Raw genomic sequence first — 55,595 nt, 5'->3', positions numbered from 1 at the left:
CGCCATGACCGAGACGATCGAGGTGCCCTTGAAGAGCGAGATGACCTCGTTGGCGGCGTTGGGCAGGATGGAGCGCATCGCCTGCGGCAGGACGATCCGGCGCACCTGCCGGAGCTTGGGGATGCCGAGGGAGGCCGCGGCCTGCAACTGGCCCTCGTCCACGGCGAGTACGCCCCCTCGGACGATCTCGGCCGCGTAGGCCGCCTGGTGCAGGGCGAGTCCGAGGACGGCGGCGCTCATCTCGCCGACCAGGCCCATCGTGTCGAAGGAGAAGAAGCTCGGCCCGAAGGGGATGCCGACGCTCAGCTCCTTGTAGAGGTAGGCGAGGTTGAACCAGAAGAGGAGCTGGACGATGAGCGGGATGGAGCGGAAGGCCCAGATGTAGCCGAAGGCGACCGAGCGCAGGAAGGGGCTGGCCGACAGGCGCATGAAGGCGACCACGATGCCGATCGCGAAGCCGAGGGCGGTGCCGTAGAAGGTGAGCTGGAGGGTGACCCAGACGGCCTTGAGGATCGTCTCGGTGGTGAAGAACGCGGCGAAGACGTCCCACTCCCAGCCGGGGTTGGTGACGAGCCCGTGGGCGAACTGCACGAGCAGGACGGCGGTGGCGGCGACGGCCACCCAGCGCCAGGGGTGGCGGACGGGGACGACCACGAGGTCGGCGGCCGGCGGCGCGGCGGGGGCGGCCGGTTCCTTCGTGAGCGGGTCGACCGGTGGGTCGCTGGTGAGAGCCATGGCGGTTCCTCGGGAGAAGGGCAGGGCGGGGTACGGGGGGAGCGCCGGTCAGGCGCTCAGCGGGGCCGGGAGGCGACACTCCAGGTCCCGCAGGAAGGCGAGCGCGGCCCGTGCGGTGACGTCGTTCTGCCCGAAGGCGACCCCGCCGGTGCGGGGCCGGGTGAAGGCTCCGCCGGCGCGGGCGGTGGTGTGCGGGCCGAGCGCGAAGCGGCGCGGGTGCGGGCGTCCGTCGCGCTCCAGGATCCGGCCGTCGACGGGGTCGACGACGAGGAGGCCGCTGGCGGTGGCGCGGGCCCCCTCCTCGTGCAGGGCGCGCAGCAGCGGGCTGCCGGTCAGCTCCAGGGTGGGGTCGGGCAGCCGGGCCTCGACCAGGGCGCGGGCCCCGGTCCACTCCCCCGGTACGGCGTCGGAGGAGGCCCGGAAGAGGCCGCGTTCCTCGTCGGTCTCGACGGTGACGCGGGGTCCGAGGAAGCGGACGACGCCGGCCCGGGAGAGCGCGAGGAGCTGGCGGAGGCGGGGTCCGGGCGGCCCGGAGGCGAGGTAGCTGAAGAAGCCGTGCCACCAGCCGCCGGGGTCCAGGCGCGAGCCGAGCCGCACGAGCTGTCCGTAGGCGGAGAGCAGTCCGGCGAAGACGGCGGCGTCGGCGCTGTGGGCGGGGTCGTGGCGGCGGTCGAGGTCGGCGGTGATGTAGCCGCGCAGGCCCTCCTGGAGCGCTTCGGCGGAGGCGAAGCGGGCTCCTTCCAGGGGGTGGTCGAGGGCGTCGAGGTCGAGCCGGTCGGCCGGGTCGGGGACGGCGGCGGCGACCAGCGCGGCGAGTTCGGCGCCGCGCGGCTCGGCCGCCTCGTAGGCCTTCTCGAAGTCGCTCCAGGGCAGCGCGGTCCGCTCGGGGTGGGTGGAGAAGAGCCGGTGGTAGTGGGCCCAGCCGAGTTCCTTGTCGACGAGCGGCCACACGTCGCGCCGGAAGTCGATCGGGCCGCCCCGGGCGAGCAGGGCGTCGGTCTGCTCGGTGCCGAAGAAGCGGGGCAGCGGGGGCCGTTCGCCGTCGAGGGCGTAGCCGATCTTCGAGTGGTACGGGACGCCCCGGCGCGATCCGACGTGCAGGACGGGCTCCCGGCCGGAGGGCACGTAGACGAGGTCGTCGCCCTCGCCCTCGTACCGGCCGCCGCGGCCCTCGGTGAGCAGCACCATCAGGTCGACGAAGGCGAGGCCGAAGCCGCGGACGATGACGGGCTCGCCAGCGGGGAGCGCGCTCAGGTCGCTGTCGGCGGTGAAGTCGGGCGGCAGGTGGACCAGGCCGTGGCGGGCGGCGAAGTCGGCGAGCGCCCGCTGTTCCCGGTCGGGTTCGGCGTCGAGGTGGCCGACGGTGAGGACGACCAGGTCGGCGGGGAGGGGCACGGGGGCGCCCTCCAGCCAGACCCGCTGGCGTCCCTCGCGGGGGCCGCCGATCCGCAGCGCGCCGGTGCGGTGCTCGTGGACGGTGACGGAGGGGGGCAGCGCGGCGCGGGCCCGCTCGTACACCCAGCGCAGGTAGGCGCCCTGGAGGGGGCGGGTGGGGAAGGTGCGGCCGTCGATGCCGGCCCATTCGGCGAGGGTGGGGCCCGGCCGGACGGGTCCTTCGAGGTCCACGGTCTCGTCGGTGAACATCGTGACGTCCTCGGCCTGGGAGTTCATCCAGAGCAGCGGGGACTGTTCGGTGCGCCATATCCGGCCGGGGCCGGGCGGGTGCGGGTCGACGAGGTGGACGTCGAGGGGCCGGTCGCCGTACAGCTCGGGCAGGTTGGCGGCGAGCCGTTCGAGGAAGCCGGTCCCCCGCGGCCCGGCGCCCACGACGACGACGGAGGGACGGGTGCTCATCGGCCACCGGCCGTTCCGCGGGCGTAGTGCCGCTCGACGTAGTACTGGCCGATGCCGAGCACCGAGGTGACGGCGACGTACCAGAGGGTGGCGACGAGGAGCAGCGGGATGATCTCGTACGTGCGGTGGTAGACGAGCTGGGTGGAGTAGAGCAGGTCCTGGACGGCGATCACGGAGACGATCGAGGTGCCCTTGAGGGTGCCGATCAGCATGTTCCCGGCGGGCGGGACGATGGCGCGCATGGCCTGCGGGAGGACGATCCGGGAGAGCCTGCGCCACCGGCCGAGGCCGAGGGACTCGGCGGCCTCGATCTGGCCCCGGTCGACGGAGAGGATGCCGCCGCGGACGACCTCGGCGGCGTAGGCGGCCTCGTGCAGGGTGAGGCCGATGACGGCGACGGCGAGGGGGCCGAGGAGGTTGACGGTGTTCACGCCGAGGATCTGCGGATAGAGCATCCCGATGTTGAACCAGAAGAGCAGCTGGACCAGGATCGGGGTGGATCTGAAGAACCAGATGTAGCCCCAACTGACCGCACGCAGAACGGGGTTGGCGGAGAGCCTGAAGACGGCGAGCAGGGTGCCGAGGGCGAAGCCGAGGACCATGACCAGGGCGGTCAGCCACAGGGTGAGGCCGAGGCCGCGCAGGATGGACGCGGAGGTGAAGTACTGGGCGACGACGTCCCACTGGAAGGCCTCGTTGCGGACGACCGAGACGAGGCCGAGCGCGAGCAGCACGAGCACGGCGCCGGCGGCGGTCCACTGCCCGGTGCGGCGGGCGGGGACGATCCGGAGGGCTGGTTCGGCCGGCGGCGGGGCCGCGGCCTCCTTGGCGAGGGTGGCGAGGGGTGTCGACATGCGAAGGCTCCGTGGCTGCCAGGGGGCGGATCGAACACGGGAGTGCACGCGGGAACCGATGACGGTGTTCACGGGAAACGCGAAAGGTGTTCACGGGAACACGCCGTGGCGGTCGCGGGGAACGCGGATGGGCGTTCCGCTCGGGAACGCGCGGGCGTTCACACGGGGTGCGCCTTCGTACGCACGGCGGGCGGCGAGCGCGGGACCGGGCCCCTCAGCCCGGTGTCCGCCCTGTGAGGCTACGGCCGTCGAGCGGAGCCTTGTCAAGTCCGTCCGGAATATGAGCCGTTCGTCTCACCATGGTTAACGGGGAAACGGATGCCTGTTCCACTGGGCCCATGCATTCGCAGCAGCTGGTCACGCGCTCCCACATCGACTTCGGTCGCGTGTGGTCCTCTTCCTGTTGAGCCGACCCCCTGCGTCTTCCTCCGCTCCCCACCCGCCCGCGGTGTCCTTCCCGACGCCGCCGGCGTCGCCTTCACCCGCGCGGCACTGAGCTCCCCTCCCCTCGCTCCTGACCCTTCCCCGTTCTCTTCGCCCGAAAGAGACGCATGCCTCTCACGCCCAGTCGTGAGTCCGCGCTGTCCGTGCGCCGGACCACGACCGACGACCCGTTGGCGCGCCCGCTCCTCGACGAGCTGGCGTACGAGTACACGACCCGGTACGGCTCCGCGCACGATCTGAGCCGGTATCCGGCGGAGGAGTTCGCCCCTCCCCACGGCGCCTTCCTGCTCCTCCTGGAGCAGGGCCTGCCCGTGGCGGGCGGCGCCTACCGCCGCTACGACGAGCACACCGCCGAGCTGAAGCGGATCTGGACCCACTCGGCGCACCGCAGGCGCGGGCTCGCCCGCCGCGTCCTGACCGTGCTCGAACGGGAGGCCGCCGCCCGCGGCTACTCCCGGATCTACCTGACGACCGGGCCGCGCCAGCCGGAGGCCAGGGGCCTCTACCTGGCGAGCGGCTACCGGCCGCTCTTCGACGTGTCCGCCGATCCCGAGACGATCGGCCCGCTGCCGTTCGAGAAATTCCTGGAGAACCCGAAGCCATGACCACGCGCACGAGTTCCGGACCCGCCCGCACCACCCTGGCCTTCGCCCTGATCACCGTCGCCGCGCTCGGTCTCACCGCCTGCGCGGGCGGCGATCCCGCGACCGCGCCGGCCGGGGCCTCGGGCGCCCCGGGCGCGGGGAAGGGCGCGCTGCCCACCGAGGACGTGGTGGCGGGGGTGCGGAAGAACGAGGCCGCGGCGAAGCTGCTGCCCGCCGACGTGCGGCAGCGGGGCGGCTTCACGGTCGCCTCCTCCGTGGCCACCCCGCCCAGCTCGGCCTATCTGCCGGACGGCCGGACCGTGGTGGGGGTGGACGCCGACTTCTCCGCGGCGGTGGCGAAGGCGCTGGGCCTGGAGCTGAAGCGCGAGGCCGTGGGCTTCGAGGCGATCCTGCCGGCCCTCGGCAGCGGCAAGTACGACGTGGGCACCGGGAACTTCGGCGTGACCGAGGAGCGGCGCAAGACGATCGACTTCGTCACGTACGTCAACGACGGGCAGGGCTTCGCGGCCCGGGCCGACAGCCCGCTGAAGGACATCACCGACCTCACGCAGCTGTGCGGCCTGAAGGTGGCGGTGGACGCCGGCACCACCTTCGAGCGGACCCTGGAGAAGAACAAGGGGCGGTGCGCGGAGGCGGGGAAGAAGCCGTACGAGGTCAACGTCTACAGCGAGGTCGGGGCCGTCTGGATGGCGATCCAGCAGGGGCGCAGCGACGTCGTGATGAGCACGATCAACGGCTTGCGGTACGCGGTGACGCAGCAGAAGAACATGAAGTTCCTCAACGAGTACCGGCGGCTCGACGTCGGCTTCGCCTTCAAGAAGGGCACCCCGCTCGCGCCCGCCTTCCAGGCCGCGGTGAACGGCCTGAAGGCCGACGGGACGTACGACCGGATCCTGAGGAAGTGGGGGGTGACGGGCTCGGGCATCGAGCGCTCGGAGATCTCCCCGCCGGAGATCCCCGCGCCGAAGAAGTAGCGGTACGGGGGCGGCCCGCGGGGTCCCGCGGGGAAGGCTTCCCGGCGGGGCGCCCCGCCGGGATTCCCCGACGGCCCGTCAGCAGTCGCAGCCGCAGTTGCAGTCGCAGCAGCCGCCGTCCCCCTCGCCGCAGGAGCAGCAGTTGCCGCAGCAGTCACAACAGTCGCAGCAGTTCCCGGGGTCGCACTGGCCGCAGAGGCCCTCGCGGCGCTCCCGGCTCCAGGGGTCCTCGTAGGTCCCGCAGCACAGCTGGCAGGTGCAGGCGAGGCCGACCCAGAGGGCGCATCCGGCGATCAGCCCGCGCCGTCCGGGCGGCCCGGGCGGGAACGGCCCGCCGGGTCCCCCGGGACCGCCGGGTCCGGGGGCGTGGGGCCCGCCCGGCCCGCCCGGTCCGCCGGGTCCGGGCGCGAACGGGTTGCCGGGGCCCGGCCCCTGGGGGGCGTACGGGTTCCCCGGCACCGGCCCCCGTCCGGCGCCGTGCGCCCCGTGCGAGCAGGTCGTCGTGGCGAAGGCGCGGTCCACCGAGGTGCGCAGCTCGTGGGCGAGCAGGACGTGGACCAGCTTGCCGTCGGCGAACCGGGCGTCCTTGAGGGCGAGCCGGATGCCGTGCAGGGCGTCGTCGGCGAGCCGGCGGGCCTCCTCGCGGGAGGTGCCGGTCGCGGTGAGCGGGTTCCAGGCGCCGCTCGCCGCGTCGGCGTCCTGGTCCTCGACGGCGTCGAGGAGGTGGGCGAGCCGGCCGAAGAGGCGGCCGGCCTCGGCGAGCGGTTCGGCGTTCTCCGGGCGGCCCGCGAGGACGGCGGTGTGCGCGAAGGCGGCGGCGGTGGCGGTCTCGGTCGGTTCGGTGACGAGGAGCAGGGGCGTGCCGGGTCCGGCGAGTGCCTCGATGCCGGTCTGGCGGTCGACGGCGTCGACGAGGACGGCGGTGTCGAAGCCGAGGGCGCGGCCGGTCCTGGCCCCGGCCCGGTCCCAGGAGCGGGCGACCCGGCGGGCGGCGGCGGCGACGGGCCGGCGGGCCAACAGGCCGTCCCGGTCGGCGACGTGGTCCCGCACCTTCGCCGAGGCGAGGACGAGCGAGACGGCGGCGGCGAGCCTGGCCCCCTCGCCGCGGGCCACGGGCGCGGTCCTCATGCCGCGCAGCGGGCAGGGCCCGGCGGTGCGGCGGCCGCTCGCCAGGGTGCCGGTCTGAGCCTCCGTCAGGACCGAGACGATGAGCCCGTCGTAGTTGGTGACGACCCGGGCGAACTGGCCGTGGTCGGCGCGGAGCGCCAGGCAGAGGCCGCAGAGGTGGGCCGTCCACGCGGTCTTGAGGCCGTCGGTGAGCCGGTGCGTGCAGGGTCTGACGATTCCGAACAAGGACTCCCCCGTGAGTCGTGGGCCACGGGCCGCCCGGAAGCCGCCCGGAAACCGTGCGCAAGGTCGTACGGAGGGCCGTACGAAGGACCGTCGAGCGGCCTCGCGGCATCGTAGCGAGCGGGTCCGTTCACCCGTACGCGCCCATCGTCACTCTTCCGGCACGACTTTCATATTTTCATCTGCATGGCCCCTCCTCAGGGCCCGTATACCGCAAGTTTCCTGACGAATCGCCAGGAAACGGCCCTCACGTTCTGCACCAGTACCGTCACGAATCCCCTGCACGGCGCTTATCCGCTTGGCGCGCGATCCGCATCATGGACGACGATGGGGACATGCGGAACCACAAGTGACCGCGTTGAAAGGAGGCGTCGATGGGATCGGTGCGCAAGGCAAGTGCGTGGCTGGGACTCGTCGAGGACAACGACGAGCGTTACTACGACGACGAGTACGCCGACGGTGCCGAGAGCGGCGACGCCTGGGTGACGGACCCCCGGGTCCGGGTGGCCACGGACACCGCCGAGGAGCGGGGGCGCCGGATCGCCACCGTCTCCCCGGACGGCTTCCGGGACGCCCGGGGCATCGGGGAGCTCTTCCGGTCCGGCGTCCCGGTCATCGTGAACCTGACGGCGATGGAGCCGGACGACGCCAAGCGCGTCGTCGACTTCGCCGCGGGCCTCGCCTTCGGCCTGCGCGGTTCGATCGAGCGCGTGGCGACGCGGGTCTTCCTGCTGACCCCCGCCGACACCCAGATCGTCAGCGACTCCGGCCGGCGCCCGCAGGACGGTTTCTTCAACCAGAGCTGAGCGGGTCCGCCGGTCCGGCCGGGCACCTCCCGACGGATCGGGTCAGTGCGCCGGACGTCCTCCCGAGCCGGCGGGCTCGATCGCTTCCCGGGTCGCGGGCACCCGCGGCTCGGACGCCCCGGGCGATCCCGCCTTCCCGGTGTGCTCCGCGCCCCGGACCGGACCGTCCGGGACCTTCCGCGCGCCCTCGGCCTCCGCCGCCTCCGGGTCGTCCGGACCCTCGGGGTCGACCGGACACTCCATGACCCGCGGCAGCCGCAGGGCCATCAGCGCGCCGGCGAGCAGCAGCGCGGCGCTCACGAAGAGCGTGACGTGCAGACCGTTCACGAAGGACTGCCGGGCGGCCTGGTGCAGGGCGCCGCCGGCCGCGCCGCCGAGCTGGTCGGCCACCTTGTAGGCCTCGCCGAGCGAGTTCGCCGCGGCCCGGCCCGCCTCCTCCGGCACCCCGGGGACCCCGCGCAGACCGGGGGCGTACGCCGCGTTCATCACGCTGCCGAGCAGCGCGATGCCCATCCCCGCGCCGAGCTGGTACGAGGTCTCGCCGATCGCCGCCGCGCCGCCCGCGCTCCGCGGCGGCGCCTCGCTGAGCATCGACTCGTACGCCGAGAAGAGCGTGGTCTGGAGGCCGAAGCCGAGCAGCACGAAGCCCGTCGTGAGCAGCAGCGGCCGGTCGTGCTCCCCCATGAGGACGAGCAGCAGCACGGCCCCGGCCGTGAGCACGAAGCCCCAGCCAACCATCCGGCGCGGCCCGATCCGGCGCAGGGTGTACGAGCCGGTGGCGCCGGCCGCCATGGCGGCGAAGGTCAGCGGGAGGAGCCGGAGGCCGGTCTCCAGGGGGCTGAGGCCGAGGACCAGCTGGAGGTACTGGACGGCGATGAGCTCCAGGCCGACCAGGGCCAGCATGGCCAGGACGATGCAGCCGACCGAGGTGGTGAAGGCGGGGCGGGCGAAGAGGCCCGTGTCGATCAGCGGGTGCGGGCGCCGCTTCTGCCGCCGCACGAAGAGGACGAGGAGCGCCGCGCCGAGCAGCAGCGGCCCGGCGGTGGGCAGGGCGAGCAGCGGGTCGCCGGCCCCGGCGCGCTTGACGCCGAGGACGCAGCCGAGCACCCCGGCCGCGGCCATGAGGGCGCCGAGGACGTCCCAGGGGCCGTCGGCGGCGCCCCGGGACTCGGGCAGCAGGCGGCGGCCGAGCGGCAGGATCAGCGCCATCAGCGGGATGTTGATCAGGAAGACGGAGCCCCACCAGTAGTGCTCGACGAGGAAGCCGCCGAGGACCGGTCCGGTGGCGGCGCCGATCGCGGCGACCGCCGTCCAGATCCCGATGGCGGTGGCGCGCTCCCGCCGGTCGGGGAAGACCGCCCGGAGGATGGAGAGCGTGGCGGGCATGATCATCGCGCCGCCGACGCCGAGCAGCGCGCGGGCCGCGATGAGGACGGAGGGCTCGGTGGCGAGGGCGGCGACCGCGGAGGCGACGCCGAACAGCGCGTAACCGAGCAGCAGGACCCTGCGCCGTCCGACCCGGTCCCCGAGGGTGCCGAAGAGGATCAGGAGCGAGGCGCAGACCAGGGGGTAGGCGTCGACGATCCAGAGCAGCTCGGTGGCGCCAGGGCGCAGGTCCTCGGTGAGCGAGGGGACGGCGACGTGGAGGATGGTCGCGTCCAGGGCGACCAGGAGGAGGCTGACGCAGAGGACGACGAGGACGACCCAGCGGTTGGCGCCGCCGCCGGCGGCGGCACGGGGTCGTGCTGGGGCCGTGTTCGTCCGCGACATGTACGTACCTCCCGGTGAAACTCTCGCGCTCGGTGGGCCCCCGACCAGGGGCTGCCTCCCCGGAGCGGCCCGGCATCGACGGGCGAGTGAGCCGCCAGCGTACGCGAGTTCAAGCGTCGAGCGCGTGGTGCACCTCTCACCCCGTCGGGAGCCCGGGTGTGGCGTACGCCACTCGGGACGGTCCGCGGATCGCACGGAATTCCACGGGGGCATCCGTTCGGAACAATTCCCGGGCATTCAAACATTCTTCCGGAATGCCTCTTCGCGAATGGGTCCGCAGGTCATCCGATTTCCGGACGGACGCCGGTAATGAGCCGACTCCCGAGACCCGTTCCACATCACATCGTCATCACGAAGGGAGCGGTTTGACGGGGTCGGCTTCTCACTCCCTGTAACGTCGATTGGGTGCGTACCGACATCTTTGCCCGGCTGGACCGGGAGCCGGAACCGCCGAAGATAGAGGTCCCGGGGATGACCCGCACGCGTCTCGCCCTCTTCGGCGGGACGTCGGCGTTCTATCTCGCCATCGTCGTGGCCGTCCTGCTGTCGACCTGGCTGGTGACCCTCGACTGGAAGATCATGCTGTTCCGGCCCTACCAGCAGTGGCCGGAGCTGCACGCCTTCCTCGACTACTACGTCGTCCTCGGTCAGCGCGGCCCCACGGCCGTCATGGTGGCCGCCTGGCTGGGCTGGCGCTCCTGGCGCCAGCACACCCTGCGCCCCCTGCTGTGTCTCGGCGCCGCTCTTCTGCTGCTCAACGTCTCGGTCGGCTCGGTCAAGCTCGGGCTCGGCCGGCTCGGACCCCACTACGCGACGCAGGTCGGCTCCGCCGAGCTCTTCGCGGGCGGTGACATATTCCCCTCCGGTCACACCGCCAACGCGGTCGTGACCTGGGGAATCCTGGCCTATCTGGCGACCACCCCGCGGGCCCGGCGCTACCTCTCGGCGCTCTCCGCCGTGGTCGCGCTCGGCGTCGGCCTCACCACCGTCTACCTGGGCACGCACTGGCTGAGCGACGTGCTGCTCGGCTGGGCGGCCGGCCTGCTCGTCCTGCTCGCGCTGCCCTGGTGCGAGCCGGTCCTGGCCGTGGCGGAGTCGTGGATCCTCGCCGCGCGCGACCGGGTGCGGGAGCGGCTGCGGGACCGGCGGCGGCTCGTGCCCTCGCTTCCGGTGGCGTCCGGCGGGCCCCGGCCGGGGTTCTTCCCGACGCGCCCGCCCGGCCCCGAGGAGCCGGTCCGGGAGCCGGTCCGGGAGCCCGTGGGGGTGGCCGGCGGCCGGCGCACCCCGGCGACCGGGGGCTGAGCCCTCGCCCCTCCGTCCGTACGAGAAGAAGGGCCCCGGCCGGTCGGCCGGGGCCCTTCCGCGCGTGCCGGGCCGGGCGTCAGCCCAGCCAGCAGCGGGTGACGGTGCCGTCCTGGACCTCGAAGTTGATGCGCCCGGAGAGGTACTCCATGGTGATGATCGAGCCGGGCGGCAGGGTGCGGACGACGCTCCAGCCCCGGGTCCTTGCGAGCTGCTCGGCGCCTTCCGCGCCGAGGCCCACATAGGACTCGGGAGCGTCGCGGGGCGGTTCGGGAGTGCGCGATGTGGGTGCCATGAGCCTCACGTTAGTCCCTTGCCGGTCACGCTTGTGTCACAAGTTCTCGACATGAGTTTGCTGTGCTCCGTGTCACCCGGAAGGGCGGTTACCCGCCACTTCTCCACGGTTTCTCCGGCGATTTCCGGGGAACGTCCGGCCCTTCTCGTACGGGGAGGGGAAGGCCCGGCGGAAGGTGGGCCATTCCCTCTCGCCGGGCGGAGTTCCCGAATTGTTCCGGCGGTGCCCGCGCGGGGCGCTCACGGTTTCCTTACAGAATGCTTACGCCGTCCGGACACCCGGGCGCACGCGTCAGGAGTCCGTCCGGTCGAGAGTGCGGGACAGCCGGTCCCTGAGGTCCCGGACCCGGTCGGTGAGCTCCGGCGGCTCGACCACCTCGAAGTCGAAGCCCAGCATCGCCACGTGGATCAGCAGGACGTCGAGGCCGTGCGCCCCCGTCCGCAGCAGGCAGGACGCGTCGCCCTCGGCCTCCAGGACGCCGTCCATCGGGCCGACGGCCGGGGCGGCCACGGCGAGCGGCACGAGCAGCCGGACGGTCGCCTCCGTCGCGTAGGCGCCGCTGGACACGCCCTTCGCCACGTAGGCGGCCAGGTCCTCGGCGGGCGGTTCGCGGGGCGGGAAGCGGGGGCCGTGCGGCGGAGTGGGCTCGATCCGGTCGACCCGGAACGTGCGCCAGTCGGCCCGGTCCAGGTCCCAGGCGACCAGGTACCAGCGCCGCTCGGTGCAGACCAGGCGGTGCGGCTCCACGCTCCTGCGGGTGGCCGAGCCGCCGTGGTCCCGGTAGGCGAAGCGGAGCCGCTCGCCGTCCCGGCAGGCGTGGGCGATGTCGGTGAGGACCTCCGGGTCGACCCGCTCGCCCGGCGGGCGCAGCAGGGGCACCGTGAAGGCGTTCAGCGCCCCGACCCGCCGCCGCAGCCGGCCCGGCAGGACCTGCTCCAGCTTGGCCAGGGCGCGTACGGAGCTCTCGCCGATCCCCTCGACGCCCTGCCCGGCGGCGGCGCGCAGACCGACCGCGACCGCCACGGCCTCCTCGTCGTCGAGGAGCAGCGGCGGCAGCTCGGCCCCGGCCCCGAGCTGGTAGCCGCCGCCGGTGCCCGGGCTGGCGTGCACGGGATACCCGAGCTCCCGCAGCCGGTCGACGTCCCGCCGCACGGTGCGCGGGGTGACGCCGAGCCGGTCGGCGAGATCGGCACCGGACCATTCGCGGTGGGCCTGGAGCAGCGAGAGCAGACGCAGCAGCCGTGCGGAGGTCTCCAACATGCGCCGAGTCTGCCACCCGTCGCGGACAGCCACGGTCCGCAATCCGAACCGCCCGCTTCCGGCCGGGCCGCCGGGAGGGCTCTCTGGGCGGCCTGGGCCTTTCCGGGGGGCGGAGGCGGGCTTCAACGCGCGCCGGGTTATCCCGACCGGGCCGGAAACGCTCCTCGACGCACGCTGAACTCTCCCGGCCCTTCCGGCCGGGCCGGGCCGGAGACCGTCCTCGACGCACGCCGGGCCTCCGGGCCGGGCCGGGTCGTCTCCGCCTCGGTAGAGAGGGTCCTTACACGCGCCCGGCTCTCCCGGCCGCGCCGGAGACGGCCCCCGGCGCGCGCCGGACCCCCCGGCCGGGCCGGGGCCAGGCCCCGCAGGTCAGCGGAAGCGGCGGAGCAGGCGGCCCGCTCTCGCCTTCTCGGTGTAGACGGCGTCGACGGCGCGGCCCACGAGGCGGTGGAGGGCCGTTCGGGTCGGGGAGTGGGTGCGGCGGCCCGCGCCCCGGGTGAAGAGTTCCGTCCAGAGCTGTTCGTGCCGGGCGGCGATGCGGGCGGGGTCGAAGCGCTCGGAGGCGGTGAGGGCCGCCCGGGCCGTCTTCGCCCGCAGCTCGTCGTCCTCGATCAGCTCCCGCAGCGCCCCCGCGAACGCCGCCACGTCGTCGACCGGCACGAGCCGCCCGTCGACCCCGTCCTCGATGATCTCGCGCGGCCCGTTCGGGCAGTCGGTGGAGACCACCGGGAGGCCGCAGCGCATCGCCTCCACGATCGTCATCCCGAAGGACTCCCGCTGGGAGGTCACGGCGGCGATCGAGCCCTTGACCCACTCCGGCTCCAGCGGGGTGACCGACCCCATGAGGAAGGCCTGCTCACCGAGGCCCCGCTCCTCGATCCGCCGGGCGAGCGGCGCCCTGAGGTCCTGGACGGCATCCCCGGAGCCGTAGATCCGCAGCTTCCAGTCGGGATGGTCCCCGGCCACCCGCGCGAAGGCGTCGATCAGCACGTCGTACCGCTTGACCCGGGTCAGCCGGCCCGCCGCGACGACCGTCTTCGCCGCCGGGTCGGCCGGCGGCACCGAGGGCGCGGGCACGCTGTTGGGCACGCCCTCGATCCGTACGCCGGACAACCCCAGCCTCCGGTAGTCGCGGGCGTCGGCCTCGGTGACCGTGGTGACGGCGTCGAGGAGCGCGTACTCGTGGCGGATGTCCCGGCGCAGCCGGCGGCTGTGGCCCTCCAGGGTCAGGTGCTCCTGGCCGATCAGGACCGGCCCGCGCCGGGCCTGCCGGGCGAGGTGGACGTTGAGCCCGGGGCGGGTGGCGACGAGGACGTCGGTCTCCACCCCGCGCAGGTGCTCCCCGATCCGGGCGTCGGTGAGCGCGCTGTACTGCTTCCAGCGGCCGTCGCCGCGCGGGAAGACCCGGGCGGGGCGGTGGAAGTCGGGGTGCTCCCCGTCGTACCTGGGGCTCTCCTTCCGCAGGTCGACCAGATGACGCAGGGTCACCCCGCCGGGCAGGCCGAGCAGCGGACGGTCGCGGTGGCGGAACACCGACACGATCTCGACCTCGTGACGCTCCGCCAGTTCCTCGGCGAGCGTGAAGGTCGTGCGGATCGTGCCGCCGTAGTGGTAGCCGTTGTGGAGCAGAAAGGAGATACGCATCGCGCTGCCGGTTCCCCCCGGTCAGTTGATCGGTCGCCCGACTGTACTTGCCGGGGAGGCGGCGGCGCTCACGGGCGGCCGGGCGGTGGACGCCGGAGGTTCCCGGCGCCCGGCCGAACGGGCCCGTCAGAGCGGGCTCGTCAGAGCGGGGCGATGCGCAGCATGGTGCCGACGGCGACCCGGTTCGGATCGGCCCCGATCAGGCTCCGGTTCGCCGTGTACAGCGCCTGCCAGCCGCCCTTGATCCCGAAGCGGCGGGCGATCGAGCTGAGGGTGTCGCCGGGCTGCACGGTGTGGACGCGACCGCTCAGCCCGTACCGCTTGGAGCAGACGGGCCAGGCGCCCCACCCCTGGGTGCGCAGCACCTCCTCCGCGACCTTGATCTGCTGCGCGCGGGTCGCCAGGTCGGCGCGCGGGGCGTACGCGAGGCCGCCGTGCTCGACCCAGGTCGGCTGCCAGAACTGGAGCCCGCCGTAGAACCCGTTGCCGGTGTTGACGTGCCAGCGCCCGCTGCTCTCGCACTCGGCGACGCAGCCCCACGGCCACTGGTCCTTGGCGCAGGCGTACGCGGGCACGGAGGCGGCGGCCGTACGGGTCGTGGTGGCGGCCTGCGCCCGTGTCTGCGTCTGTGTCTGGGCCCGCGTCTGCGTCTGGGCCTGGGCGGGGGTCGGCGCCAGGGTGAGGAGCGCGGCCGCCGCGAGGGAACCGGCCGTCCAAAATCTGATCTTCGACATCGACGCAGGCTAGGCAGCCTCCCGGCACCCCCGGCCCGTGCCGCGCGGGACTCCACCGACACCCCACCCGGTCGGCGGCACCCGCCCGCCCCGGGCCCCGGCGGCAACTTGCCCCGCATCCGCGCGTGACCCCGGCCGAGCCTGACCCGTTGAACTCGGCATGAGACGACCGGGAACGGCCCGGCGTCCGCCCGTACCGAGTCCAGGGAGCCCCCCGTGCCGCGCATGCTCGACGTCAGCGAGGACGTACGCGCCGAGATCGGCGACGAAGAAGCCGACCGGCTGCTCGACGGCGACAACGCCCCGGGCAGCTACGACTGCACCTCCTGCCGCACGCCGGGGGACTCCGAGCAGGAGCGCACCAGCACGGTGCTGTTCGTCGGCGAGGAGACGGCGATCCTCGCGTTCGCCCACGCCAGCTGCATCCCGTCGCAGGTCGTCCGGGTCGCGGAGGAGCAGCTCCAGGGCGCCGTCGCCTCCATCACGGCCTCGGACGCCGCCGACGCGCTCTCCGCCTCCCACCCCGAGCAGGCCGTCCTCGGGGTCACCAGCGGACTCGTCCTGATCCAGGGCGAGCTGCACCCGGCCCTGGTGGTGGAGCCGACCGCCCCGGTGGCCCGCCCGGGCTCGGACGGCCTCGTCGACGAGTTCCTGCCGCTCCTGGCCGAGCAGGGCTTCCAGCAGGTCGTGGACCTCGACACGCGGCCGGTGACGCTGCCGGGCTGGTCGGTCCTGGTCGCCATGGGCCAGCTGCACTCGGTGCTCCAGCCGGGTCCCGGCGGCGCCGGGCAGGCCGCCTGGTGGCAGGCGCACCAGCCGCTCCAGGTCACCGAGGGCTGGCGCGCGGCGGCCAACAAGTCGCACACGGTCCTGGTCTTCGCCGCCCCCGTGGGCTCGATCGGCCAGCAGCCGCGCGAGGACCTGCTGCGCGACGCCCTGGAGAAGGCCGCCGCGAACGGGCGCCTGGTGGCCGCCGCGATGCCGCTGGCCGGCACGTGAGCGAGGGCCCGCGGCCGGGCTCGGGGTGGGTGCGGGTCGCCGGAGTGCCGGCGGAGCGGGGGACGCCGGGACCGGTGGCCCGCACCGTGCCGCGCCCCCGGCGGGCGTCCCATTCGGAGAGCCGCCCGCATCCGACGGGCGGCGGGGTCGTTGGCACCTACGTGCACCCATACGACCCTTTCCTCCAGCCGCATCCGAGTCAGATCCCCTCCATGCGCCCCGCGTCGGACGTCGCGGCGGGCCCTTCGCCCACGCCGATCTACGACGCCCTGTACTCGGAGTACCGCAGGTCGTTCCGCACCTTGCCGGGCGATCGCAGCGGCGAGGAGGGACTGGCCTTCCGGGCCTTCGGCACGACGCTGGGCGCGGGCGGGTCGGGACAGGGGCGGCGGCACGCGGCGCCCCCCGCGCCGTGGTCGGCCCAGGCGCCGTCGCCGCCTCCCCCGCAGACCCCCCGGCCGGCGCTGCCGCCGGGACCCCGCAGGGGGCTGTAGGACCGAACGGCCGAGGGGCCGGTACCCGTAGCGGGTACCGGCCCCTCGGCCGTGTCGCGGCGCCGTCGGCGCGCGGTGCTACTTCTTGCGGCCGCGCTTCTCGCGCACCCGCACCGAGATGTGGATCGGGGTGCCCTCGAAGCCGAACTCCTCGCGGAGGCGGCGCTCGATGAAGCGGCGGTAGCCGGCCTCCAGGAAGCCCGAGGCGAAGAGGACGAACCGGGGCGGCTTGGTGCCCGCCTGCGTGCCGAAGAGGATGCGGGGCTGCTTGCCGCCGCGGATCGGGTGCGGGTGGGCGGCGACGATCTCGCCGAGGAAGGCGTTCAGCCGGCCGGTGGGGACGCGGGTCTCCCAGCCGGCGAGGGCGGTCTCGATGGCCGGGACCAGCTTCTCCATGTGGCGGCCGGTCTTGGCGGAGACGTTGACCCGGGGCGCCCAGGAGACCTGCTGCATCTCGGTCTCGATCTCGCGCTCCAGGTAGTAGCGGCGCTCCTCGTCCAGCTCGTCCCACTTGTTGTAGGCGATGACGATGGCGCGGCCCGACTCGACCGCCATCGTGATGATGCGCTGGTCCTGGACCGAGATGTTGTCGGTGGTGTCGATGAGGATGACGGCCACCTCCGCCTTCTCGACGGCGGCCGCGGTCCGCAGGGAGGCGTAGTAGTCCGCGCCCTCCTGGAGGTGGACCTTCTTGCGGATGCCGGCGGTGTCGACGAACTTCCACGTCACGCCGCCGAGCTCGATCAGCTCGTCGACCGGGTCGCGGGTGGTGCCGGCCAGCTCGTTGACGACGACCCGGTCCTCGCCCGCCACCTTGTTGAGCAGGGAGGACTTGCCGACGTTCGGGCGGCCGATGAGGGCGATGCGGCGCGGGCCGCCGACGGCGTTGCCGAAGCGCTGCGCGGGGGCCTCGGGCAGCTTCTTCAGGACCTCGTCCAGGAGGTCGCCGGTGCCGCGGCCGTGCAGCGAGGAGACGGGGAACGGCTCGCCGAGGCCCAGGGACCACAGCATGGCCGCGTCGGCCTCGCCGGACTGGCCGTCGACCTTGTTTGCGGCGAGGACGACCGGCTTCCCGGCGCGGCGGAGCAGCTTGACGACGGCCTCGTCGGTGTCGGTGGCGCCGACGGTGGCGTCCACGACGAAGAGGCAGGCGTCGGCGGCCTCGATGGCGAATTCGGCCTGGGCGGCGACGGAGGCGTCGATGCCGAGGACGTCCTGCTCCCAGCCGCCGGTGTCGACGACCTTGAAGCGGCGGCCGGCCCATTCGGCCTCGTAGGTGACGCGGTCGCGGGTGACGCCCGGCTTGTCCTCGACGACGGCCTCGCGGCGGCCGATGATGCGGTTCACCAGGGTGGACTTGCCGACGTTCGGGCGGCCGACGACGGCGAGGACGGGGAGCGGGCCGTGCCCGGCCTCCTCGATCGCGCCCTCGATCTCCTCCGCGTCGAAGCCCTCTTCCGCGGCGAGCTCCATGAACTCCGCGTACTCGGCGTCGCCAAGTGCCCCGTGGTCGTGCTGGTCGTTCATGAAGTCCGTTCCTCGATCATTCGTGGTCGGTGGTTCCCGGTCGACGGGTTCCACTACTGAGAGTCTCGCTCAGCGCCCGGTGAGGCGCCTGGCGTTTTCCAGGTGGGCGGTGAGCCGGCCCTGGATCCGTACGGTGGCCTCGTCCAGCGCCTTGCGGGTGCGCCGGCCGCTGCCGTCGCCCGCCTCGAAGGCGTCGCCGAAGACGACGTCGACGCGGCCGCGCAGCGGGGGCAGGGCCTTGACCAGCCGTCCCCGGCGGTCGGTGCTGCCCAGGACGGCGACCGGGACGATCGGCGCGCCGGCGCGGACCGCGAAGTACGCGAGGCCCGCGCGCAGCGAGGCGAAGTCGCCCTCGCCCCGGGTGCCCTCGGGGAAGATCCCGAGGACGCCGCCCTGCTCCAGGACGCCCAGGGCATGGGCTATGGCGGTGCGGTCGGTGCTGTCCCGGTCCACCTTGAGCTGCCCGATGCCCTCCAGGAAGCCGCCGAGCGGGCCGACGAACGCCTCCTTCTTGATGAGGAAGTGCACGGGGCGCGGGGCGGTGCCCATGAGCATGGGGCCGTCGATGTTGTGCGCGTGGTTGACGGCGAGGATGACGGGGCCGGAGGCCGGCACCCGCCAGGCGCCGAGGACGCGCGGCTTCCACAGCCCGTACATCAGCCCGATGCCGATGCCCCGGCCGACGGCGGCGCCCTTCGCGGAGGGCACGGTCACCTGACGGCCGCCCGCTTCTCGTCCACCAGGGTGACGACGCACTCGATCACCTGGTCGAGCGTGAGGTCGGTGGTGTCGACCTCGACGGCGTCGTCGGCCTTGGCGAGCGGGGAGGTCTTGCGGCTGGAGTCGGCCGCGTCCCGCTTGACCAGGGCTTCCCGGGTGGCCTGTACGTCGGCGCCCTTGAGCTCGCCGGAGCGGCGGGCGGCGCGGGCCTCGGGCGAGGCGGTGAGGAAGATCTTGAGGTCGGCGTCGGGCAGGACGGTGGTGCCGATGTCCCGGCCCTCGACGACGATGCCGTGGGCGGCGCCCCGGGCGATGGTCCGCTGGAGCTCGGTGATGAGCGCGCGGACCTCGGGGACGGCGCTGACGGCGCTGACCTTGGAGGTGACCTCTTCGGTGCGGATGGGGCCGGAGGCGTCGGCGCCGTCCACGGTGATGGTGGGCCGGGACGGGTCGGTGCCGGAGACGATCACCGGCTTGTCGGCGACGGCGGCGACGGCCCCGGCGTCGGAGACGTCCACGCCGTTGCTGATCATCCACCAGGTGATCGCCCGGTACTGGGCGCCGGTGTCGAGGTAGCTCAGCCCCAGCTTGGCGGCGACCGCCTTCGAGGTGCTCGACTTGCCCGTGCCGGACGGCCCGTCGATGGCGACGATCACGGATTCCACGGTGGGAACACCTTCCTGGGGTGGGGTGGCAGGACCCGGCGGAGTCGCGACGGGCTCCCCCAAGGTTACCGAGTCCCACGCACCCGTTCGGCCCAGCCCGTGCGCGGCCGCGCGGGGGCGGGCCGCGTCAGCCCGTACGGAGGGCCCAGCCGCGTTCCTGGAGGGCCGCGCCGAGGGCCGGGGCCGCCGAGGGCTCCACCATGAGCTGGACCAGGCCGGCCTGCTGGCCGGTGGCGTGCTCGATGCGGACGTCCTCGATGTTGACGCCCGCGCGGCCCGCGTCGGCGAAGATCCGGGCCAGCTCGCCGGGCCGGTCGCTGATGAGGACGGCGACGGTCTCGTAGGCGGCGGGGGCGGCGCCGTGCTTGCCGGGGACGCGGGAGCGGCCGGCGTTGCCGCGCCGCAGGACGTCCTCGACGCCGGTGGCGCCGTCCTTGCGCTCGTCCTCGTCGGCGGACTGGAGGGAGCGCAGGGCGCGGACGGTCTCGTCGAGGTCGGCGGCGACGCCGGAGAGGACGTCGGCGACGGGCCCGGGGTTGGCGGAGAGGATCTCGACCCACATGCGGGGGTCGGAGGCGGCGATCCGGGTGACGTCGCGGATGCCCTGCCCGCAGAGGCGCACGGCCGACTCGTCGGCCTCCTCCAGGCGGGCGGCGACCATGGAGGACACCAGCTGCGGGGTGTGGGAGACCAGGGCGACGGCCCGGTCGTGGGCGTCGGCGTCCATGACGACGGGGACGGCCCGGCAGAGGGCGACCAGCTCCAGGGCGAGGTTGAGGACCTCGGTGTCGGTGTCCCGGGTGGGGGTGAGGACCCAGGGGCGGCCCTCGAAGAGGTCGGCGGTGGCGGCGAGCGGGCCCGAGCGCTCCTTGCCGGACATCGGGTGGGTGCCGATGTACGCGGTGAGGTCGAGGCCGAGGGCCTCCAGCTCGCGCTTCGGGCCGCCCTTGACGCTGGCGACGTCCAGGTAGCCGCGGGCGAGGCCGGCCGCCATGGCCGCGGCGAGGGTGGGGGCGACGTGCGCGGGGGGTACGGCGACGACGGCGAGGTCCACGGGTCCTTCGGGCGCCTCGTCGGTGCCGGCGCCGAGCGCGGCGGCGGTGCGGGCGCGGGCCGGGTCGTGGTCGCGCAGGTGGACGGTGACGCCCCGGCCGGCGAGGGCGAGGGCGGCGGAGGTGCCGATCAGCCCGGTTCCGATGACGAGCGCTGTTCTCACTGGGCGATGTCCTTGCGCAGGGCGGCCGCGGCGCCGAGGTAGACGTGCGCGATCCGGGACTTGGGCAGCTCGGTGTCGACGTGGGCAAGGAGCCGGACGACCCGGGGCATGGCGCCCTCGACGTCGAGTTCCTGGGCGCAGATCAGGGGGACGTCGACGATCCCGATGTGCCGGGCCGCGGCGGCGGGGAAGTCGCTGTGCAGATCGGGCGTGGCCGTGAACCAGATGCTGATGAGGTCCTCGGTGGTGAGGTCGTTGCGTTCGAGGACGGCGGCGAGCAGCTCCTCGACCCGCTCGCGCATGTGCCCGGCCTCGTCCCGGTCCAGCTGGACGGCGCCTCGGACCGCTCGTACCGCCACGTCGTGCTCCTTCGCCTGCGTCAGTGCTGCCGTTCAGCCTAGTCAGCGGCGGGGGGCCGGGAGCACGGTGCCCGCCCTCCGAGACGGGGGGGGCGGGCACGTGAAGAGGATCAGAGCCTCTGCTGCCGGATGATGTCCTCCAGGGAGTCCCCCTGGGGCAGCGATCCGTCGGGGGTGAGCTTGTCGACGGCCTGCGGCAGCGACCGGGCGATCCGGTCGGCGGCCTCCTCGGTGCTGACGCCGGCGTCGTCGGCGACCTTCCGGAGGGTGTCGTCGGGGAGTGCCTGGGCGATCTGGGCGCCGCTGACGGACTTGTTCTCGCCGGTGCCGATCCAGGACTGGGCCTGGTCGAGGAGGCCGGACCTGGTGAGCAGGTCGAGGAGGCCGCCGAGCGGGCTCCCGGCCGCGCCCGCCGCCGCGCCGCCCGCGCCCGCTGCGCCCGCCGCGCCGCTCTGGGCGCCCTGGCCCGTCTGACCTCCGGCGAGGGCGCCGATCAGGGAGCCGAGGATGCCTCCGGCGCCGCCGCTGCCGCCCTGGCCGCTCCCTCCCAGGAGACCGCCGAGGAGACTGCCGAGGTCGTTTCCCGCCATGGTTCCGCCTTCCTTTCGCTTTTCGACCGTTTCCGTCCGGTACGGACCAGGGTCAATGTCACGCGAACCGGGGCGCTCCGCCACCCGGAGTACGGACGCAGGCGTGTCGCGGGACCCGGCGCCGGTGCCGTGGCCAAGCTGGCGCCATGACGTCCTGGAGCACGAGCCGCCGCACCGTCCTGTTCGCCGCCGCGGCCCTGACGACGACCGGCTGCGGCTCGGACGGCGGTGACGGCGGGGAGGAGGGCGACGCGGTCACGGACACCCCCGGGACACCGGAGGGGACGGACTCCGCCGAGCCCCCGGAGGGCGACGGCGAGGCGCTGGCCAGGACCTCCGACATCCCGGTCGGCGGCGGCACGGTCTTCCGGGACGAGAAGGTGGTGGTGACGCAGCCGACGGCCGGCGAGTTCAAGGCGTTCTCGGCGGTCTGCACCCACCAGGGCTGTCTGGTGAACAAGGTCGCGGACGGCACCATCGACTGCCCCTGCCACGCCTCGAAGTTCCGCGTCACGGACGGCTCGGTGGTGACGGGCCCGGCCACCCGCCCGCTCCCGGCCGAGCGGATCACCGTCTCGGGCGAAACGATCAGCCTCGCGTAATCTGCCCGGCATGACTCCGGACGAGCTGGTGCGCGAGCACACGATCTACTCCTGTGTGATGGGCTCGCGCGCCTTCGGTCTGGCGACCGAGGGCAGCGACACGGACGTGCGGGGCGTCTACCTCGCCCCGACGCCGCTCTTCTGGCGCTTCGACAAGCCCCCGGCGCACGTGGAGGGCCCGCGCGAGGAGCAGTTCAGCTGGGAGCTGGAACGCTTCTGCGAGCTGGCCCTGCGCAACAACCCGAACGTCCTGGAGTGCCTCCACTCCCCCGTGGTCGAGTACGCCGACGACCTCGGCCGGGAGCTGGTCTCCCTGCGCGGCGCCTTTCTCTCCCGGCGGGCGCATCAAACGTTCGTGCGATACGCGGGCGGGCAGCGCCGCAAGCTGGACGCGGACGTCCGCCAGTACGGGCAGCCGCGCTGGAAGCACGCCATGCACCTGCTGCGGCTCCTGGGGAGCTGCCGGGACCTGCTGCGCACGGGCGAGCTGAGCGTCGGCGTCGGCGAGGACCGCGACCGGCTGCTCGCGGTCAAGCGCGGCGAGCTGTCCTGGCCGGAGGTCGAGTCCTGGATGAACCGCCTCCAGGAGGAGGCCGACCGGGCCCACGACGCCTCCCCGCTGCCCCTCGAACCGGACCACGCGCGCGTGGAGGACTTCCTGGCCCGCGCCCGCCGCGCGTCAGCCCTGCGGGAGCTGTAGCCGGGCCCGTACGACGAGGTCGTGCAGGGCGTCGTGGGCGCGGGCCTGCTCGGGGAGCCGGGAGGCCGCGCGGGCCTCGTCCAGGACCGCGTGCAGGGCCTCCGTCTCGGCCCGTACGGCCTCGGGGTCCACCTCGGCCCGCCCGTGCTCGGCCGCCGCCTTGGCGGCGACGAGGCCGGGGATCCGGGCGGGGGCCTCGGGGACCTCCTCCACCAGGGTCGGCAGATGGGCCTGCACCTCGCCCGCCCGCATCAGGTGGATGCCGGTGAGCAGGGCCCGGTAGGTGTAGAGCAGGGGCTTGAGCTCGCCGCTCTTCTCGTACAGCCGCCACTGCGTCCCGGCGAAGCCCCGGTAGTGGTGCGCGTGGTGGTGGGTGAGCACCCCGGGGACGAGCGCGACCAGTTCGGCGTGGACGTCGGAGGTGTGCGCCACCAGCGGGGAGGTGAGCTGCTCCAGGACGTAGCCGTTGCGGCGCAGCATCAGGCGGGCGAACTTCCGCAGGTCGTGGGTGACGAGGTCCATCTCGACCCCGTCGTGGTCCCACATCCGGCTCCGGGTCTCCTCCGGTTCGCGCAGCCCGACCAGCGCCTCGGCCGGCAGCAGGTGCGCGCCGCGCAGGTCCACGTCCGAGTCGCGGGACGGGAACCCGTACAGGTGCGCGCCGGAGACGGTGGCGAAGAGGAGCGGGTCGGGCTGCTCCGCCACGACGGCGGACAGGTCCGTGCCCCGGGAGGGGTCGAGCTGCGAGGGATCGAGGGCGAGCGTCATGGCTCAAGCGTCCCAGAGGACGCCGAGGGCGACGAGGTCGCTCCGGTACTCGACGCGGTCCGCCCACTCCGCCGGCCAGGCGTCCGCGCCGAGGTGGGCCCCGGCGAAGGCGCCCGCGAGGGCGGCGATCGAGTCGGAGTCGCCCCGGGTGCAGGCGGCTCGGCGCAGGGCGGTGAGGGGCTCGCCGGGGAAGAGCAGGAAGCAGAGCAGCCCGGTCGCCAGGGCCTCCTCCGCGATCCAGCCGTCGCCGGTGTACGTGCAGGGGTCGAGCTCCGGGTCGGCCGTGCGCTGGACGGCGTCCAGGCGCTCCAGGACCGCCAGGCACTCGTCCCAGCCGCGCTCGGTGAAGTGCCGGGCGGAGGGGTCCTGGGAGCGGGTCCACAGGTCCCCGAGCCACTCCTCGTGGTAACGGGAGCGGTTCTCGTACGCGTACGAGCGGAGCTGTCCGACGAGTCCGGCCGGGTCCACGCCCCCCGCGAGCAGGTGCACGGCGCGGGCGGTCAGGTCGGAGGCGGCGAGCGCGGTGGGGTGGCCGTGGGTCAGCGCCGACTGGAGCTGCGCGGCGCCCGCCCGCTGCTCGTCGCTCAGACCGGGAACGAGGCCGATGGGGGTGACCCGCATGTTGGCGCCGCAGCCCTTGGAGTGGATCTGGCTGGCGTTCTGCCAGGGCACGTCGGTCGTCAGCAGTTGGCAGGCGACCATGCAGGTGCGGCCGGGGGCGCGGTTGTTCTCCGGCGACCGGTACCAGTCGACGAACTCCTCGCGCACCGGCCGGGCGAGGCGCCTCGGGGCGAGGACGCCCCGGTCCATGGCCGTGCGGATGCCCCGGGCGAAGGCGAGGGCCATCTGGGTGTCGTCGGTGACGTACGCCTTCCCGTTCCTGATGGGGAGTTCCATCTCCCGCCAGGGCCCGCACTTGGCGAGGATCGAGGGCACGTCGTTGAACTCGGTGGGGAAGCCCAGCGCGTCGCCGAGCGCGAGTCCGATCAGGGATCCGGTCGCGGCCCGCTTGACGGCGGTGCGTGCGTGGTTCACGAGGAGCGTCCTTCCGGTCGCAGGAGGGGCGGGTGGAGGGCCGTGGCCCCGCCCGCCCGGTAGAGGGCGGCCGGTTTCCCCCGTCCGCCGGTGAGGCGCGGCGGCCCTTCCACGGCCCGGACGAAGCCGGGCGTGGCGAGGACCTTGCGCCGGAAGTTGGGGCGGTCGAGCTCGACGCCCCAGACCGTCTCGTAGACCTGCCGCAGCTCGCCGAGGGTGAACTCGGGCGGGCAGAAGGCGGTGGCGAGGCAGGTGTACTCGAGTTTGGCGCCGACCCGTTCGTGGGCGTCGGCGAGGATCCGGTCGTGGTCGAAGGCGAGCGGCCCGTGCGTCCCGTACGGGATCCACCGCGCCTGGGCCGCGTCCCCGCCGCCGCGCGGTTCGGGCGGGTCGGGGACGAGCGCGGTGAAGGCGACGGAGACGACCCGCATCCTCGGGTCGCGGTCCGGCTCGGTGTAGGTGCGGAGCTGTTCGAGGTGGAGTCCGGCGACGGTGGCGCCGGAGAGGCCGGTCTCCTCGGCGAGTTCGCGGCGGGCGGCGGTCTCGGCGGACTCGCGGGGCAGCACGAAGCCGCCGGGCAGCGCCCAGGACCCGGCGTACGGCTCCCGGGCGCGCTCGACGAGCAGGACGTGGAGGCGTTCCTCGCGGATCGTGAGGACGGCGAGGTCGACGGTGACGGCGAACGGCTCGAAGGCGTGCGGGTCGTAGCCCTCGGGGGCCCGGTGGGCGGTCATCGGCGCTCCGGCAGGGGGTCGGTGAGGCCCGGGCCCTCGGCGAGCAGCGCGTCCACGGCGGCGACGGCGGTGGCGAGCCGTTCCTCGTGGGGTCCGGTGAGCACGACCGTGCGGCGGCCGGAGTGGGCGAGCTGGGTGAGGAAGCGGGCGGTCATCCAGGGCCGCAGGTGCTCCCCGTCGCGCAGTCCGTCGTCCTCGAAGTCGACGCCCCGGTGGTCGGTGAGCAGCCAGAGGTGCTGGCGGCCCCGGGCGGCGATCTCGCCGGTGTCGGCGCTGGTGGTGGCCATGTACCGCTCGTGCCAGATGGTGGTGGCGAAGGCGTCGGTGTCGCAGATCAGGACGGGCGAGCCGTCCCGGGCGGCCTCCTCCTCCAGCTCGGCCTGGCGCTGGGCGATGACGGGGAAGTCGGAGGAGCGGAAGGCGACGTCGGACCAGGTGGCTCCGGGGCGCTCGGCCCGCAGTTCGGCGAGCTTGAGCTCGCTGTACTCGCGCCCGTACTCCGGTACGTACCGGGTGCGGGCCCAGACGCCGCCGCGCCGCCGGTAGTGGCCGGCGAGTGCGAGGGCCAGGGTGGTGGTGCCGGTGGACTCGGCGCCGAGGACGACGACCCGGCGGGTGAGCGCGGCCCGCACGGGGGCCTCCAGGTGGTCCCAGCAGCCGGCGGGGTCCGCGCGGACGGCGGTGCCGGAGACGGGGAAGCGGACGCGGTCGGGGTCGACGAGGACGGAGTCCGCGCCGAAGCGGCGGCCGAGCTCCTCGCCGTACGGCTCCGAGGTGAAGACGGCGTCGACGCGCTCGGGCACGGCGGCCCGGAAGACCCGCATGTGGGCCTCCCACACGTCGGGGTCGCGGAGGTCGACGGGGTGGTCGTCGACGGCGCCGACGACCAGGGCCTCGGGGTGGACCTCGCGCATCCAGGCGACGCGCTCCTCCAGGGGCACGGACTCGACGGAGGCGGCGCAGACGAGCACGGTGAGGCGGTCGCAGCGGGCGAGGGCGGTGCGGACGAGGTGGTGGTGGCCGGCGTGCGGCGGATAGAACTTGCCGAGGACGAGGCCGTGGCCGTAGCGCTTCCGCTCCCGGGTGCCGGGGTCGTCGTGCGTCACGCCGCCGCCTCCACCGGTCGCCGGGTCCCCGCGAGGTCCCGGGTCCAGCCGCGCAGGCCGAGGACGCAGAGCGTCATGAAGCCGACGTACAGCAGGGAGGTCAGGTACAGGCCCTTGTGCGCGTACAGCGGCACGTAGACGACGTCGGCGGCGATCCAGAGCCACCAGGACTCCAGGCGCTTGCGGCACTGGCCGTAGGTCGCCATGAGGGAGAGCGCGGTCGTCAGGGCGTCCCAGAAGGGGACGGTCGAGTCGGTGGCGCGGTCGAGCAGCAGGGTGAGGGCGAGGGTCCCCACCGCCCCCGCCGCGATCAGCCACGTCCACTCGGTGCGCGTGGTGCGGCGCACCGGGAGGACGTCGGAGCCCGGGCCACCCCCGTGGGTCCAGGTCCACCAGCCGTACGCGGCGAGGGCGATGAAGACGATCTGGAGGCCGGCGTCGGCGTAGAGCCCGGCCTGGGTGAAGAGCAGGACGAAGAAGAGGTTGTTGGCGATGCCGACGGGCCAGTTGGCGAGGTGCTGGCGGGCGACGAGCCAGACGCAGAGCGCTCCGCTGCCGAATCCCAGGACCTCGGTCCAGCTGACCGGGGTGCCCAGGAGGGTGAAGAGCGGCTGTTGCAGGGGTTCGAGGATGTTCGCGAGGCTCACGCCCGCCTCCTTAAGAGTCATGTTGACTATAAAGGGTGGCGGACTTCGGCCACAAGGGCGGGGTGCGGACGCACGGGGGCCCGTGACCGCCGGAACGGTCACGGGCCCCTGCGTACGGACGCCCCGGCGGTGCTACATGCCGACTTCCTTCATCAACATGCCGACCTCCGTGTTGGTCAGGCGGCGCAGCCAGCCCGACTTCTGGTCGCCCAGCGCGATCGGGCCGAAGGCGGTGCGGACCAGCTTCTCGACCGGGAAGCCGGCCTCGGCCAGCATCCGGCGCACGATGTGCTTGCGGCCCTCGTGCAGGGTGACCTCGACCAGGTAGTTCTTGCCGGTCTGCTCGACCACGCGGAAGTGGTCGGCGCGGGCGTAGCCGTCCTCCAGCTGGATGCCGTCCTTGAGGCGGCGGCCGACCTCGCGGGGCAGCGGGCCGGTGATGGCGGCCAGGTACGTCTTCTTCACGCCGTACTTCGGGTGCGTGAGGCGGTGGGCCAGCTCGCCGTGGTTGGTGAGCAGGATGATGCCCTCGGTCTCCGTGTCGAGCCGGCCGACGTGGAAGAGCCGGGTCTCGCGGTTGGTGACGTAGTCGCCGAGGCACTGGCGGCCGTCCGGGTCCTCCATGGTGGAGACGACGCCGGCGGGCTTGTTCAGGGCGAAGAAGAGGTACGACTGGGTGGCGACGGTCAGTCCGTCCACCTTGATCTCGTCCCGCTCCGGGTCGACGCGCATCCCCTGCTCGACGACGATCTCGCCGTTGACCTCGACCCTGGCCTGCTCGATGAGCTCCTCGCAGGCGCGGCGCGAGCCCATGCCGGCGCGGGCGAGGACCTTCTGCAGCCGCTCGCCCTCCTGCTCGGCGCCGGGGAAGGTCTTGGGGGTCTTGACGACGGGCCGGTTCTCGTACCGCTCCCGGTTGCGCTGCTCGATCTTGGCGTCGAGCTCGCGCGAGCGGGCCGGGGTCTGCCGCTGCCCGTGCGGGCCGCGACGGGGCGGGGTGCCGCCCTGCGGGGCCTTGGGGCCGCCCTTGGCGCCGCCGCGGGCCGCGGAGCCGCGCCCCTTCTTCGGGGCGTCGGCGGGCGGGCTCACGTCGTAGGAACGCTCCTCGGGACGGGGCCTGCGGGGGTTGCTCGGACGCTTCTGGTCGTCGCGGCCGCCACCGCCCTGGTAGCCGCCGGAGCCGCTGCCGCCGCCCCGGTAACCACCGCCGCCGCTGCCGGAGCCGCCGCCCCGGTAGCCGCCACCGCCGGAGCCGCTGCCGCCCCGGCCGCCACCGCTGCTGCCGCCGCGGCCGCCGCTGTTGCCACCACGGCTCCCGCCGTTGTTTCCGCTGCTGTTCCTGCCGCTGCTGCTTCGCATCAAAGTTCCGTCTTGTCGTCTACGTCTGCGTCGGGTTCGAACGACGGAACGCCTTCGAGGGAGTCCGGCTCGACCGCCTCCGCCTCGGGGAGGAAGGGCGCGAGCTCGGGGAGTTCGTCCAGGCCGCGCAGGCCCATCCGCTCCAGAAAGTAGTTCGTCGTCCTGTACAGGATCGCACCTGTTTCGGGTTCCGCGCCCGCCTCCTCCACCAGACCCCGCTGGAGGAGGGTCCGCATCACGCCGTCGCAGTTGACCCCGCGGACCGCGGAGACGCGGGAACGGCTGACCGGCTGGCGGTACGCGACGACCGCGAGGGTCTCCAGGGCCGCCTGGGTGAGCCGGGCCTGCCGGCCCTCCAGGACGAAGGCCTCGACGGCCGGGGCGTAGGCGGGGCGGGTGTAGTAGCGCCAGCCCCCGGCGACGTGGCGCAGCTCGAAGCCGCGGCCCTGGGCGGTGTACTCCCCGGCCAGCTCGCGCAGGGCCTCGGCGATCTCCCCGGGAGTGCGGCCGAGGACCTCGGCGAGGTGGGCCTCGGTGGCGGGCTCGTCGACCACCATGAGGACGGCTTCGAGCGAGGGCTTGAGGTCGGCGTCGACGTCGGTATCGGTGTCGGGGGCGCTCACGCGCGGGCCTCCGTTTCCTGTTCCTGTCCGGGTTCCTGGTCGAACTCGTCGGTGACCCGGGTCTCCCCGTCCCCGCCGGTCCAGGAGACCGTGAGGTCGCCCAGGGCGGTCTCCTGGTCGAGGGCGACGGCCCGCTCCCGGTAGAGCTCCAGGAGGGCGAGGAAGCGGGCGACGACGGTGAGGGTGTCGTCGGCGTCCTCGATCAGCTCCCGGAAGGCCGCCGTGCCGCGCTCGCGCAGCAGGGCGGCGACCACGGCGGCCTGCTCCCGGACGCTGACGAGGGGGGCGTGGATGTGCTCGACGTACACCTGCGGCTCGGCCTTGGGCTGCATGGCCTTGACGGCCAGCCTGGCGAGGCCCTCCGCGCCGACGGAGAGGACGACCTCGGGGAGCAGCGCGGCGTGGTGCGGTTCGAGTCCGACGGTACGGGGGTGGCGGCGGCCCTCGTCCTCCCACCGCTCCTCCAGGATCGCGGCGATCCGCTTGTACGCGCGGTACTGGAGGAGCCGGGCGAAGAGCAGGTCGCGGGCCTCCAGGAGGGCGAGGTCGGCCTCGTCCTCCACCTCGGCGGCGGGCAGCAGCCGGGCGGTCTTGAGGTCGAGCAGGGTGGCGGCGACGACCAGGAACTCGGTGGTCTGGTCGAGGTCCCCGTCCGGCCCGAGGGCGCGCAGGTGCGCCATGAACTCGTCGGTGACCTCGGAGAGCGCGACCTCGGTGACGTCGAGCTTGTGCTTGGTGATCAGCTGGAGCAGCAGATCGAAGGGCCCCTCGAAGTTGGCGAGCCGCACGGTGAACCGCCCCCCGGCCGCCTCGACGCGATCAGGGTCTCCCCCGGCGTCGCCCCCGACCGGTCCGGGCCCGCCGGCCGGGGGCGCCGCGTCAGCGACGTCCGTCCCGGCGGCGTACAGGTCACCAAGAGCCTCGGCCTCCACGGGCCCGGCCTCCCCGGCAGCGGCCGGGCGGCGGCCCTCACGGGCACCCTCCTCCGCGAGCGCGGCGGCCCCGGGGAGCCCCCGGTCGGCCACGGAAGGCCGTACATCTGCCTCGGGGGCCTCGGTGGCAGGCCCTGACAGTTCCCGATCGGCCACGGGAGCCCGTACAACCGTCGCGGGGCCCTCGGCGGCGGGTCCGGAGAGTTCCCGGTCGGCCACGACGGGAGGCCGTACAGCCGCCTCGGGGGCCCCGGCGGCGGGCCCGGGCACTTCCCGGTCGGCCGCAGGCGGCCGTGCGGTCGTCTCGGGCCCCTCGGCGGCCCGGTCGGTCGTCGTGGAGGCCCCGGTCGCCCCCGTCTCCGCCCCCCGCAGGGACCCGCCTCGGCCCAGAGGGCGGCGGTGCGGTGGGCGGGACGTTTCGTCAGGGGCGTGGTGCATGGGGGTCCAGGGGGAGCGGAGGGCGCGGCAGCCCGCAGGCTACCGTCAGCGGCCGCGCAGACGGCGGACGAGGATGCTCGCGTCGCCGCGGGACTCCAGGTCCGCCAGGACGACCGCGACGGCCTCCCGGACGATCCGGCCCCGGTCGACGGCGAGGCCGTGCTCGCCGCGCAGCACGAGCCGGGCGTGCTCCAGGTCCATCAGCTCCTCGGCGGAGACGTAGACCGTGATCTTCTCGTCGTGGCGCTCGCGGCCGCTGGGCCGTCGGCTCGCGGCACGGCCTCCGCCGCCGCGCCGCCGGGGTGCGGCGGCCTGGGCGGGGGCGGCGGCCGGAGCCGCCTTCTCGGCCTCGGCGGACGCCCGGGCGCGGGGTTCCGCCGCCTCGGAGTCCGCCGCCGTGTGCTCCGGGGAGCCCTCGGCCGCCGCCGGGTCGCTCTCACCCGCCGGTGCCGGAACGGCCCGGCGGGGTGAGGACGCCTGGAGCGCCGTGCCCCCGGTCGTACGGAAGAGTTCGTCGGCGCCGGGCAGACTCACTCGGCGTGACACCGGGCGAGCACCTCCCTGGCGAGCTGGCGGTAGGCGGCGGCGCCCACGGAGTTGGAGGCGTACGTGGTGATGGGCTCGCCGGCGACCGTGGTCTCCGGGAAGCGCACGGTCCGCCCGATGACCGTGTGGTACACGTGGTCGTCGAAGGCCTCGACGACGCGCGCGAGCACCTCGCGGCTGTGCACGGTCCGGGAGTCGTACATCGTGGCGAGGATGCCGTCGAGCTCCAGCTCGGGGTTGAGCCGCTCCTGGACCTTCTCGATGGTCTCGGTCAGCAGGGCGACGCCGCGCAGCGCGAAGAACTCGCACTCCAGCGGCACGATGACCTTGTGAGCGGCCGTCAGGGCGTTCACGGTCAGCAGGCCGAGCGAGGGCTGACAGTCGATCACGATGTAGTCGTAGTCGTTCAGCAGCGGCTTCAGGGCGCGCTGGAGCGTCGACTCGCGCGCGACCTCGCTGACGAGCTGGACTTCGGCGGCCGAGAGGTCGATGTTGCTCGGCAGCAGGTCCATGTTGGGCACGGCGGTCTTGAGGAGGACCTCGTCGGCCGACATGCCCCGCTCCATGAGCAGGTTGTAGACGGTGAGGTCGAGCTCCATCGGGTTCACGCCGAGGCCGACCGACAGGGCTCCCTGCGGGTCGAAGTCGACGAGCAGGACCCGCCGCCCGTACTCGGCGAGCGCGGCGCCCAGGTTGATGGTCGACGTGGTCTTGCCGACGCCGCCCTTCTGGTTGCACATCGCGATGATCTTCGCGGGTCCGTGGTCGGTCAGCGGGCCCGGGATCGGGAAGTACGGCAGGGGCCGCCCGGTCGGGCCGATCCGCTCGCGGCGCTGGCGCGCGGCGTCGGGCGCGAGGGTGGCCGCGTACTCCGGATCGGGCTCGTACTCGGCGTCGGGGTCGTAGAAGTGCCCCTCGGGCACCTCGTCGTAGGCGGCGAAGTGGGTGGACTCTCGGCCCATCTCGTTGCCGGCCGTGGCGTTCACGTGTAGGCCGTCCATCGTCTTCATCGTGTGGGCTGTCGTCATGGGCTGGTGCGTCGCGAAGGTCCGCACCGCGACGGAGCCGATCGGGGCGCCCGGCGCACCACTCCCGGGAGTAAATGTCGACTCATTCACAAGTCGTCTTACCTCCTTGGGTGTGACCAGGAACATTTATCGATAGGTCAGCGTGGCACCATGCCGACGGTTGGCGACTCTATGGCGTGTCACCGGTCCGCAGCAACACAATCCGCCGGACCCGACCCGATGTGTCGGCAACCGAACACCCCTCTGTCAAGGGTGCGCGGCCACGCATCCGCGCGTTTCGGGGGTGCGCGAAACGGTTAAAGAGTTACGTTCGCCGCGAGTTGCCCGAACGTTTCGGCGTGCTCGGAGACACAGCCGGCCGGACCTTGTCGAACAAGGTCCGGCCGGGTGCGTGGTATTGACGGCCCGCGTTGACGGCGGTGCCGCGGGGGTCAGCCCAGGAGGCTGTTCAGCTCGACGTGCGGAAGGCCGTGCGCCTCGGCGACCTCCTTGTAAACCACCTTGCCGTCATGGGTGTTGAGGCCCAGGGCGAGGGCGGCGTCGCGGCGCAGGGCCTCGGCCCAGCCGTTGTTCGCCAGCGACACGATGTAGGGCAGCGTGGCGTTGGTGAGGGCGTAGGTCGAGGTGTTCGGGACCGCGCCGGGCATGTTGGCGACGCAGTAGAAGACCGAGTCGTGGACGCGGAAGGTCGGCTCGGCGTGGGTGGTCGGGTGCGAGTCCTCGAAGCAGCCGCCCTGGTCGATCGCGATGTCGACAAGGACACTTCCGGGCTTCATCTTGGCGACGAGCTCGTTGGTGACCAGCTTCGGGGCCTTGGCGCCCGGGATGAGGACGGCGCCGATGACGAGGTCGGCCTCGACGACGGCCTTCTCCAGCTCGTAGGCGTTGGAGACGATCGTCTGCACCTTGGTGCCGAAGATCTTGTCGGCCTCGCGGAGCTTGTTGATGTCCTTGTCGAGCAGGGTCACGTGGAAGCCCATGCCGACGGCGATCTGGGTGGCGTTCCAGCCGGAGACGCCGCCGCCGATGACGACGGCACGGCCGGCGTGGGTGCCGGGGACGCCGCCGGGGAGGACGCCGCGGCCGCCGGCCGAGCGCATCAGGTGGTAGGCGCCGACCTGCGGGGCCAGGCGGCCCGCGACCTCGGACATCGGGGCGAGCAGCGGGAGCGCGCGGCCGGCGGTCTCGACGGTCTCGTACGCGATGGCGGTGGTGCCGGAGGCGAGCAGCGCGTCGGTGCACTCGCGGGAGGCGGCGAGGTGCAGGTAGGTGAAGAGGGTCTGGTCCTTGCGGAGGCGGTGGTACTCCTCCGCGATCGGCTCCTTGACCTTGAGCAGCAGGTCGGCGGTGGCCCAGACCTCGTCGGCGGTGGGGAGGATCTCGGCGCCGGCGGCGACGTACTCCGCGTCCGTGATCGAGGAGCCGACGCCGGCGTTCTGCTCGACGAAGACCTGGTGGCCGTGGCGGACGAGCTCGTGGACACCCGCGGGGGTGATGGCCACGCGGAACTCGTTGTTCTTGACCTCGCGGGGGATGCCGACCTTCATCGTCGATCACGGTCCTTGAATCAGGGAGGGATAACTGGCGCACTGCGATACATACCCGGATGCATCACGGCACACCGGGGCAGACCACGTTCGAACGCGGCAGAACCAGTCTAATGAAGGAGTTCCCGCTGTCTAGCCTTTCAAAGTACTAATCTTCGACGGAGCCACTGCGGATTTCGTAGGCGGATGGTTCCGTTTCCAGCAGTCTCTCCGCTCCGGCCCGGTGCAGCCGGGCCGCCGCCGGGTCGCCGAGCCGGTCGAGGGTGTCGGCGAGCCGGAGCCGGAGCGCCGCCTGGAGCCGGACGTCCTGGGCCCGGCGGGCCCACTCCACGGCCTCCTCGCAGGTCCGCAGGGACTCCTCGGGCCGCCCCGCGTACTCCTGGACCCGGGCCGCCTCGCTCAACGCCCGCGCGTAGCCCGGGAGATCGGAGAGCCTGCGGTAGCCGGCGGCGGCGGCCCGCCAGTTCCGCAGGGCCTCCCCGTACCGCCCGGCGTAGGTCTGCACGGCGCCGAGCCGGGCGTACAGCCGGGCCTGGTCGGCGCGCTCGTCCCGGGCGAGGCGCTGGGCGAGCGCCCGTCCGTACCAGTCGCCGGCCCGCTGCCAGTCCCCCAGCTCCTGATAGGAGCCACCTACGGATTCCATCGCCCGACCGGTCGCGTACGGGTCATTTGCTGCGCGTCCGGCCTCCAAAGCCGACCGATATCGCAGCAGAGCCTCCTTCGTCCGGCCGGTGCGGGCGTCGAGGTCGGCCAGGTTCAGCAGGGCGGCGGCCCGCTCGCGGTGCAGTCCGCGCCGCTCGGCCACGTCCAGGACGAGCCGGTGCAGTCCGTACAGCTCGGGGGCGGCCGCCTCGGCGCCCCGGTGCGCGGCGAGCGCCCGCACCAGGGAGGCGATCAGCCGGCGGGCCAGGGTGTCGATCTCCCCGTCGGCGACGGCGAGGCGGGCGGAGGCGAGCAGGACGGGCTGCCGGGAGTCCAGCCAGGCGGCCCCGGCGGCGGCGTTCGGGAAGCGCAGGGCCCGCGGCAGCCCGGCCAGCTTCCTGCGGGCGGGCGAGCCCTCGGGCTCGGTGACCGCGCGGCAGGACTGGAGGAGCCGTACGGTCCGCTCCAGCATCCGGGCCCGGGCGAGCTGCACCTCGGCGGGCCGGTCGTGCTCCTCCAGGCGGGCCCGGAGGAGGGGGACGAGGTGGGCGCGCACCTCGTACTGCCCGTCCTCGCCGGCCGAGACGAGTCCCAGGGCGGCGAAGTCGGCGAGCGTGGTGGCGGCCGCCGAGACCGAGCAGCCGGCCAGGGCGGAGGCGGTGTGGGCGTCGGCCCGGCCGAGCGGGGCGAGCGCGAGGAACCGCAGTATCCGGGCGGCGGTGGCGGGCAGCCCCTCGTGGGCGAGCAGGAAGGCCCGGGTGAGGGGGTCGCCGCTCAGGCCGCGCAGCCGCTTGGCGAGGTCCGCGACGGAGATCTCGGGGTGGGTGGAGAGCCGGCCGGCGGCGAGGACGACCGCGGCGGGCAGCCCCCCGCACTCCTCGACGAGGGCCTCGGCGGCCTGCGGGTCGACGGTGACGCGGACGGAGCCGGTGAAGGAGGTGAGCAGCTCGATGGCCGACTTGGGGTCGAGTCCGCCGAGGGTGCAGGGCCGTACGTCGGGGATGCCGGTGAGCGGCCCCCCGGCGACCCCGATGACCAGGGTGCCGGGCTCGTCGGGGATCAGCGGGTCCGCCTGCTCGGCGTCCACGGCGTCGTCGAGGATCAGGACGGCCCGGCGCCCGGCGAAGGCGCCGCGGACCAGTTCGGTCAGCTCGTCCTCGGCGGCGCCGGGGGGTTCGGCGACCCCGAGGGCGCCCAGGAGCTCCTGGGCGGCCCGGCCGGTGGGGACGGGCTCGCCGCCGGGCTCGGTGAGCCGGGCCCGGAAGATCCCGTCGGGGTACCGGTCGGCGACCGCGGCGGCCAGCTCCTCGGCGAGGGACGTGCGCCCGGAGCCGGGTCTGCCCGCGACGAGCAGGACCCGGGCGCGGGGTGCCTTGCGGCCGGTGAGGGTGTCGAGCCCGGTCCGTTCGATGTCGGCGCGCAGGGCCTTCAACTCGCGCTGGCGGCCGAAGAACCGCCCGCTGCCGGTTGCCGCCACCGCCTGATCCGTCACGGGCCACGCTCCCGTCCACCTGCGCACGAGCCGATCCCGCCGGAGGGGCTCCGCGCGGGCGTTTCCGAGCGTAGTTCAGGGCACGGCACGTACCCGGCGGAGCAGGGCGGACACATCCCCCGATCGGATCAGCGGATGGTCACACCGGACACCGCGTCCGACCCTGCGGTGCACCTCGGGGATACGCTTCAGGGGCGCGCCGCCCCGGCCGAACCGGCGGGGCCCACCCCGCCGGCCCCCGGACCGGGACGGCCCCCGGGCCGGAGCCGGGGCCAGGCCGGGGCCAGGCCAGAGCCGGGGCCGGGGGCAGGACCAGAGACGGGCCGGGACCGGGACCGAACCCGGGACGTACGGGGACCGGTCCAGGGCCGGGCCGGGCCGGAGCCGGGGCCGGGACGGACCCAGGACCGGGCCGAAGCCGGGGCCAGACCGGAGCCGGAGCCGGAGCCGGGGGCAGGACCAGAGACGGACCGGGACCGGGACCGAACCGGGGACGGGACCAGGGACGTGCCAGGACCGGTCCAGGGCCGGGGACGGGGGCGGAACCAGGGCCGGAGCCGGGGCCGGACCGGGACCAGAGACGGGCCGGGACCGGGGACGGCCAGAGCCGGGACCGGAGACGGGCCGAAGCCGGGACCGGAGACCACGGCATCCGCCCCCACCCCACCCCACCCTCGCCCGGCCAGGGCCTACGCCTCGAACGGGCGGGCCGGCCAAGGCGCGTCCGCCGGGCGGAGGGAGTCCAGGCCGTCGCCGGCGCGGGCGGCGGCGAGCGAGAGGACGCCGACGACCAGGCAGTTGTTGTGGAGGTCGCCCGCGAGGACCCCGCGCACGAGCTCCGCGAGCGGCACCCGCGCCGTCTCCATGTCGGCCTCCTCCTCGGAGACCTCGAAGCGCTCCCCCTCCGCCTCCGCGAGGTCGCGCGCGAGGAAGATCCGTACGGCCTCGTCGCAGCCGCCCGGCGAGGTGTAGACGTCGGACAGGACCCGCCAGTCACCGGCCTTGACGTGCGCCTCCTCGTACAGCTCGCGCTGGGCGGCGTGCAGCGGGTTCTCGCCGGGCACGTCGAGCAGTCCGGCCGGGATCTCCCAGAGCTTCTGCCGCACCGGGTGCCGGTACTGCTTGATCAGCAGGACCCGGTCCTCCTCGTCCAGGGCCAGGACGGCCACCGAGCCGGGGTGGACCTGGTAGTCGCGGCGCGCGACCTCGCCGTCCGGCATGACCACGTCGTCCGTGCGGACACTCGTCTTGTTTCCCCGGAAGGGGGTCGCCGTCGCGGCGATCCGCCACTCCTGCGGGGTGTCCTGCAGCTCCATCGGTCGTCCTCCCGTAGACACACGAAAACCGGGGTGCGGACCCCCACGGGCCCGCACCCCGGCAACGTTAACGCCTGCGTCCTACTTGCCCGTCTTGCGCTCCACCGCGGCCTTCACCAGGCCCGCGAAGAGCGGGTGCGGGCGGGTCGGGCGGGAGCGGAGCTCCGGGTGCGCCTGGGTGGCGACCAGGTAGGGGTGGATCTCGCGCGGGTACTCGACGTACTCGACGAGCTTGTTGTCCGGGGAGGTGCCGGAGAAGACCAGACCGGCCTTCTTCTCCAGCTCCGCGCGGTACGCGTTGTTCACCTCGTAGCGGTGGCGGTGGCGCTCCTCGACGTACGGCTCGTCGCCGTAGACCTCGCGGACGATCGAGCCCTCGGCGAGCTTCGCCGGGTACAGGCCCAGGCGCATCGTTCCGCCCAGGTCGCCCGCGCCCTCGACGTACGCGAGCTGCTCCTCCATCGTGGAGACGACGGGGTGGGCGGTGGCCGGGTCGAACTCGGTGGAGTTGGCCTCGGGGATGTCCGCCAGGTTCCGGGCGGCCTCGATGACGATGCACTGCAGGCCCAGGCAGATGCCGAGCAGCGGCACCTTGTGCTCGCGGGCGTACTGGATCGCGCCGACCTTGCCGCTCACGCCGCGGTCGCCGAAGCCGCCGGGGACGAGGATCGCGTCGACGTCGCCGAGCTGCTTCTCGGCGCCGGCCGGGGTCTTGCAGTCGTCGGAGGTGACCCACTTGACCTTGACCCGGGCCTTGTTGGCGAAGCCGCCGGCCCGCATGGCCTCGGTGACCGACAGGTAGGCGTCGGGCAGGTCGATGTACTTGCCGACGAGCGCGACGGTGACCTCGTGCTCCGGGTTGTGGACGCGGTCCAGGAGGTCCTCCCAGACGGTCCAGTCCACGTCGCGGAAGGGCAGGTCGAGCTTGCGGACGACGTAGGCGTCCAGGCCCTCGGTGTGCAGCACCTTCGGGATGTCGTAGATCGACTTGGCGTCGATGGCGGCGACCACGGCGGCCTCGTCCACGTCGCACATCAGCGAGATCTTGCGCTTGATGGCGGTGGGGACGTCGCGGTCGGCGCGCAGCACGATCGCGTCGGGCTGGATGCCGATGTTGCGCAGGGCGGCGACCGAGTGCTGGGTCGGCTTGGTCTTCAGCTCGCCGGAGGGGCCGATGTAGGGCAGCAGCGAGATGTGCACGACGAAGACGTTGTCGCGGCCGACCTCGTGGCGGACCTGGCGGACGGTCTCCAGGAACGGCAGGGACTCGATGTCGCCGACGGTGCCGCCGACCTCGGTGATGACCACGTCGACGTCGTCGGTCGCCATGCGGCGGATCCGGGACTTGATCTCGTTGGTGATGTGCGGGATGACCTGCACGGTGTCGCCCAGGTACTCGCCGCGCCGCTCCTTGGCGATGACCTGCGAGTAGACCTGGCCGGTGGTGACGTTGGCCGAGCCGTCGAGGTCGACGTCGAGGAAGCGCTCGTAGTGGCCGATGTCCAGGTCGGTCTCGGCGCCGTCGTTGGTGACGAACACCTCACCGTGCTGGAACGGGTTCATGGTGCCGGGGTCGACGTTCAGGTACGGGTCGAGCTTCTGCATCGTGACCCGCAGGCCCCGCGCCTTGAGGAGCGCACCCAGGCTGGAGGCGGTCAGGCCCTTGCCGAGGGAGGAGGCGACACCCCCGGTGACGAAGATGTGCTTGGTCGTCGTGGTGTTGGGCGGCATCGCCAAGAGGGGGCTCCCGTGGTCGCGTTCTGGAGGTGCGTACCGGCGTCCCCTCCGGAAGAATCGGGGGGTGCCGTCGCTGCGGTTGCGGGGTCCTCGGCTGTCGCCGTTTCCCACCGGTCCACGGGGTACCAGGGTATCAGCGACCCGGCGAGACCGCTTCCGGCCACACGCGGAAGCCGGGCGCGCACGGACGGCTACGCGAACGGGGACGTGGCCGGTGGGACGGCCGGTGACGTGGCCGGGGCCCGGTCGGCTCCGGACGGGGAAAGGGGGTGTTCACCCAATTGGAGCAACGACGTTACTGGTGTGATCAACGGGTGGCGCGGGGCGCGACGTATCCTGCTCGGACATGGCCCGCCGAGCCGGCCGGCCGACGACGCCACCGCCTGTCCCCCCGGGGCCGAACGCCCGGGGACCCATCCCGGACCGAGGCTTGTCGCAGACCTCCCGATCACTGACACACTCGGACCCCGGCCGGCACACGCGGCCGGGCTTCTGGAGCAAGCGCCCCGAGGGGCGGACATGGCCGTTCGACTGGAGTGAAGCACGTGGCCGGGCGCATCGAGGATTACGCACTCATCGGAGACATGCAGACCGCTGCCCTGGTCTGCCGGGACGGCAGCGTGGACTGGCTCTGCCTGCCCCGCTTCGACTCGCACGCGATCTTCGCGGGACTCCTCGGCACCGAGGAACACGGATTCTGGCGGGTGGCGCCCGCGGGTCCCGAGGACGCCGAGCCGGCCCCCGCCGACCGGCGCCGCTACCGGGGCGACTCGCTCATCCTGGAGTCCGAGTGGGACACCCCGCGCGGCACGGTCCGGGTGACCGACTTCATGCCCCCGCGCGACGGCGCGCCGCAGCTGGTCCGGATCGTCGAGGGCGTCTCCGGCCGGGTCCCGGTGCGGTCCGCGCTGCGGATGCGGTTCAGCTACGGCCGGATCGTGCCCTGGGTGCACAAGGTCGGCGACCGCACGGTCGCGGTCGCCGGGCCCGACTCGGTGTGGCTGGACACGGAGGCCGAGACCCACGGCGAGGACCTCACCACGTACTCGGAGTTCACCGTCGGCCCCGGGGAGCGGGTCGCCCTCACGATCTCCTGGCAGCCCTCCCACAAGGAGCAGCCGGCACTGCCGGACCCCGAGGGGGCCCTGGAGGCGACCGCCGACTTCTGGCGCGAGTGGGTCGACCACTGCACGTACCACGGGCCCTACCGGGAGGCCGTGGTCCGCTCCCTGATCACCCTGAAGGCGCTGACGTACGCGCCGACCGGCGGGATCGTCGCCGCCCCGACGACCTCGCTGCCCGAGGAGATCGGCGGCGTGCGGAACTGGGACTATCGCTACACCTGGCTGCGGGACGCGGCGATCACCCTCTCCTCGATGCTGCGCACCGGCTACCGCGAGGAGGCCCGCGCCTGGCGGGACTGGCTGCTGCGCGCCGTCGCGGGCGACCCGGAGAACCTCCAGATCATGTACGGCATCGCGGGCGAGCGCGAGCTGGGCGAGGCGGAGCTCGACTGGCTGCCGGGGTACGAGAACTCCGGCCCGGTCCGCGTCGGCAACGGCGCCGCCAACCAGCTCCAGCTCGACGTGTACGGCGAGGTCACCGAGGCCCTGCACCTGGCGCACATGACGGGCCTGTCCCGCAACGACTACGCCTCACTGCTCCAGCTGAAGCTGATCGAGTACCTGGAGAAGAACTGGGACCAGCCCGACGAGGGCATCTGGGAGGTCCGCGGCCCGCGCCGACACTTCGTGCACTCCAAGGTGATGGCCTGGGTGGCCGTGGACCGCACGATCAAGCTCATCGAGTCCGGGGACGCCGACGGCCCCCTGGAGCGCTGGCGCGAGCTGCGCGACGAGATCCACCGGGACGTCTGCGAGAAGGGGTACGACAAGGAGCGGAACACCTTCACGCAGTCGTACGGCTCCAAGGAGCTGGACGCCTCGCTGCTGCTGATCCCGCAGATGGGTTTCCTGCCGCCGGACGACAAGCGGGTCATCGGCACGATCGAGGCGATCCAGCGGGAGCTGTCCACGGAGGACGGCTTCGTCCTGCGCTACCCCACGGCGGGCGAGGAGGCGGGCGTCGACGGCCTGGAGGGCGACGAGGGCGCGTTCCTGGCGTGTTCCTTCTGGCTGGCCGACGACCTGGCGATGATCGGCCGGGTCGACGAGGCCCGCACCCTCTTCGAGAAGCTGCTCGCGCTCCGCAACGACCTGGGCCTCCTCGCCGAGGAGTGGGACCCGAGGCTCCAGCGCCAGGTGGGCAACTTCCCGCAGGCCTTCAGCCACGTCCCGCTGATCGACACGGCCCTGCGCCTGACGGCGAGCGGCGCCTACGGCGGCTGAGGGGGCGCGCGGCGGCCGGTGGCGCGGCCGGGGCGCACGGGCCGGGGGCCGGACCTACGATGAAAGGGTCCTGTCCCCCGCAAGGAAGGGGGGCATCCCATGGCTCCCCGAACGCTCGTCCCCGACAGCGCCCTGGCTGGTCTCCGCGAGGACCTGGCCGGTGAGGTCTTCGTGCCGGACGACCCCGGCTACGACGCGGCGAGGACCGTCTTCAACGGCATGATCGACCGGCGTCCGGCCGTCGTCGCCCAGTGCGCGACCCCCGAGGACGTCTCCAACGCGGTGCTCTTCGGCCGGGAGGCGGGCCTGCCGGTCGCGGTGCGCGGCGGCGGCCACTCCGTCGCCGGCACGGCGCTCAACGACGGCGGTCTGGTGGTGGACCTGCGCCGGATGCACGCGGTGGTCGCGGACCCCGAGCACATGACGGTACGGGTCGAGGGCGGGGCGACCATGTCGCACCTGGACCGCGCCTGCCAGCCGTTCCACGTGGCGGTGACCGGCGGACGGGCCTCCACGACCGGGGTCGGCGGCTTCGCGCTCGGCGGCGGTTCGGGCTGGCTGGAGCGGAAGTGGGGGCTCGCCTGCGACAACCTGCTCTCGGCGGAGCTGGTCACGGCCGAGGGCCGGCACGTGCGCGCGGACGCCGGGGAGAACCCGGACCTCTTCTGGGCGCTGCACGGCGGCGGCGGGAACTTCGGAGTGGTGACCTCGCTGACGCTGCGGGTGCACGAGCTGCCGGAGTTCTGCTTCGCGCTGCTGCTGTTCACCCCGGACGCGGGACCCGAGGCGGTCCGCGCGTACCGGGACGCGTTCGACGCGCCGGCGCCCGACGCGGCGGGCGGCGCGGTGCTCTGCCTGACGGCCCCGCCGGAGGACTTCGCACCGCCGGAGCTGGTGGGGACGCCGGTCTACGCGGTGCTCACGACGTACGCCGGGACGGAGGCGGAGCTGCGGGAGACGGTGGCGCCGCTGCTCGCGCTCGGCCCGGCGGCGACGGTGATCGCGGAGATCCCGTACGCCGACTTCCAGTGCATGTTGGACGACCCGCCGGGGCAGCGGAACTACTGGTCGGCCGAGTACCTGGACGGCTTTCCGGACGAGGCCGTGGACCGCTTCTGCGCGCGGGCGGCGGACCTGCCGGTGCCGACCGGGACCCAGCACCTGGTGTTCCCGATGGGCGGGCGGGTGGCGGACGGGCCTTCCGATTACCCGCTGCCGTGGCGCACGGCCCCGTGGGGCGTCCACCCCTTCGGGGTGTGGGAGGACCCGGCCGACGACGAGCGGGTGATCCGCTGGGTGCGGGACGTCCGGGCGGACATGCGGCCGTGGGCGGTCGGCGCCGTCTACCTGAACTTCATCGGCGCCGAGGGCACGGACCGGGTGGCGGCGGGCTTCGGCGAGGAGAACGTCCGGCGGCTGGCCGGGGTGAAGGCGGCGTACGACCCCGAGAACGTGTTCCGCTTCAACCACAACATCGCTCCGGCGGCCTGAGACCCGCCCTCCTCGGCGTGACGCAGGCCACACTCGACACATGATCGCGCAAATGGCCTCCGGGGGCGACGAGTTGTCGGGCCGGTGTACGAAGTGTCCGGTGCCGTGACCGTGGGGTGATGTCGTCGGAACACGGACGCGGGTAGCGTCCGGGCCCATGGACAACCAGGGCGGAATCACCGTGCAGCGGGCCCTCGAACTCCCCGGCCTGCGCGGCGGGCTCCCGGAGGTCGTCGCCGGAGCGGACCGGCTGCACCGGACGGTGCGCTGGGTGCACGCGGGCGAGGTGCCGAACATCGCGTCGCTGCTCAAGGGCGGCGAACTGCTGCTCACCACGGGCCTCGGGCTCGGGACCCGGCCGGCCGAGCAGCGGGCCTTCGTGCGGCGGCTCGCCGACCGGGGCATCGCGGCGCTCGTGGTGGAGCTGGGACCGCGCTTCGCCCGCCTCCCGGCGACGATCGTGGAGGCCGCGCGGACGGCGGGCCTGCCGCTGGTGCAGCTGCACCGCGAGGTGCCGTTCGTGACGGTGACGGAGGAGATCCACACCGAGATCGTCAACGGCCACTACGCCCTCCAGCGGCGGGCCGAGGAGGTCCACCGGCAGTGCACGGAGGCCCTGCTCGGCGGCGGCGGGGTCCCGCAGGTGCTGCGGATCCTCTCCGACTTCGCCGCCAACCCGGTCTTCCTGGAGACCCCCGACGGACAGCTCCTGTACGCGGCGGGCACCGAGTCCGCGCCCGCCGACCCGCTCCAGGTGTGGGACGGGCTGCGCGGCGGCCGCGCGGCCCGCGAGTCGGGTCCGCCCACCGGCACGGTCCTGGTCGACGTGCCCGGCGGCGGCCCCGGTACGGGCTCGGTGCGGGCCCGTCTGGTGCTCCTGGCGGTCTCCGGCGCCCTCTCCCCCGTCCACCGGATGGCGGCCGAGCGGGCGGCCGGGCTCCTCGCGGTCGTCCTCATGCAGGCGCGGCAGGAGGAGGAGCTGGCCGCGCGCGGCCGGGGCGACTTCCTGACGGACCTGGCGGAGGGCAGGATCACCGCCGAGGACGCCCCGGCGCAGGCCAGGGTGCTCGGTTTCAAACCGGGCGACGGCCCGCTCCTGCCGGTGGTGATGCGCCTGGCCCCGGAGCTGTCCCCCTCGGGGAACTGGGCGCTGTTCGCCCGGGCGGTCCTGGAGGAGCTCTCCTCCGTCGGCGTCCCCGTCCTGCTCGGCGTCCGCCCGGTCGAGGGCCGGGTCCCGCTGCTGCTCGCCCTGCGGTCGGAGACCGAGCGGACGGCGGTCGCGGACCGGGTCGCGGCGGCCCTGCGGGCGGGCGTGGAGCGGGCCGGCCTGGAGCGCGCGGGCACCCACCCGCCGGTGATCGTGGTGGGCGTCGCGGGCGGCTGGGCGGCGGCCTCGGCGGGGCTGCGGCACGCGGCGGAGACGGCGACGGCGGCGCAGGGCCTGTCGGACCTGCCCTGGTACGACGCGCGGCGCCTCGACATCGACCTGCTCCTGTGGCGGCTGCACTTCCACGGGGACACGGTGCTGGCGGCCTTCGTGGACCGGGCGATCGGCCCCCTCCAGGAGCACGACCGCACCTCCCGGCCGCCGCTGCTCCCCACCCTGGAGACGTATCTGGCCCACGCGGGCCGCAAGGCGGAGACGGCCCGCGAGCTGCACCTCAACCGCCAGACCCTCTACAACCGGCTTGCCCGCATCGCGGAGCTCCTGGGCACGGACCTGGACGACCCGCAGACGGTCTTGGCCCTCTCCCTGGCGCTCAGGGCCCGCCGCCACACGCCGTGAGCCCCGCTCAGCGCCCGACCAGCTCGTCGTACACGCTGAGCACATGGGCGACCGTGTCGTCCTCGGTCGGCCAGGTGCCCGCCTGGACCCGGCCCGCGGCGGCCAGGTCCATCCGCCGGTCGGCGTCCTCCAGGAGGCCCCGCACCGCCGCCGCGAGGGCCGCGGAGTCCCCGTACGGCACCAGTTCGGCGGCGTCGCCGACGAGTTCCGGCACTCCGCCGACCGCCGTCGCGACGAGCGGCACGCCGAGCCGGAGCGCCTCCTGGGCGAGCGGGGAGCGGGCCTCCCAGCGGGACGGGAGGACGGCGACGTCCGCCGCCGCGAGCAGTTCGGCGACGTCCTCGCGGCTCCCAATCAGCCGGACCGGCAGGTCCTCGTCGGTGATCCGCCGCTGGAGGAAGGCGCGCTCGCGCCCCTCGCCCGCGATCACGAGGAGCGGCTGCGGGTCGAGGTCCCGCCACCGCCGGGCCGCGTCGAGCAGGGTCCGGTACCCCCGGCCGCGTTCGAGCGCGCCGACGGCCATCAGCAACGGGCGGTCGACGGCGCCGAGTTCGGCGCGCGCCTTGCCGTCGTGGAGGCAGACCGGTCCGCGGGCGGCGGGCACGGTGACGGGGGCGAGCCGGGCGTCGCGGGCGCCGCGCCGCCTGGCCCGGTCGACCAGCTCGGAGGAGGTGGCGAGGACGACGCTGGCGGCCCGTACGGTCCGCCGTTCGAGGAGCCGGAGCACCCCGCCCCGCGCGCCCTCCGCGTGGCTCCGGGTGTGCCAGGTCGTCACGAGCGGGGCGGGCGCCGCGCCGGACAGCGCGAGCGCGGCCCGCACGGAGGCCTGGAGGCCGTGCGCGTGGACGACGTCCGCGCCGATGCAGGTGTTGCGCAGCGCGGTGACGGCGGCGGGGTCGCCGAGCCGCGGCAGGGGCACGAAGCGCGCGCCGGCGCCGAGGTAGTCGTAGGCGCGGTCGAGTTCGGGAGGGGCGCACACGGTCACCCGCACGCCCCTCGCCACCAGTCCCGAGGCGAGTGATCGGACGTGAGCGCTGCTGCCCGCGCTGCCGCCGCCCAGCACTTGGACCGTACGGAGCTGTGTCACGCGCCCAAGGATGCCAGTCCGGGCCTTCGACCGTACGCACGTTCCGGCACCGAAATGGAGTCGTTCCCTTGCGCGGAGGGCACCGGGTGCGGTGACCCGCTCCACGGGTTCACCCACACGGGTGAGCGCACGAACGATCCGCGCGCTCCCCCTGAGGGGCGGGCGGCCGGGGTCACGCCGCGAACCCCTGCGAACGGGGAGGAAGGCCCCGGAAGTTCAGGACGCCCGCCTGCTCTCGCAGCCCGTATGCCCGTACGCCCGTTCAACCCCTCCGGCCCGGTCGTCGCGCTCAGCCGTCCCCCCGCGCCGTCGCGAGGAGTTCCTCCGCGTGGGCGCGGGCCGTCTCCGAGTCCTCCTGGCCGGCGAGCATCCGGGACAGTTCGCGGACCCGTTCCTCGCCCTCCAGGACGGTGACGCCGGAGCGGGTCACGGAGCCGTCGTTGGTCTTCTCGACGAGGAGTTGGCGGTCGGCGAAGGCGGCGACCTGCGGGAGGTGGGTGACGACGACGACCTGCGCGGTCCTGGCGAGCTTGGCGAGGCGGCGGCCGATCTCCACGGCCGCCTTGCCGCCGACGCCCGCGTCGACCTCGTCGAAGAGGTACGTGGGCACCGGGTCGACCCCGGCGAAGACGACCTCGACGGCCAGCATCACCCGGGACAGCTCGCCGCCGGACGCGCCCTTGGCGATCGGCCGCGGCGGGGCGCCGGGGTGCGGGGCGAGCAGCAGCTCGACCTCGTCGGCCCCGGACGGGCCGTACGCGACCCGCCGGCCGCCGACCTCGACGCCCTCGGGGTCCTCGGTCTGGGCGAGGGAGAAGGACACGCGCGCGTGCGGCATGGCGAGCGAGGCGAGTTCGGCGGTGACGGCGGCGGCGAACCGGTCCGCCGCCTCCGTGCGCGCGTCGGTGAGCCGCTGCGCGAGCGCCGACAGCTCGTCGCGCAGCCGGTCCCGCTCGGCGGTCAGCTCCTCGACCCGGTCGTCGTCGTTGTCCAGCTCCCCGAGCCTGCCCGCGCTCCGCTCCGCCCAGGCCAGGACCGCGCCGACGCCGTCCCCGTCCCCGTACTTCCGGATCAGCTGGGTGAGGGCCGCGCGCCGCTCCTCGACGGCGGCGAGCCGCAGCGGGTCGGCGTCCAGGTCGTCGGCGTACCCGGCCAGCTCGGTGGCCACGTCGGCGAGCAGGATGGAGATCTCCCCCATCCGGTCCGCGAGCGCGGCGAGCGCCGGGTCGTGCGACCGTACGGCCTCCAGGGCCCGGCCCGCGCCCGCGACGAGCGTGGTCGCGTCGACGGACTCGGGGTCCTCGGGCGAGCCCGCGAGCGCGGAGTGCGCGAGTGCGGCGGCCGAGGCGAGGGCCTCGGCGTGCCCGAGCCGTTCGGCCTCGGCGGCGAGTTCGGCGTCCTCGCCGGGCAGCGGGGCGACGGCCTCGACCTCGTCGAGCCCGAAGCGCAGCAGATCGGCCTCCTGGGCGCGCTCCCTGGCCCGGGTGGTGATCTCGTCCAGCTCCGTGGTGACGGCCCGCAGCCGCCGGTACGCCTCGCCGTAGGCGACGAGCGGCACCGAGACGGCCTCGCCCGCGTACCGGTCGAGCGCGCCGCGCTGCCGGGCGGGCTTGAGCAGGCCCTGCTGGTCGGTCTGGCCGTGGACGGCGACGAGTTCGTCGGCGAGTTCGGCGAGCAGCCCCACGGGCACGGAGCGCCCGCCGAGGTGGGCCCGGGAGCGCCCCTCGGCCGAGACGGTACGGCTGACGAGCAGGACCCCCTCGTCCAGCTCGGCCCCGGCCTCCTCCGCGCGCACGGCGGCGGGCGCGCCCGGGGGCACGCTGATCCGCCCCTCGACGACGGCCGACGCCGCGCCGATCCGCACGAGCGCCGGGTCGGCCCGTCCGCCGAGCAGCAGCCCCAGACTGGTCACGACCATGGTCTTGCCCGCACCGGTCTCACCGGTCACCGCGGTGAAGCCGGGCGACAACTCGACCACAGCGTCGTCGATGACCCCGAGCGACCGTATCCGCATCTCCTCCAGCACGCCCCAGACCATACGAGGTTTCCCTGGTCCGATGCGACATCGCCCCGGCCGTAACCCTCCGGCGCGCCGCTCGTTCCCGCACCGGAGGCGGCGGGGAGGGGCCGGTCAGCGCGGGGCGCCCCGCCAGCCCGACACGGGAAGCGCGAACTTGGCGACGAGCCGGTCCGTGAAGGAGGCGTGGTGCAGCCGGGCGAGCCGGACCGGGACGGCGCCCCGCCGGACCTCGACCCGCGCGCCCGCCGGGAGCTCCACCGTCCGCCGCCCGTCGCACCACAGCACCCCGTGCGGGGTGTGCGGCTCGACCTCGACCGCGAGCACCGACTCGGGGGTGGTCACCAGCGGCTTGGCGAAGAGCGCGTGGGCCCCGATCGGGACCATGAGGAGCGCCTCGACCTCGGGCCAGACGACCGGCCCGCCCGCCGAGAAGGCGTACGCGGTGGAGCCCGTCGGTGTCGCGCAGATCACCCCGTCGCAGCCGAAGCCGGTCACCGGGCGCCCGTCGATCGCGAGCACGACCTCCAGCATCCGCTCCGGGGACACCTTCTGCACGGCCGCCTCGTTGAGCGCCCAGTCCCGGTGGAGGACGTCGCCGTTCTGGTAGACGGTGACGTCGAGTGTCATCCGCTCCTCGACCTCGTACGCCCGGGTGACGACCCGGTCGACGACCTTGTCGAGGTCGTCGCGCTCGGCCTCCGCGAGGAAGCCGACCCGCCCCAGGTTGACGCCGAGCATCGGCACCCCGGAGGCGCGGGAGAACTCGGCGCCGCGCAGCAGGGTGCCGTCGCCGCCGAGGACGACGAGGAGTTCGCAGTCGTCGATCGCCTCGGAGCAGGCCTCCGGGACCTTCTCCACGGAGGACGGCAGCGGCAGGTCCGCCGCCTCGGCCTCCAGGACGCGGACGCCGAGCCCGGCGCGCAGCAGCCCCAGGACGACCAGTTCGGCGCTGCGCACGGCGGCCGGCCGGCCGGTGTGCGCGAGCAGGAAGACGGTACGGGGTGCGGTCTCTGGTGGTGCTTCCGTTGAGCTCAACGAGGTCCCTCCGCCACGGCGCGGTCGACGTCCGCCGGATCCAGCGCGGGCGCCCCTGCCCGCAGCCACAGAAAGTACTCGACGTTGCCGGAGGGGCCGGGCAGCGGGCTGGCGGTGACGCCGAGGACGCCGAGCCCGAGCTCGGCGGCCCGCCGGGCCACGTTCTTCACGGCGTCGGCGCGGAGTTCGGCGGAGCGGACGACTCCGCCCGTGCCGAGCCGCTCCTTGCCCACCTCGAACTGCGGTTTCACCATGAGGACCAGGTCGGCGCCGGGCGCCGTGCAGGACGCCAGGGCGGGCAGGACGAGGCCGAGCGGGATGAAGGACAGGTCCCCGACGACGAGGTCGACGGGAACGCCGTCGAGCACGTCCAACGTCAACTCGCGTACGTTCGTGCGGTCCTTCACGGTGACCCGCTCGTCGCTCTGCAGCGACCAGGCGAGCTGCCCGTAGCCGACGTCGACGGCGACGACGTGGGCCGCGCCCGCCCGCAGCAGGACGTCCGTGAAGCCGCCGGTGGAGGCTCCGGCGTCGAGGGCGCGCCGCCCCTCGACCACCAGCCCCTCCGGCACGAAGGCCGCGAAGGCCCCGGCGAGCTTGTGGCCGCCGCGCGAGACGTAGTCGGGGTCGGAGTCGTCCTGGACGACGACGATGGCCGCGGCGGTCTCGACCTGGGTGGCGGGCTTGGTGGCGACGGTCTTGCCGACGGTCACCCGGCCCGCGGCGATCAGCTGGCTGGCGTGCTCCCGCGAGCGGGCGAGCTTGCGCCGGACCAGCTCGGCGTCGAGACGGCGGCGTGCCACTCCTGCCACGTTCTGTTCAGCTCCTGTTGTCGTGCGGACGGGGTGCGGGGTGCGCGTCGAGCGAGGTCAGCTCGTCGCGCAGGCCACGGTGTACATCCTCGTACACCTCCGGGTGTCCGTCCGCCGGGAGGGCGTCGACCTCGGCGAGACGCGCGAGGCGGGCGTCTACGGCGGGGTGGCCGGTGCGCTCCCGGGCGACCCCGAGCGGCGCGGCCGCGGCGGGCTCGCCGGCCGCGTCGCCGGGCATCTCTCCGGGCGCCTCTCCGGCCGCTCCGTCGGTCTGGTCGTCCACCACCGGTTCCGGCGTCGCGTCGCTCATGCCCCGACGCTACCGCGAAGCCCTGGGGTACCGTCGACGGCGATGGCGACGATCACGGAGTGCCGCGGCGCACTGGACAGACTTTCCGACGGCCTCGCGCGGGCGGACGGCGACGTGCGGGGCGCGGCCGCGCTCGACCGCACCCTGAGCTGCCACGTCACCGACCTGGACACGACCTTCACGGGCCGTCTCGCGGACGGCCGGATCCGGGTGGACTCCACGGTGGAGGGGCCGCCGCCGGCCAAGGCGCAGATCCGGCTCGCGATGACCGGGGACGACCTGGTGGCGATGGTGGACGGCCGACTGAACTTCGCGAAGGCCTGGGCCTCGGGCCGGGTCAGGCTGGAGGCCGGCTTCCGCGACCTCCTGCGGCTCCGCTCGCTCCTGTAGCTCCGCTCGCTTCCGCAGCGCGGGTCACTTCCGCAGCGCGGGCCGCGCCCCGGTGGCGGCGCGCGCCCTCCGCCCGGCGGGCACGACCAGCGGCGTCCCCGTCTCCGGGTCCTCGATGACCTGGCAGCGGAGCCCGAAGACCCGCTCGACCAGCTCGGCGGTCACGACCTCGGACGGCGGCCCCTCGGCGACCACCTCGCCGGCGCGGACGGCGATCAGGTGGGTCGCGTACCGGGCCGCGTGGTTGAGGTCGTGCAGGACGGCGACGAGGGTGCGCCCCTGCGTCTCGTGCAGCTCGGCGCACAGGTCGAGGACGTCGATCTGGTGCTGGATGTCGAGGTACGTCGTCGGCTCGTCGAGCAGGAGCAGCGGGGTCTGCTGGGCGAGCGCCATGGCGATCCAGACGCGCTGGCGCTGACCGCCGGAGAGCTCGTCCACGTACCGGTCGGCCAGCTCGGCGACGCCGGTCGCCTCCATCGACTCCCGGGTGATCCGCTCGTCCTCCGAGGACCACTGCCGCAGCAGGCCCTGGTGCGGGTAGCGACCGCGCGCGACGAGGTCGGAGACGGTGATGCCGTCGGGGGCCAGGGAGGTCTGGGGCAGCAGCCCGAGGGTCTTGGCGACCTTCTTGGCGGGCATGGTCTGGATCGACTGCCCGTCGAGCAGGACGCGCCCCTCGGCGGGCTTCAGCATCCGGGAGAGGGCGCGCAGCAGGGTGGACTTGCCGCAGGCGTTCGGCCCGACGATGACGGTGAAGGAGTTGTCGGGTATCTCGACGGACAGATCGCGGGCGATGACCCGCTGCTCGTACGCCAGGGTGACCGCTTCCGCGCTCAGGCGCTGCTTCTGCCGACCGTCCATACCCACGACTCCCGTTGTCCTCGTCCGCGACCGTGGCGGACGATGACGACCACGACCCAAGCGGAGTTAGGTTAGCCTACCCAACTTCCGAAACGGCTTGCCGCCCGAGCCTTCGGCGGACCCCACTGACCTGGCGCCCCGGGCCCCGGCCGACCCCACTGACCTGGAGCCCCGGGCCCCGGCCGCCCCCACCGACCGAGCCGCACCGCCGGGGCCGAGCGGACCGGGCCGGGCCGGGACAGCCGCCACCCGACGGCCGACCCCGCACCCACACCCGGGCCCCCGCCCCTACAACCCCAACCGCGCGACCGCCTTCTCCCCGTCCAGGACGCCCGCCCCGGCCTCCGCCGCCGACCACGCGGCCCCGCAGAGGGCCCGTACGCCGTCCATGGGGTCGGCCTCGCCGGAGGCGGGTCCCTCGACCGGTACGACCGCCAGCGCGCCCCCGTCGGCCGAGGCCCGCCACGCCCCGCACACGAACCCGCCGTCCCTGTCGGGGACCACCTCCGGCTGCCCGACGAGCAGCCCCCGCAGGTCCGCCGCCACGTACGTCGGCCGGTGCTCGGGCACGGCCGCGAGCAGCTGCGCCACGTCCGTCACCCCGGTGAGGACGAGCAGCGAGTCCACCCCGCCGTTGAACGCGCCCTCGATGTCCGTGTCGAGCCGGTCCCCGACGACGAGCGGCCGCTCCGCCCCGGTCCGCAGCACCGTCTCCCGGTGCATCGGCGGCAGCGGCTTTCCGGCGACCTTCGGCTCGAACCGGCCGCCGGTGGCGATCCGCACGACCTCCACGGCCGCCCCGTTCCCGGGCCCGATCCCGCGCGCCCCGGGGATCGTCAGGTCCGTGTTCGAGGCGTACCACGGCACGCCCCGCCCCACCGCGTAGGCCGCCTCGGCGAACCGCTTCCACGGCAGGTCCGGTCCCCCGTACCCCTGCACGACCGCCGCCGGGTCGTCGTCCGCCGACTCCACCGGCACCAGACCCCGCTCGCGCAGCGCCACCGCGAGCCCCTCGCCGCCGATGAGCAGCACCCGGGACCCGGCCGGCACCTCGTCCGCGATCAGCCGGGCGACGGCCTGCGCCGAGGTGACCACGTCCCCGGCCTCCGCCGGCACCCCCAGCTCCGTGAGGTGCTCCGCGACGGCCTCCGGCGTCCGCAGCGCGTTGTTGGTGACGTACGCGAGGCGCATCCCGCCGCCCCGGGCCGCCCCGAGGGACTCGACGGCGTACGGGACGGCGAGCCCGCCCGCGTACACGACCCCGTCCAGGTCGAGCAGCGCCGTGTCGTACGCCCCGCTCAGCGGCTCCGCGCTGGCCCCCGGCCGCGTCCTGCCGCCGCCCCGCCGTCCCTGGCCGTCGTGCACCGTCACCGTTCTCTCCTCGCCTCACCAGGTGTGATCCCCCCGCTACCCCGATCATCGCTCATGGCCCGGCCCACATACGATGTCGAGATGAACACCACAGGTCACGCGGCCGCCGACGTCCGCGACGACACCGCGGGGCTGCGCCTGGCGCCCTTCCGCGGGCTCCGGTACGTCCCCGAGCGGGTCGGCAGTCTCGCCGCCGTGACGTCCCCTCCCTACGACGTCGTCGTACGACCCGACGGACTGCACCACCTGGAGTCGGCGGACCCGCACAACATCGTCCGGCTGATCCTCCCGCAGGCCGTGACCGCCGGCACCCGCCACCGCAAGGCCGCCGTCACCCTCGACCGCTGGCTCGCGGACGGCGTCCTCGCCCCCGACCCGGCGCCCGCGCTCTACGTGTACGAGCAGCGGGGCGACGGGATCCTCCAGCGCGGGATCATCGGCGCCCTGGAGCTCTCCGCGCCCGAGGCCGGGATCGTCCTCCCCCACGAGGACGTGATGCCGCACGTGGTCGAGGACCGGGCCGCCCTGATGCGGACGACCGCCGCCAACCTCGAACCTCTGCTCCTCACCTACGTCGGGGAGGACGGCGGGGGCGCGGACGCGGTGATCGATCGGTGCGCGGCGCGCGAGCCGCTCCTCGCCACCACCACCGAGGACGGCTTCTCCCACCGCCTGTGGGCGGTGACCGACCCGGCCGAGCAGGCCGCCGTCGCCGCGGACCTCGGCCGCCACCAGGCCCTCATCGCGGACGGCCACCACCGCTGGGCGACGTACCTGCGCCTGCGCGAGGAGCACGTCTCGCCGGGCGCCTGGAACTACGGCCTGGTCCTCCTGGTCGACACCGCCCGCTACCCCCTGCGGGTCCGTGCCATCCACCGCCTCCTCAACCGCCTGCCGGTCGCCGACGCGCTCGCGGCCGTCGAGGGCGCCTTCCGGGTGCGCCGCGTCGGCGGGGCCCTCCCGGAGGCCCTGGAGGCCCTCGCGACGGCCACCGCCGACGGCAACGCCTTCCTCCTCGCGGGCGACGGCGCCTTCCACCTCCTGGACCGCCCGGACCCGGCCCTCCTGGCCCGCACGATCCGCACGGACCGCCCCGGGGCCTGGCGCACGCTGGACGCGACCGTCCTGCACTCCACGCTCCTGGAGCACGTCTGGCACGTCCCGGACGCCCCCGAGGACATCGCCTATATCCACGACACCGAGGCCGCCGTGGCCCAGGCGGAACGCCGTGGCGGCACGGCGGTCCTCATGCACCCGGTACGGGAGGAGGTCGTCCGCGACCTGGCCCGCCAGGGCGTCACGATGCCCCGCAAGTCGACCTCCTTCGGCCCGAAGCCGGCGACGGGCCTGGTCCTGAGGAGCCTCGCACTGGACTGAGGCCCCCGGCCCCGGAAACGGACCGGAAACGCAGAAGGGCGGCACCCCGAGGGGTGCCGCCCTTCTCCTTGCTACCGGCCTACCGGCCTATCGACCGACCTCAGCCCTTGTTGCCGTCACGGTCGTCGCCGTCGATCTCGTCGTCGACGACAACGCCGTCCGACTCCTCGACGTCATCGGCGTCATCCGAGTCGTCGAACGCGTCGACGAACTCGACGCCGTCCAGCTCGGCGAGCCGGTCGGAGGCGTCCGTGGCGCCGTCCTTGTCGGCCTCCAGGGCCTTGCCGAACCACTCCCGGGCCTCCTGCTCACGGCCGGCGGCGAGGAGCGCGTCGGCGTACGCGTACCGCAGGCGCGCGGTCCACGGGTGAACGGCGCTGGAGGCGAGCTCGGGGCTCTGCAGCGTCACGATGGCCGCGTCGAGCTGGCCCAGGTCCCGGCGGGCGCCGGCGGCCACGAGCCGCATCTCGACCTGCCCGGCCTTGTCCAGCTTCTGCACCTCGGGCTCACCGGCCATCGCGAGCGCCCGCTCGGGCCGGCCGAGGCCGCGCTCGCAGTCGGCCATGACGGGCCACAGCTCGACCCCGCCGCTCATCCGCCGCGCGGCCCGGAACTCGGCCAGCGCCTCGGAGTACTTCTGCGTGGCGTACGCGGCGAACCCGGCGGCCTCGCGGACGGCGGCGACGCGGGAGGCGAGCCGGAGGGCGACCCTGGAGTACCCGTAGGCCTTTTCCGGGTCCTCGTCGATGAGCTGGGCGACCATGACGAGGTTGCGCGAGACGTCCTCGGCGAGCCCCTTGGGCAGGCTCATCAGCTCCTGGCGCACGTCCGGGTCGATCTCCTCACCGGTGACCTCCGGCGGGATCGGCAGCCGCTTGATGGGCGCGCGGTCACCACGGTCCCGGTCCCGGCCGCCCCGGTCGTCACGACGCCCGTAGCCCCCACGGCTGTCGCCACCCCGGTCGTCCCGCCCACGGAACCCACCGCCACCCCGGCTGTCGTCCCGGCGGAACCCACCACCACGGTTGTCGCCCCCACGGTCGTCCCGCCGGAAGCCACCACCGCCCCGGTTGTCATCACGCCGGTCGTCCCGCCGGAACGAAGGCCGCTCGTCCCGCCGCTCGTCGCGACGGAAGGAGGGCCGGTCATCGCGACGGTCGTCACGGCGGAAACCGCCACCGCGATTCTCGTCACGGCGGTCGTCACGCTGGTACGAGGGACGGTCATCACGACGGAACGAAGGCCGGTCGTCACGACGGTCGTCACGCCGGAAACCGCCGCCACCACCACGGTTGTCACCACCGCGATTGTCGTCCCGCCGGTCGTCCCGCCGGAACGAAGGCCGGTCGTCACGACGGTCATCGCGCCGGAACCCGCCGCCACCACGGTTGTCGCCGCCCCGGTTGTCGTCCCGCCGGTCATCGCGGCGGAACGAGGGCCGGTCGTCACGACGGTCGTCACGGCGGAACCCACCACCACGGTTGTCGTCACGACGGTCGTCACGCTGGTACGAAGGCCGGTCGTCCCGCCGGAACGGGGGACGCTCGTCACGGCGATCGTCACGGCGGAACCCACCACCGCGATTGTCGCCGCCCCGATCGTCGCGACGGAAACCACCGCCACCACGGTTGTCGTCACGGCGGTCGTCACGCTGGTACGAGGGACGGTCATCGCGACGGAACGAAGGCCGGTCGTCACGACGGTCGTCACGCCGGAACCCACCACCACGGTTGTCACCACCGCGGTTGTCGTCCCGCCGGTCATCGCGACGGAAGGGGGGCCGGTCGTCACGACGGTCATCGCGCCGGAACCCGCCACCGCGGTTGTCACCACCACGGTCGTCGCGACGGAAACCGCCGCCGCCACCACGGTTGTCGTCACGGCGGTCGTCGCGGCGGAAACCGCCCCCGCGATTGTCGCCGCCACGGTCGTCCCGGCGCGGTCCACGGAAACCGCCCCGGTCGCCACCACCACCGTCCCTGCGACGCGGCTCGCGCTCCGGACGGTCGTCGGGAGAGTTGGTGGGCATGGTCGTGACTCCTGTCTTCGGGTACTGCAGTCATTCTCGCGCAGCCGGCACTCCGCCGCGCAGTGGAGAAAAATCAAGGAAAAACAAAAGGACCCCTGGTCCCAGCATGAACGCTGGGACCAGGGGTCCTGAAGAATTGTTCGGCGGTGTCCTACTCTCCCACAGGGTCCCCCCTGCAGTACCATCGGCGCTGAAAGGCTTAGCTTCCGGGTTCGGAATGTAACCGGGC

51 protein-coding genes and 1 rRNA gene (1 of these 52 running past the window's edge) are annotated in these 55,595 nt (G+C 74.0%); 13 read left to right on the top strand and 39 right to left on the bottom strand.

Annotated elements, in window-relative coordinates; translation table 11 throughout:
* The 3 genes in view from ACIQD7_RS23075 to ACIQD7_RS23065 are tightly spaced (at most 48 nt apart) and all read right to left on the bottom strand, a layout consistent with a single transcriptional unit that may run on beyond the window.
* Nucleotides 1-735, bottom strand: partial view of an amino acid ABC transporter permease gene (locus ACIQD7_RS23075; protein WP_402443879.1) — the 5' portion only. It extends 162 nt beyond the left edge of the window; the window shows 735 of its 897 coding nt (coding positions 1-735); it begins with the start codon at nt 733-735; its stop codon lies beyond the left edge, outside the window.
* A 48-nt stretch (nt 736-783) separates the two neighbouring features.
* Complete coding sequence (locus ACIQD7_RS23070) at nt 784-2,589, bottom strand: FAD/NAD(P)-binding protein (protein WP_402443877.1); 1,806 nt, start codon at nt 2,587-2,589, stop codon at nt 784-786.
* Entirely contained in the window at nt 2,586-3,443 is an 858-nt protein-coding gene (locus ACIQD7_RS23065) for an amino acid ABC transporter permease (RefSeq protein ID WP_402443875.1), read from the bottom strand. Before ACIQD7_RS23065 ends, ACIQD7_RS23070 begins: the two co-directional genes overlap by 4 nt.
* Nucleotides 3,444-3,994: 551 nt before the next feature.
* Here ACIQD7_RS23065 and ACIQD7_RS23060 point away from each other — a divergent pair.
* Complete coding sequence (locus tag ACIQD7_RS23060; protein ID WP_121833068.1) at nt 3,995-4,492, top strand: GNAT family N-acetyltransferase; 498 nt, start codon at nt 3,995-3,997, stop codon at nt 4,490-4,492.
* Nucleotides 4,489-5,466: an ABC transporter substrate-binding protein gene (locus ACIQD7_RS23055; RefSeq protein ID WP_402443873.1), complete on the top strand. Its 978-nt coding sequence runs from the start codon at nt 4,489-4,491 to the stop codon at nt 5,464-5,466. The genes ACIQD7_RS23060 and ACIQD7_RS23055 overlap by 4 nt, the downstream gene beginning before the upstream one ends.
* A 78-nt stretch (nt 5,467-5,544) precedes the next feature.
* Here ACIQD7_RS23055 and ACIQD7_RS23050 read toward each other — a convergent pair whose 3' ends face one another.
* Complete coding sequence (locus ACIQD7_RS23050) at nt 5,545-6,819, bottom strand: DUF5685 family protein (RefSeq protein WP_402443871.1); 1,275 nt, start codon at nt 6,817-6,819, stop codon at nt 5,545-5,547.
* Between the two features lie 371 nt (nt 6,820-7,190).
* On the opposite strand from ACIQD7_RS23050, the gene ACIQD7_RS23045 reads away from it, so the two are divergent.
* On the top strand, nt 7,191-7,622 hold the full coding sequence (locus tag ACIQD7_RS23045; RefSeq protein ID WP_121831887.1) for a cell division protein SepF: 432 nt from the start codon (nt 7,191-7,193) through the stop codon (nt 7,620-7,622).
* Nucleotides 7,623-7,664: 42 nt separating this feature from the next.
* Here the strand turns inward: ACIQD7_RS23045 and ACIQD7_RS23040 are convergent, their stop codons facing one another.
* Complete coding sequence (locus ACIQD7_RS23040) at nt 7,665-9,392, bottom strand: MFS transporter (protein ID WP_402443869.1); 1,728 nt, start codon at nt 9,390-9,392, stop codon at nt 7,665-7,667.
* Between the two features lie 471 nt (nt 9,393-9,863).
* Between ACIQD7_RS23040 and ACIQD7_RS23035 the strand changes: the two genes are divergently transcribed.
* Complete coding sequence (locus ACIQD7_RS23035) at nt 9,864-10,694, top strand: phosphatase PAP2 family protein (RefSeq protein ID WP_373682794.1); 831 nt, start codon at nt 9,864-9,866, stop codon at nt 10,692-10,694.
* Nucleotides 10,695-10,773: 79 nt separating this feature from the next.
* On the opposite strand, the gene ACIQD7_RS23030 is transcribed toward ACIQD7_RS23035, so the two are convergent.
* The 4 genes from ACIQD7_RS23030 to ACIQD7_RS23015 all read right to left on the bottom strand — a co-directional run bounded on the left by ACIQD7_RS23030 (nt 10,774) and on the right by ACIQD7_RS23015 (nt 14,627).
* Entirely contained in the window at nt 10,774-10,989 is a 216-nt protein-coding gene (locus ACIQD7_RS23030) for an I78 family peptidase inhibitor (protein WP_121831881.1), read from the bottom strand.
* Between the two features lie 291 nt (nt 10,990-11,280).
* Nucleotides 11,281-12,249, bottom strand: coding sequence for a helix-turn-helix transcriptional regulator (locus ACIQD7_RS23025; protein ID WP_402443866.1), 969 nt, complete (start codon nt 12,247-12,249; stop codon nt 11,281-11,283).
* 369 nt (nt 12,250-12,618) lie between these two features.
* Complete coding sequence (locus ACIQD7_RS23020; RefSeq protein ID WP_402443864.1) at nt 12,619-13,893, bottom strand: glycosyltransferase family 4 protein; 1,275 nt, start codon at nt 13,891-13,893, stop codon at nt 12,619-12,621.
* A gap of 140 nt (nt 13,894-14,033) precedes the next feature.
* On the bottom strand, nt 14,034-14,627 hold the full coding sequence (locus tag ACIQD7_RS23015; protein ID WP_402443862.1) for a transglycosylase family protein: 594 nt from the start codon (nt 14,625-14,627) through the stop codon (nt 14,034-14,036).
* Between the two features lie 216 nt (nt 14,628-14,843).
* Between ACIQD7_RS23015 and ACIQD7_RS23010 the strand changes: the two genes are divergently transcribed.
* A complete protein-coding gene (locus ACIQD7_RS23010) occupies nt 14,844-15,626 on the top strand; it encodes a hypothetical protein (RefSeq protein WP_402443860.1) in 783 nt (260 codons plus the stop codon).
* A 212-nt stretch (nt 15,627-15,838) separates the two neighbouring features.
* Complete coding sequence (locus ACIQD7_RS23005; protein ID WP_202528885.1) at nt 15,839-16,120, top strand: hypothetical protein; 282 nt, start codon at nt 15,839-15,841, stop codon at nt 16,118-16,120.
* Nucleotides 16,121-16,198: 78 nt separating this feature from the next.
* Here ACIQD7_RS23005 and der read toward each other — a convergent pair whose 3' ends face one another.
* From der to ACIQD7_RS22975, 6 genes are all read right to left on the bottom strand, one after another.
* Entirely contained in the window at nt 16,199-17,647 is a 1,449-nt protein-coding gene (der, locus tag ACIQD7_RS23000; RefSeq protein WP_121831873.1) for a ribosome biogenesis GTPase Der, read from the bottom strand.
* Between the two features lie 69 nt (nt 17,648-17,716).
* A complete protein-coding gene (locus ACIQD7_RS22995; RefSeq protein ID WP_205613901.1) occupies nt 17,717-18,361 on the bottom strand; it encodes a lysophospholipid acyltransferase family protein in 645 nt (214 codons plus the stop codon).
* A complete protein-coding gene (gene cmk / locus ACIQD7_RS22990; RefSeq protein ID WP_402444197.1) occupies nt 18,358-19,023 on the bottom strand; it encodes a (d)CMP kinase in 666 nt (221 codons plus the stop codon). Before cmk ends, ACIQD7_RS22995 begins: the two co-directional genes overlap by 4 nt.
* Nucleotides 19,024-19,159: 136 nt before the next feature.
* Nucleotides 19,160-20,248 carry a prephenate dehydrogenase gene (locus tag ACIQD7_RS22985; RefSeq protein ID WP_161374885.1) on the bottom strand — a complete coding sequence of 363 codons (1,089 nt, stop codon included), beginning with the start codon at nt 20,246-20,248 and terminating at the stop codon, nt 19,160-19,162.
* Complete coding sequence (gene aroH / locus ACIQD7_RS22980; RefSeq protein ID WP_402443858.1) at nt 20,245-20,607, bottom strand: chorismate mutase; 363 nt, start codon at nt 20,605-20,607, stop codon at nt 20,245-20,247. The genes ACIQD7_RS22985 and aroH overlap by 4 nt, the downstream gene beginning before the upstream one ends.
* Before the next feature lie 110 nt (nt 20,608-20,717).
* Complete coding sequence (locus tag ACIQD7_RS22975; protein ID WP_402443856.1) at nt 20,718-21,197, bottom strand: YidB family protein; 480 nt, start codon at nt 21,195-21,197, stop codon at nt 20,718-20,720.
* Nucleotides 21,198-21,343: 146 nt separating this feature from the next.
* On the opposite strand from ACIQD7_RS22975, the gene ACIQD7_RS22970 reads away from it, so the two are divergent.
* Entirely contained in the window at nt 21,344-21,799 is a 456-nt protein-coding gene (locus tag ACIQD7_RS22970) for a Rieske (2Fe-2S) protein (RefSeq protein ID WP_402443854.1), read from the top strand.
* Nucleotides 21,800-21,809: 10 nt separating this feature from the next.
* The gene (locus ACIQD7_RS22965) at nt 21,810-22,499 is read left to right on the top strand and encodes a DNA polymerase beta superfamily protein (RefSeq protein WP_402443852.1); all 690 of its coding nucleotides are present in this window, start codon (nt 21,810-21,812) and stop codon (nt 22,497-22,499) included.
* Here ACIQD7_RS22965 and ACIQD7_RS22960 read toward each other — a convergent pair.
* The 14 genes from ACIQD7_RS22960 to ACIQD7_RS22895 form a co-directional block, all read right to left on the bottom strand.
* Complete coding sequence (locus tag ACIQD7_RS22960) at nt 22,479-23,267, bottom strand: DNA polymerase beta superfamily protein (RefSeq protein ID WP_402443850.1); 789 nt, start codon at nt 23,265-23,267, stop codon at nt 22,479-22,481. The two genes, ACIQD7_RS22965 and ACIQD7_RS22960, sit on opposite strands and share 21 nt — an antisense overlap.
* Before the next feature lie 3 nt (nt 23,268-23,270).
* On the bottom strand, nt 23,271-24,302 hold the full coding sequence (locus ACIQD7_RS22955) for an ADP-ribosylglycohydrolase family protein (protein ID WP_402443848.1): 1,032 nt from the start codon (nt 24,300-24,302) through the stop codon (nt 23,271-23,273).
* The gene (locus tag ACIQD7_RS22950; protein WP_121831856.1) at nt 24,299-25,036 is read right to left on the bottom strand and encodes an NUDIX domain-containing protein; all 738 of its coding nucleotides are present in this window, start codon (nt 25,034-25,036) and stop codon (nt 24,299-24,301) included. The genes ACIQD7_RS22955 and ACIQD7_RS22950 overlap by 4 nt, the downstream gene beginning before the upstream one ends.
* Complete coding sequence (locus ACIQD7_RS22945; RefSeq protein WP_402443846.1) at nt 25,033-26,142, bottom strand: AAA family ATPase; 1,110 nt, start codon at nt 26,140-26,142, stop codon at nt 25,033-25,035. The genes ACIQD7_RS22950 and ACIQD7_RS22945 overlap by 4 nt, the downstream gene beginning before the upstream one ends.
* Nucleotides 26,139-26,789 carry a nicotinamide riboside transporter PnuC gene (pnuC, locus tag ACIQD7_RS22940; protein ID WP_402443844.1) on the bottom strand — a complete coding sequence of 217 codons (651 nt, stop codon included), beginning with the start codon at nt 26,787-26,789 and terminating at the stop codon, nt 26,139-26,141. Before pnuC ends, ACIQD7_RS22945 begins: the two co-directional genes overlap by 4 nt.
* 132 nt (nt 26,790-26,921) lie before the next feature.
* Nucleotides 26,922-28,148, bottom strand: coding sequence for a pseudouridine synthase (locus ACIQD7_RS22935; RefSeq protein WP_402443842.1), 1,227 nt, complete (start codon nt 28,146-28,148; stop codon nt 26,922-26,924).
* Nucleotides 28,148-28,705, bottom strand: coding sequence for an SMC-Scp complex subunit ScpB (gene scpB / locus ACIQD7_RS22930; RefSeq protein ID WP_237529055.1), 558 nt, complete (start codon nt 28,703-28,705; stop codon nt 28,148-28,150). Before scpB ends, ACIQD7_RS22935 begins: the two co-directional genes overlap by 1 nt.
* A 62-nt stretch (nt 28,706-28,767) precedes the next feature.
* A complete protein-coding gene (locus ACIQD7_RS22925) occupies nt 28,768-29,796 on the bottom strand; it encodes a segregation and condensation protein A (protein WP_402443840.1) in 1,029 nt (342 codons plus the stop codon).
* Nucleotides 29,797-30,186: 390 nt separating this feature from the next.
* Nucleotides 30,187-30,675, bottom strand: a complete 489-nt coding sequence (locus tag ACIQD7_RS22920) for a hypothetical protein (RefSeq protein ID WP_402444195.1) — start codon at nt 30,673-30,675, stop codon at nt 30,187-30,189.
* Nucleotides 30,672-31,697, bottom strand: a complete 1,026-nt coding sequence (locus tag ACIQD7_RS22915) for a ParA family protein (RefSeq protein ID WP_237528814.1) — start codon at nt 31,695-31,697, stop codon at nt 30,672-30,674. The genes ACIQD7_RS22920 and ACIQD7_RS22915 overlap by 4 nt, the downstream gene beginning before the upstream one ends.
* Nucleotides 31,698-32,146: 449 nt before the next feature.
* Nucleotides 32,147-33,262: an alanine dehydrogenase gene (gene ald / locus ACIQD7_RS22910; RefSeq protein ID WP_121831707.1), complete on the bottom strand. Its 1,116-nt coding sequence runs from the start codon at nt 33,260-33,262 to the stop codon at nt 32,147-32,149.
* Nucleotides 33,263-33,410: 148 nt separating this feature from the next.
* Entirely contained in the window at nt 33,411-35,396 is a 1,986-nt protein-coding gene (locus ACIQD7_RS22905) for a tetratricopeptide repeat protein (RefSeq protein WP_402443838.1), read from the bottom strand.
* A gap of 689 nt (nt 35,397-36,085) precedes the next feature.
* On the bottom strand, nt 36,086-36,712 hold the full coding sequence (locus ACIQD7_RS22900) for an NUDIX hydrolase (RefSeq protein ID WP_351971412.1): 627 nt from the start codon (nt 36,710-36,712) through the stop codon (nt 36,086-36,088).
* Between the two features lie 81 nt (nt 36,713-36,793).
* Nucleotides 36,794-38,443 carry a CTP synthase gene (locus ACIQD7_RS22895; protein WP_351971411.1) on the bottom strand — a complete coding sequence of 550 codons (1,650 nt, stop codon included), beginning with the start codon at nt 38,441-38,443 and terminating at the stop codon, nt 36,794-36,796.
* A 551-nt stretch (nt 38,444-38,994) separates the two neighbouring features.
* On the opposite strand from ACIQD7_RS22895, the gene ACIQD7_RS22890 reads away from it, so the two are divergent.
* The 3 genes from ACIQD7_RS22890 (at nt 38,995) to ACIQD7_RS22880 (ending at nt 44,074) form a co-directional block, all read left to right on the top strand.
* Nucleotides 38,995-40,797 carry a glycoside hydrolase family 15 protein gene (locus ACIQD7_RS22890; RefSeq protein WP_402443835.1) on the top strand — a complete coding sequence of 601 codons (1,803 nt, stop codon included), beginning with the start codon at nt 38,995-38,997 and terminating at the stop codon, nt 40,795-40,797.
* A gap of 99 nt (nt 40,798-40,896) precedes the next feature.
* Entirely contained in the window at nt 40,897-42,288 is a 1,392-nt protein-coding gene (locus ACIQD7_RS22885; RefSeq protein WP_402443833.1) for an FAD-binding oxidoreductase, read from the top strand.
* Between the two features lie 157 nt (nt 42,289-42,445).
* Nucleotides 42,446-44,074 carry a PucR family transcriptional regulator gene (locus ACIQD7_RS22880; RefSeq protein WP_121831701.1) on the top strand — a complete coding sequence of 543 codons (1,629 nt, stop codon included), beginning with the start codon at nt 42,446-42,448 and terminating at the stop codon, nt 44,072-44,074.
* A gap of 7 nt (nt 44,075-44,081) precedes the next feature.
* Here the strand turns inward: ACIQD7_RS22880 and ACIQD7_RS22875 are convergent, their stop codons facing one another.
* The 5 genes from ACIQD7_RS22875 to ACIQD7_RS22855 form a co-directional block, all read right to left on the bottom strand.
* Nucleotides 44,082-45,161, bottom strand: a complete 1,080-nt coding sequence (locus ACIQD7_RS22875) for a glycosyltransferase family 4 protein (RefSeq protein WP_402443831.1) — start codon at nt 45,159-45,161, stop codon at nt 44,082-44,084.
* 289 nt (nt 45,162-45,450) lie between these two features.
* On the bottom strand, nt 45,451-47,199 hold the full coding sequence (gene recN / locus ACIQD7_RS22870) for a DNA repair protein RecN (RefSeq protein ID WP_351972520.1): 1,749 nt from the start codon (nt 47,197-47,199) through the stop codon (nt 45,451-45,453).
* 93 nt (nt 47,200-47,292) lie between these two features.
* Nucleotides 47,293-48,216, bottom strand: coding sequence for an NAD kinase (locus ACIQD7_RS22865; protein WP_383412121.1), 924 nt, complete (start codon nt 48,214-48,216; stop codon nt 47,293-47,295).
* Nucleotides 48,213-49,028 carry a TlyA family RNA methyltransferase gene (locus tag ACIQD7_RS22860; RefSeq protein WP_161371486.1) on the bottom strand — a complete coding sequence of 272 codons (816 nt, stop codon included), beginning with the start codon at nt 49,026-49,028 and terminating at the stop codon, nt 48,213-48,215. Before ACIQD7_RS22860 ends, ACIQD7_RS22865 begins: the two co-directional genes overlap by 4 nt.
* A gap of 7 nt (nt 49,029-49,035) precedes the next feature.
* A complete protein-coding gene (locus ACIQD7_RS22855) occupies nt 49,036-49,338 on the bottom strand; it encodes a hypothetical protein (RefSeq protein ID WP_402443828.1) in 303 nt (100 codons plus the stop codon).
* A gap of 42 nt (nt 49,339-49,380) precedes the next feature.
* Between ACIQD7_RS22855 and ACIQD7_RS22850 the strand changes: the two genes are divergently transcribed.
* On the top strand, nt 49,381-49,728 hold the full coding sequence (locus ACIQD7_RS22850) for an SCP2 sterol-binding domain-containing protein (protein ID WP_121831695.1): 348 nt from the start codon (nt 49,381-49,383) through the stop codon (nt 49,726-49,728).
* Between the two features lie 24 nt (nt 49,729-49,752).
* On the opposite strand, the gene ACIQD7_RS22845 is transcribed toward ACIQD7_RS22850, so the two are convergent.
* Nucleotides 49,753-50,589 carry an ABC transporter ATP-binding protein gene (locus tag ACIQD7_RS22845; protein ID WP_402443826.1) on the bottom strand — a complete coding sequence of 279 codons (837 nt, stop codon included), beginning with the start codon at nt 50,587-50,589 and terminating at the stop codon, nt 49,753-49,755.
* A gap of 288 nt (nt 50,590-50,877) precedes the next feature.
* Nucleotides 50,878-51,960, bottom strand: coding sequence for an HAD hydrolase-like protein (locus ACIQD7_RS22840; RefSeq protein ID WP_402443824.1), 1,083 nt, complete (start codon nt 51,958-51,960; stop codon nt 50,878-50,880).
* Nucleotides 51,961-52,041: 81 nt separating this feature from the next.
* On the opposite strand from ACIQD7_RS22840, the gene ACIQD7_RS22835 reads away from it, so the two are divergent.
* Entirely contained in the window at nt 52,042-53,337 is a 1,296-nt protein-coding gene (locus ACIQD7_RS22835; protein ID WP_402443822.1) for a DUF1015 domain-containing protein, read from the top strand.
* A 100-nt stretch (nt 53,338-53,437) separates the two neighbouring features.
* On the opposite strand, the gene ACIQD7_RS22830 is transcribed toward ACIQD7_RS22835, so the two are convergent.
* From ACIQD7_RS22830 to rrf, 3 genes are all read right to left on the bottom strand, one after another.
* Nucleotides 53,438-54,208 (bottom strand): hypothetical protein, encoded by a 771-nt coding sequence (locus ACIQD7_RS22830; RefSeq protein ID WP_402444192.1) that lies wholly within the window; start codon nt 54,206-54,208, stop codon nt 53,438-53,440.
* Nucleotides 54,148-55,311 carry a hypothetical protein gene (locus ACIQD7_RS22825; RefSeq protein WP_402444224.1) on the bottom strand — a complete coding sequence of 388 codons (1,164 nt, stop codon included), beginning with the start codon at nt 55,309-55,311 and terminating at the stop codon, nt 54,148-54,150. Before ACIQD7_RS22825 ends, ACIQD7_RS22830 begins: the two co-directional genes overlap by 61 nt.
* 193 nt (nt 55,312-55,504) lie before the next feature.
* Nucleotides 55,505-55,595: ribosomal RNA gene (gene rrf / locus ACIQD7_RS22820) — 5S ribosomal RNA — on the bottom strand; the annotation flags it as partial.

Origin of the sequence: Streptomyces sp. NPDC093071, from assembly GCF_044754545.1 — a bacterium.
GTDB lineage: Bacteria > Actinomycetota > Actinomycetes > Streptomycetales > Streptomycetaceae > Streptomyces.
Note: the sequence above shows the minus strand (reverse complement) of the source record. Positions and strands in the feature narration are given on the sequence as shown.

Excerpts from the sequence above, each read along its gene's own strand:
- ACIQD7_RS23070 (WP_402443877.1), bottom strand. The coding sequence starts at position 2,589 with ATGAGCACCCGTCCCTCCGTCGTCGTCGTGGGCGCCGGGCCGCGGGGG.
- ACIQD7_RS23065 (WP_402443875.1), bottom strand. The coding sequence starts at position 3,443 with ATGTCGACACCCCTCGCCACCCTCGCCAAGGAGGCCGCGGCCCCGCCG.
- ACIQD7_RS23060 (WP_121833068.1), top strand. The coding sequence starts at position 3,995 with ATGCCTCTCACGCCCAGTCGTGAGTCCGCGCTGTCCGTGCGCCGGACC.
- ACIQD7_RS23055 (WP_402443873.1), top strand. The coding sequence starts at position 4,489 with ATGACCACGCGCACGAGTTCCGGACCCGCCCGCACCACCCTGGCCTTC.
- ACIQD7_RS23045 (WP_121831887.1), top strand. The coding sequence starts at position 7,191 with ATGGGATCGGTGCGCAAGGCAAGTGCGTGGCTGGGACTCGTCGAGGAC.
- ACIQD7_RS23040 (WP_402443869.1), bottom strand. The coding sequence starts at position 9,392 with ATGTCGCGGACGAACACGGCCCCAGCACGACCCCGTGCCGCCGCCGGC.
- ACIQD7_RS23035 (WP_373682794.1), top strand. The coding sequence starts at position 9,864 with ATGACCCGCACGCGTCTCGCCCTCTTCGGCGGGACGTCGGCGTTCTAT.
- ACIQD7_RS23030 (WP_121831881.1), bottom strand. The coding sequence starts at position 10,989 with ATGGCACCCACATCGCGCACTCCCGAACCGCCCCGCGACGCTCCCGAG.
- ACIQD7_RS23025 (WP_402443866.1), bottom strand. The coding sequence starts at position 12,249 with ATGTTGGAGACCTCCGCACGGCTGCTGCGTCTGCTCTCGCTGCTCCAG.
- ACIQD7_RS23020 (WP_402443864.1), bottom strand. The coding sequence starts at position 13,893 with ATGCGTATCTCCTTTCTGCTCCACAACGGCTACCACTACGGCGGCACG.
- ACIQD7_RS23015 (WP_402443862.1), bottom strand. The coding sequence starts at position 14,627 with ATGTCGAAGATCAGATTTTGGACGGCCGGTTCCCTCGCGGCGGCCGCG.
- ACIQD7_RS23005 (WP_202528885.1), top strand. The coding sequence starts at position 15,839 with ATGCGCCCCGCGTCGGACGTCGCGGCGGGCCCTTCGCCCACGCCGATC.
- der (WP_121831873.1), bottom strand. The coding sequence starts at position 17,647 with ATGAACGACCAGCACGACCACGGGGCACTTGGCGACGCCGAGTACGCG.
- ACIQD7_RS22975 (WP_402443856.1), bottom strand. The coding sequence starts at position 21,197 with ATGGCGGGAAACGACCTCGGCAGTCTCCTCGGCGGTCTCCTGGGAGGG.
- ACIQD7_RS22970 (WP_402443854.1), top strand. The coding sequence starts at position 21,344 with ATGACGTCCTGGAGCACGAGCCGCCGCACCGTCCTGTTCGCCGCCGCG.
- ACIQD7_RS22965 (WP_402443852.1), top strand. The coding sequence starts at position 21,810 with ATGACTCCGGACGAGCTGGTGCGCGAGCACACGATCTACTCCTGTGTG.
- ACIQD7_RS22960 (WP_402443850.1), bottom strand. The coding sequence starts at position 23,267 with ATGACGCTCGCCCTCGATCCCTCGCAGCTCGACCCCTCCCGGGGCACG.
- ACIQD7_RS22950 (WP_121831856.1), bottom strand. The coding sequence starts at position 25,036 with ATGACCGCCCACCGGGCCCCCGAGGGCTACGACCCGCACGCCTTCGAG.
- ACIQD7_RS22935 (WP_402443842.1), bottom strand. The coding sequence starts at position 28,148 with ATGCGAAGCAGCAGCGGCAGGAACAGCAGCGGAAACAACGGCGGGAGC.
- scpB (WP_237529055.1), bottom strand. The coding sequence starts at position 28,705 with ATGGTGGTCGACGAGCCCGCCACCGAGGCCCACCTCGCCGAGGTCCTC.
- ACIQD7_RS22915 (WP_237528814.1), bottom strand. The coding sequence starts at position 31,697 with ATGAAGACGATGGACGGCCTACACGTGAACGCCACGGCCGGCAACGAG.
- ald (WP_121831707.1), bottom strand. The coding sequence starts at position 33,262 with ATGAAGGTCGGCATCCCCCGCGAGGTCAAGAACAACGAGTTCCGCGTG.
- ACIQD7_RS22900 (WP_351971412.1), bottom strand. The coding sequence starts at position 36,712 with ATGGAGCTGCAGGACACCCCGCAGGAGTGGCGGATCGCCGCGACGGCG.
- ACIQD7_RS22895 (WP_351971411.1), bottom strand. The coding sequence starts at position 38,443 with ATGCCGCCCAACACCACGACGACCAAGCACATCTTCGTCACCGGGGGT.
- ACIQD7_RS22885 (WP_402443833.1), top strand. The coding sequence starts at position 40,897 with ATGGCTCCCCGAACGCTCGTCCCCGACAGCGCCCTGGCTGGTCTCCGC.
- ACIQD7_RS22880 (WP_121831701.1), top strand. The coding sequence starts at position 42,446 with ATGGACAACCAGGGCGGAATCACCGTGCAGCGGGCCCTCGAACTCCCC.
- recN (WP_351972520.1), bottom strand. The coding sequence starts at position 47,199 with ATGGTCTGGGGCGTGCTGGAGGAGATGCGGATACGGTCGCTCGGGGTC.
- ACIQD7_RS22855 (WP_402443828.1), bottom strand. The coding sequence starts at position 49,338 with ATGAGCGACGCGACGCCGGAACCGGTGGTGGACGACCAGACCGACGGA.
- ACIQD7_RS22850 (WP_121831695.1), top strand. The coding sequence starts at position 49,381 with ATGGCGACGATCACGGAGTGCCGCGGCGCACTGGACAGACTTTCCGAC.
- ACIQD7_RS22845 (WP_402443826.1), bottom strand. The coding sequence starts at position 50,589 with ATGGACGGTCGGCAGAAGCAGCGCCTGAGCGCGGAAGCGGTCACCCTG.
- ACIQD7_RS22835 (WP_402443822.1), top strand. The coding sequence starts at position 52,042 with ATGAACACCACAGGTCACGCGGCCGCCGACGTCCGCGACGACACCGCG.